The organism is Mesorhizobium qingshengii (assembly GCF_900103325.1).
Lineage (GTDB): Bacteria > Pseudomonadota > Alphaproteobacteria > Rhizobiales > Rhizobiaceae > Mesorhizobium > Mesorhizobium qingshengii.
The window spans coordinates 1-56,426 of record NZ_FMXM01000026.1; the positions used below are offsets into that span (position 1 = coordinate 1).

General features: G+C 63.8%; 53 protein-coding genes and 1 pseudogene (1 of these 54 running past the window's edge). 27 read left to right on the forward strand and 27 right to left on the reverse strand.

The annotated features are described in order from the left end of the window. The 5 genes from BLS48_RS29390 to BLS48_RS29405 form a co-directional block, all read right to left on the reverse strand. Positions 1–468, reverse strand: a 468-nt coding sequence (locus tag BLS48_RS29390; RefSeq protein ID WP_244529957.1) for a TolC family protein, incomplete at its 3' end; no start/stop codon positions are given. Then, positions 458–3,610, reverse strand: a complete 3,153-nt coding sequence (locus BLS48_RS29395; RefSeq protein WP_091585437.1) for an efflux RND transporter permease subunit — start codon at positions 3,608–3,610, stop codon at positions 458–460. The genes BLS48_RS29395 and BLS48_RS29390, both read right to left, overlap by 11 nt. Before the next feature lie 3 nt (positions 3,611–3,613). Further along, positions 3,614–4,882 carry an efflux RND transporter periplasmic adaptor subunit gene (locus BLS48_RS29400; RefSeq protein ID WP_091585576.1) on the reverse strand — a complete coding sequence of 423 codons (1,269 nt, stop codon included), beginning with the start codon at positions 4,880–4,882 and terminating at the stop codon, positions 3,614–3,616. Between the two features lie 383 nt (positions 4,883–5,265). Next, on the reverse strand, positions 5,266–5,412 hold the full coding sequence (locus BLS48_RS35815) for a hypothetical protein (RefSeq protein ID WP_167365287.1): 147 nt from the start codon (positions 5,410–5,412) through the stop codon (positions 5,266–5,268). A 120-nt stretch (positions 5,413–5,532) separates the two neighbouring features. Beyond that, positions 5,533–6,243 (reverse strand): hypothetical protein, encoded by a 711-nt coding sequence (locus BLS48_RS29405; RefSeq protein WP_091585439.1) that lies wholly within the window; start codon positions 6,241–6,243, stop codon positions 5,533–5,535. Positions 6,244–6,457: 214 nt separating this feature from the next. Between BLS48_RS29405 and BLS48_RS29410 the strand changes: the two genes are divergently transcribed. The 6 genes from BLS48_RS29410 to BLS48_RS29435 all read left to right on the forward strand — a co-directional run bounded on the left by BLS48_RS29410 (position 6,458) and on the right by BLS48_RS29435 (position 14,200). After that, positions 6,458–7,186, forward strand: coding sequence for a response regulator (locus tag BLS48_RS29410; RefSeq protein WP_091585441.1), 729 nt, complete (start codon positions 6,458–6,460; stop codon positions 7,184–7,186). Then, positions 7,183–8,424 (forward strand): ATP-binding protein, encoded by a 1,242-nt coding sequence (locus BLS48_RS29415; RefSeq protein ID WP_091585443.1) that lies wholly within the window; start codon positions 7,183–7,185, stop codon positions 8,422–8,424. Before BLS48_RS29410 ends, BLS48_RS29415 begins: the two co-directional genes overlap by 4 nt. A 679-nt stretch (positions 8,425–9,103) precedes the next feature. Continuing rightward, a complete protein-coding gene (locus BLS48_RS29420) occupies positions 9,104–10,267 on the forward strand; it encodes an acyltransferase family protein (RefSeq protein WP_091585445.1) in 1,164 nt (387 codons plus the stop codon). Next, positions 10,264–11,370: a glycosyltransferase family 2 protein gene (locus BLS48_RS29425; RefSeq protein ID WP_091585447.1), complete on the forward strand. Its 1,107-nt coding sequence runs from the start codon at positions 10,264–10,266 to the stop codon at positions 11,368–11,370. Before BLS48_RS29420 ends, BLS48_RS29425 begins: the two co-directional genes overlap by 4 nt. 7 nt (positions 11,371–11,377) lie before the next feature. Further along, positions 11,378–12,406, forward strand: coding sequence for a glycosyltransferase family 2 protein (locus BLS48_RS29430; protein WP_091585449.1), 1,029 nt, complete (start codon positions 11,378–11,380; stop codon positions 12,404–12,406). Positions 12,407–12,415: 9 nt separating this feature from the next. Further along, a complete protein-coding gene (locus BLS48_RS29435) occupies positions 12,416–14,200 on the forward strand; it encodes an ABC transporter ATP-binding protein (RefSeq protein ID WP_091585451.1) in 1,785 nt (594 codons plus the stop codon). Between the two features lie 345 nt (positions 14,201–14,545). Here the strand turns inward: BLS48_RS29435 and BLS48_RS29440 are convergent, their stop codons facing one another. From BLS48_RS29440 to BLS48_RS29465, 6 genes are all read right to left on the reverse strand, one after another. After that, positions 14,546–15,994 carry a coiled-coil domain-containing protein gene (locus BLS48_RS29440; RefSeq protein ID WP_091585452.1) on the reverse strand — a complete coding sequence of 483 codons (1,449 nt, stop codon included), beginning with the start codon at positions 15,992–15,994 and terminating at the stop codon, positions 14,546–14,548. Between the two features lie 317 nt (positions 15,995–16,311). Further along, positions 16,312–16,584 (reverse strand): cell division topological specificity factor MinE, encoded by a 273-nt coding sequence (gene minE / locus BLS48_RS29445; protein WP_091585453.1) that lies wholly within the window; start codon positions 16,582–16,584, stop codon positions 16,312–16,314. Further along, positions 16,581–17,396 carry a septum site-determining protein MinD gene (gene minD, locus BLS48_RS29450; protein WP_091585454.1) on the reverse strand — a complete coding sequence of 272 codons (816 nt, stop codon included), beginning with the start codon at positions 17,394–17,396 and terminating at the stop codon, positions 16,581–16,583. The genes minE and minD overlap by 4 nt, the downstream gene beginning before the upstream one ends. 79 nt (positions 17,397–17,475) lie before the next feature. Then, positions 17,476–18,288: a septum site-determining protein MinC gene (minC, locus tag BLS48_RS29455; RefSeq protein ID WP_091585455.1), complete on the reverse strand. Its 813-nt coding sequence runs from the start codon at positions 18,286–18,288 to the stop codon at positions 17,476–17,478. A gap of 322 nt (positions 18,289–18,610) precedes the next feature. Further along, complete coding sequence (locus tag BLS48_RS29460) at positions 18,611–19,174, reverse strand: hypothetical protein (RefSeq protein ID WP_143019538.1); 564 nt, start codon at positions 19,172–19,174, stop codon at positions 18,611–18,613. Then, positions 19,149–19,817, reverse strand: coding sequence for a hypothetical protein (locus BLS48_RS29465; RefSeq protein WP_091585457.1), 669 nt, complete (start codon positions 19,815–19,817; stop codon positions 19,149–19,151). Before BLS48_RS29465 ends, BLS48_RS29460 begins: the two co-directional genes overlap by 26 nt. 434 nt (positions 19,818–20,251) lie before the next feature. Between BLS48_RS29465 and BLS48_RS35265 the strand changes: the two genes are divergently transcribed. The 5 genes and pseudogenes from BLS48_RS35265 to BLS48_RS29495 all read left to right on the forward strand — a co-directional run bounded on the left by BLS48_RS35265 (position 20,252) and on the right by BLS48_RS29495 (position 28,122). Continuing rightward, positions 20,252–22,120: a hypothetical protein gene (locus BLS48_RS35265; protein ID WP_143019539.1), complete on the forward strand. Its 1,869-nt coding sequence runs from the start codon at positions 20,252–20,254 to the stop codon at positions 22,118–22,120. Between the two features lie 636 nt (positions 22,121–22,756). Further along, positions 22,757–23,230, forward strand: a pseudogene (locus tag BLS48_RS36850) (FRG domain-containing protein); the annotation flags it as partial. Between the two features lie 1,050 nt (positions 23,231–24,280). Then, positions 24,281–24,811 carry a FecR domain-containing protein gene (locus BLS48_RS29485; protein ID WP_091585465.1) on the forward strand — a complete coding sequence of 177 codons (531 nt, stop codon included), beginning with the start codon at positions 24,281–24,283 and terminating at the stop codon, positions 24,809–24,811. A gap of 7 nt (positions 24,812–24,818) precedes the next feature. Then, positions 24,819–26,681: a CHASE2 domain-containing protein gene (locus BLS48_RS29490; protein ID WP_091585466.1), complete on the forward strand. Its 1,863-nt coding sequence runs from the start codon at positions 24,819–24,821 to the stop codon at positions 26,679–26,681. A gap of 283 nt (positions 26,682–26,964) precedes the next feature. Further along, a complete protein-coding gene (locus BLS48_RS29495; RefSeq protein ID WP_091585467.1) occupies positions 26,965–28,122 on the forward strand; it encodes a sulfite oxidase in 1,158 nt (385 codons plus the stop codon). Between the two features lie 111 nt (positions 28,123–28,233). Here the strand turns inward: BLS48_RS29495 and BLS48_RS29500 are convergent, their stop codons facing one another. The 4 genes from BLS48_RS29500 to BLS48_RS29520 form a co-directional block, all read right to left on the reverse strand. Continuing rightward, complete coding sequence (locus BLS48_RS29500) at positions 28,234–28,659, reverse strand: globin family protein (protein ID WP_091585578.1); 426 nt, start codon at positions 28,657–28,659, stop codon at positions 28,234–28,236. Positions 28,660–28,845: 186 nt separating this feature from the next. Next, complete coding sequence (locus tag BLS48_RS29505; RefSeq protein WP_013894378.1) at positions 28,846–28,995, reverse strand: hypothetical protein; 150 nt, start codon at positions 28,993–28,995, stop codon at positions 28,846–28,848. A gap of 20 nt (positions 28,996–29,015) precedes the next feature. After that, positions 29,016–29,333 carry a DUF2934 domain-containing protein gene (locus BLS48_RS29510; RefSeq protein ID WP_056591690.1) on the reverse strand — a complete coding sequence of 106 codons (318 nt, stop codon included), beginning with the start codon at positions 29,331–29,333 and terminating at the stop codon, positions 29,016–29,018. Between the two features lie 192 nt (positions 29,334–29,525). Further along, entirely contained in the window at positions 29,526–29,771 is a 246-nt protein-coding gene (locus tag BLS48_RS29520; protein ID WP_091585469.1) for a DUF680 domain-containing protein, read from the reverse strand. Positions 29,772–30,235: 464 nt separating this feature from the next. Between BLS48_RS29520 and BLS48_RS29525 the strand changes: the two genes are divergently transcribed. Continuing rightward, on the forward strand, positions 30,236–30,733 hold the full coding sequence (locus tag BLS48_RS29525) for a porin (RefSeq protein WP_091585470.1): 498 nt from the start codon (positions 30,236–30,238) through the stop codon (positions 30,731–30,733). 168 nt (positions 30,734–30,901) lie between these two features. On the opposite strand, the gene BLS48_RS29530 is transcribed toward BLS48_RS29525, so the two are convergent. The 6 genes from BLS48_RS29530 to BLS48_RS29555 form a co-directional block, all read right to left on the reverse strand. Beyond that, entirely contained in the window at positions 30,902–31,516 is a 615-nt protein-coding gene (locus BLS48_RS29530) for a BA14K family protein (RefSeq protein WP_091585474.1), read from the reverse strand. A gap of 128 nt (positions 31,517–31,644) precedes the next feature. Then, a complete protein-coding gene (locus BLS48_RS29535; protein WP_091585475.1) occupies positions 31,645–32,169 on the reverse strand; it encodes a DoxX family protein in 525 nt (174 codons plus the stop codon). 264 nt (positions 32,170–32,433) lie between these two features. Beyond that, entirely contained in the window at positions 32,434–32,913 is a 480-nt protein-coding gene (locus tag BLS48_RS29540; protein ID WP_091585476.1) for a tetratricopeptide repeat protein, read from the reverse strand. Between the two features lie 31 nt (positions 32,914–32,944). Then, on the reverse strand, positions 32,945–33,916 hold the full coding sequence (locus BLS48_RS29545) for an MBL fold metallo-hydrolase (protein WP_091585477.1): 972 nt from the start codon (positions 33,914–33,916) through the stop codon (positions 32,945–32,947). A gap of 129 nt (positions 33,917–34,045) precedes the next feature. Beyond that, the gene (locus tag BLS48_RS29550; RefSeq protein WP_091585478.1) at positions 34,046–34,261 is read right to left on the reverse strand and encodes a DUF680 domain-containing protein; all 216 of its coding nucleotides are present in this window, start codon (positions 34,259–34,261) and stop codon (positions 34,046–34,048) included. Positions 34,262–34,303: 42 nt separating this feature from the next. Beyond that, complete coding sequence (locus tag BLS48_RS29555; protein WP_091585479.1) at positions 34,304–34,540, reverse strand: DUF680 domain-containing protein; 237 nt, start codon at positions 34,538–34,540, stop codon at positions 34,304–34,306. A 108-nt stretch (positions 34,541–34,648) separates the two neighbouring features. Between BLS48_RS29555 and BLS48_RS29560 the strand changes: the two genes are divergently transcribed. From BLS48_RS29560 to BLS48_RS29575, 4 genes are read left to right on the forward strand one after another with little or no spacing between them, the layout of a single operon-like run. Then, positions 34,649–34,828 carry a hypothetical protein gene (locus tag BLS48_RS29560; RefSeq protein WP_091585482.1) on the forward strand — a complete coding sequence of 60 codons (180 nt, stop codon included), beginning with the start codon at positions 34,649–34,651 and terminating at the stop codon, positions 34,826–34,828. A gap of 46 nt (positions 34,829–34,874) precedes the next feature. Further along, the gene (locus BLS48_RS29565) at positions 34,875–38,999 is read left to right on the forward strand and encodes a Pls/PosA family non-ribosomal peptide synthetase (RefSeq protein ID WP_167365289.1); all 4,125 of its coding nucleotides are present in this window, start codon (positions 34,875–34,877) and stop codon (positions 38,997–38,999) included. Continuing rightward, positions 38,996–39,457 (forward strand): GNAT family N-acetyltransferase, encoded by a 462-nt coding sequence (locus tag BLS48_RS29570; RefSeq protein WP_244529958.1) that lies wholly within the window; start codon positions 38,996–38,998, stop codon positions 39,455–39,457. Before BLS48_RS29565 ends, BLS48_RS29570 begins: the two co-directional genes overlap by 4 nt. After that, entirely contained in the window at positions 39,454–40,110 is a 657-nt protein-coding gene (locus BLS48_RS29575) for a 4'-phosphopantetheinyl transferase family protein (RefSeq protein ID WP_167365290.1), read from the forward strand. Before BLS48_RS29570 ends, BLS48_RS29575 begins: the two co-directional genes overlap by 4 nt. Before the next feature lie 34 nt (positions 40,111–40,144). Here BLS48_RS29575 and BLS48_RS29580 read toward each other — a convergent pair whose 3' ends face one another. After that, on the reverse strand, positions 40,145–41,272 hold the full coding sequence (locus BLS48_RS29580) for a KamA family radical SAM protein (RefSeq protein ID WP_091585488.1): 1,128 nt from the start codon (positions 41,270–41,272) through the stop codon (positions 40,145–40,147). A 217-nt stretch (positions 41,273–41,489) separates the two neighbouring features. On the opposite strand from BLS48_RS29580, the gene BLS48_RS29585 reads away from it, so the two are divergent. Beyond that, entirely contained in the window at positions 41,490–43,154 is a 1,665-nt protein-coding gene (locus BLS48_RS29585; protein WP_091585490.1) for an acyl-CoA synthetase, read from the forward strand. A gap of 128 nt (positions 43,155–43,282) precedes the next feature. Continuing rightward, a complete protein-coding gene (locus BLS48_RS29590) occupies positions 43,283–44,170 on the forward strand; it encodes a hypothetical protein (RefSeq protein WP_091585492.1) in 888 nt (295 codons plus the stop codon). A 40-nt stretch (positions 44,171–44,210) separates the two neighbouring features. Here BLS48_RS29590 and BLS48_RS35270 read toward each other — a convergent pair whose 3' ends face one another. Genes BLS48_RS35270 through BLS48_RS29605 form a run of 4 tightly spaced genes read right to left on the reverse strand, consistent with a single transcriptional unit; the run spans position 44,211 to position 46,264 of the window. Continuing rightward, positions 44,211–44,348: a hypothetical protein gene (locus BLS48_RS35270; protein WP_208604690.1), complete on the reverse strand. Its 138-nt coding sequence runs from the start codon at positions 44,346–44,348 to the stop codon at positions 44,211–44,213. A 29-nt stretch (positions 44,349–44,377) separates the two neighbouring features. Then, entirely contained in the window at positions 44,378–44,590 is a 213-nt protein-coding gene (locus BLS48_RS29595; protein ID WP_091585494.1) for a tautomerase family protein, read from the reverse strand. Positions 44,591–44,619: 29 nt separating this feature from the next. After that, positions 44,620–45,513, reverse strand: coding sequence for an SDR family oxidoreductase (locus tag BLS48_RS29600; protein WP_091585582.1), 894 nt, complete (start codon positions 45,511–45,513; stop codon positions 44,620–44,622). A gap of 10 nt (positions 45,514–45,523) precedes the next feature. Continuing rightward, positions 45,524–46,264, reverse strand: coding sequence for an SDR family oxidoreductase (locus tag BLS48_RS29605; RefSeq protein WP_091585495.1), 741 nt, complete (start codon positions 46,262–46,264; stop codon positions 45,524–45,526). A 103-nt stretch (positions 46,265–46,367) separates the two neighbouring features. Between BLS48_RS29605 and BLS48_RS29610 the strand changes: the two genes are divergently transcribed. From BLS48_RS29610 to BLS48_RS29645, 8 genes are all read left to right on the forward strand, one after another. Further along, positions 46,368–47,261 (forward strand): LysR family transcriptional regulator, encoded by an 894-nt coding sequence (locus BLS48_RS29610; RefSeq protein ID WP_091585496.1) that lies wholly within the window; start codon positions 46,368–46,370, stop codon positions 47,259–47,261. Positions 47,262–47,414: 153 nt separating this feature from the next. Next, entirely contained in the window at positions 47,415–50,048 is a 2,634-nt protein-coding gene (locus BLS48_RS29615; RefSeq protein ID WP_091585585.1) for a bifunctional diguanylate cyclase/phosphodiesterase, read from the forward strand. Positions 50,049–50,159: 111 nt separating this feature from the next. After that, entirely contained in the window at positions 50,160–51,059 is a 900-nt protein-coding gene (locus BLS48_RS29620) for a LysR family transcriptional regulator (protein WP_091585497.1), read from the forward strand. Between the two features lie 109 nt (positions 51,060–51,168). Beyond that, positions 51,169–51,792, forward strand: coding sequence for an NADPH-dependent F420 reductase (locus BLS48_RS29625; protein ID WP_091585498.1), 624 nt, complete (start codon positions 51,169–51,171; stop codon positions 51,790–51,792). A 149-nt stretch (positions 51,793–51,941) separates the two neighbouring features. Then, positions 51,942–52,919 (forward strand): glutathione S-transferase family protein, encoded by a 978-nt coding sequence (locus tag BLS48_RS29630; RefSeq protein ID WP_091585499.1) that lies wholly within the window; start codon positions 51,942–51,944, stop codon positions 52,917–52,919. Next, positions 52,919–53,515 (forward strand): alpha/beta hydrolase, encoded by a 597-nt coding sequence (locus tag BLS48_RS29635; RefSeq protein WP_091585500.1) that lies wholly within the window; start codon positions 52,919–52,921, stop codon positions 53,513–53,515. The genes BLS48_RS29630 and BLS48_RS29635 overlap by 1 nt, the downstream gene beginning before the upstream one ends. A 217-nt stretch (positions 53,516–53,732) precedes the next feature. Next, complete coding sequence (locus BLS48_RS29640) at positions 53,733–54,446, forward strand: hypothetical protein (RefSeq protein WP_091585502.1); 714 nt, start codon at positions 53,733–53,735, stop codon at positions 54,444–54,446. Positions 54,447–54,588: 142 nt separating this feature from the next. Then, positions 54,589–55,230 carry a glutathione S-transferase family protein gene (locus BLS48_RS29645; protein WP_091585507.1) on the forward strand — a complete coding sequence of 214 codons (642 nt, stop codon included), beginning with the start codon at positions 54,589–54,591 and terminating at the stop codon, positions 55,228–55,230. 58 nt (positions 55,231–55,288) lie between these two features. On the opposite strand, the gene BLS48_RS29650 is transcribed toward BLS48_RS29645, so the two are convergent. Next, positions 55,289–55,651 (reverse strand): hypothetical protein, encoded by a 363-nt coding sequence (locus tag BLS48_RS29650; protein WP_091585508.1) that lies wholly within the window; start codon positions 55,649–55,651, stop codon positions 55,289–55,291. 361 nt (positions 55,652–56,012) lie between these two features. Here BLS48_RS29650 and BLS48_RS29655 point away from each other — a divergent pair, with 361 nt between their 5' ends. Next, positions 56,013–56,426: the 5' portion of a hypothetical protein gene (locus BLS48_RS29655; RefSeq protein WP_091585510.1), read on the forward strand. Its footprint extends 27 nt past the window's final position; only the first 414 of its 441 coding nucleotides appear in the window; it begins with the start codon at positions 56,013–56,015; the stop codon falls past the right edge of the window.

Here is a 56,426-nt window from a genome sequence, read left to right on the forward strand (position 1 = left end):
CTGATATTCGCTGTAGATGGCGCTCGAGCCCGACGTGGTCGCGGCCGACTTGTTGCGGGTGACCGAGCCGGAGCCGTCGACCGACGGGAACAGGGCCCCGCTGCTCTGGCGATAGCTGGCGCGCGCCTCGCGGATCTTGGCCTTCGCCGTGGCGACGTCGAGATTCCCGGCAACCGCCTCGTCGACGAGCGTGTTCAGCTCGGGATCGCGCAGCCGCTGCCACCATTTCGACAATTGCGCCGGCTTGGCCGGCGTGGCCTTGTTGTGACCGCTCCAGCTTGCCGGCATCGCCAGGAATGGCTTCTGGTAGTCCGGGCCGACGACGCAGCCGGCGAGCGCTGTTGCCGTCAGCGTCACGACGATCAGCCGCGCCCCGACAGCGCGTCTTGCCGGTGCGCTCCCGATCTGCGCCGAGGCCCCCCTGGTGGCGATATCATCACCCGTCATACCCTTACCCTCAATTGTCATGGATCGTTGCCTCCGGCCCGGTGTCCGTCGAGGCATCCTGCCTGGCCGCCCCGCCCTTGAAGATGCGGCGCACCGTCACGAACAGCAGCGGCACCAGGAACACGCCGATCACCGTCGCCGCGATCATGCCGCCCATGACGCCGATGCCGACGGAGTTCTGCGCCCCCGAGCCGGCACCGCTGGCGATCGCCAGCGGTGTGACGCCGAGGATGAAGGCCAGCGACGTCATCAGGATCGGCCGCAGCCGCTGGCGCGCCGCCTCCAGCGTCGCCTCGACGAGCCCCATGCCGGCGGTCTGCCGCTCGAGGGCGAACTCGACGATGAGGATGGCGTTCTTGGAGGCGAGGCCGATCGTGGTCAGCAGCCCGACCTTGAAATAGACGTCGTTGGACTGGCCGAACAGGGTCGCCGCCAGGAGCGCGCCGAAGATGCCGATCGGCACCGAGAGCATGACCGCGAACGGGATCGACCAGCTCTCATAGAGCGCGGCAAGGCACAGGAACACGACCAGTGCCGAAATCGCGTAGAGCGACAGCGCCTGGTTGCCGGAAAGCCGCTCCTGGTGCGACAGCCCGGTCCATTCGTGGGAATAGCCGGCGGGCAATTGCGCCACAAGCTTGTCGATCTCGTCCATGGCGGCGCCCGAACTGACGCCGGTGGCCGCCGCGCCCTGGATCTCGACCGCCGCCGAGCCATTGTAGCGTTCGAGCCGGGGCGAGCCGAACGTCCAGTGGCTGGAGGCGAAGGCCGAGAACGGCACCATGGTGCCGCTGGAATTGCGGACCTGCCATTTATCCAGATCTTCCGGCTGCATGCGGAAGTTCGGGTCCGACTGCAGATAGACCTGCTTCACCCGCCCGCGATCGATGAAATCGTTGACGTAATCGCTGCCCCAGGCGGTGGAAAGCGTGTCGTTGATGTCCGACAGGCCAACGCCGAGCGCGCTGGCCTTTTCCTGGTCGATGTCGACCGAGAATTGCGGCTGGTCTTCCTGGCCGTTGGGCCTCGTATTGGCGAGCACCTTGCTCTTCCCGGCCAGGGCCAGAAGCTGGTTTCGCGTCTGGAGCAGCGCGTCATGGCCGGCGCCATTGACGTCCTGCAGGTAGAAATCGAAGCCGTTGGTGTTGCCGAACCCCTGGATGGCGGGCGGGGCGAGCGCGAACACCTGCGCGTCCCTGATCCTGGAGAAGGCGCCCATCGCGCGGCCGGCGATCGCCTGTGCGGCCATGGCCGTCGATTTGCGCAGGCTGAAATCCTTCAGCCGCACGAAAGCGATGCCGACATTCTGCCCGGCGCCGCCAAAGCCGAAGCCGGAGGCGCTGAACACCCCGTCGACCGCGTCCTTTTCCTCCTTCAGATAGTGGTCGGTGACCTGGGCGAGCGCGCGCTCGGTGCGGTCCTGCGTCGCGCCGACCGGCAGCTGCACGCTGGTGATCAGAATGCCCTGGTCCTCTTCCGGCAGGAACGAGCTCGGCAGCCGGGCAAACATCCAGCCCATGGCAATGACAATGGCCAGGAAAACGACGAGGAAGCGCTTGGCGCGGTTGATGATGCCATGCGAGCCGTCGCGATAGGCTGTTGCGCCGCGGTCGAAGACACGGTTGAACCAGCCGAACGGGCCGGTCTGCGTCGCATGGTCCTTGGGCGGCCGCAGGATCGTGGCGCAAAGTGCGGGCGTCAGCACCAGCGCGACCAGCACGGAGAGCACCATCGCCGAGACGATGGTGACCGAGAACTGCCGGTAGATGATGCCGGTCGAACCGCCGAAGAAGGCCATCGGCACGAACACCGCCGACAGCACGGTGGCGATGCCGATCAGCGCCCCGGTGATCTCGTTCATCGACTTGCGCGTCGCCTCCTTCGGCGACAGGCCCTCCTCCTGCATCACGCGTTCGACATTCTCGACGACGACGATGGCGTCGTCGACCAGCAGGCCGATGGCGAGCACCATGGCGAACATGGTCAGCGTGTTGATCGAATAGTCGAACAGCGACAGCACGCCGAACGTGCCGAGCAGCACCACCGGCACGGCGATCGTCGGGATGATGGTGGCGCGCAGGTTCTGCAGGAAGATGAACATCACCAGGAACACCAGCACGATCGCCTCGGCCAGCGTCTTGACCACCTCCTCGATCGACAGCCGCACGAAGGGCGAAGTGTCGTAGGGATAGACGACCTCGACCCCTTGCGGCAGGGTCGAGCTCAGGCGGTTGATCGTCGAGCGCACGGCCTCGGCGGTGTTGATGGCGTTGGCGCCGGTCGCCAGGCTGACGGCGACGCCCGCCGCCGGCTTGCCATTGTAGTGGGCTTGCGTCGTATAGCTTTCGGCGCCGAGCTCGACGGTGGCGACATCGTTGAGGCGGACCAGCGAGCCGTCGGTCTGGCTCTTCAGGATGATGTTGCGGAACTGTTCGGCGGTCTGCAGCCGGCTCCTGGCGGTCACCGTGGCATTGAGCTGCTGGCCCTTGCGCGCCGGCAGGCCGCCGAGCTGGCCGGCCGAAACCTGCGTGTTCTGCGCCTCGATCGCCGAGGCCACGTCGCTCGGCATCAAGGCATATTTGGCGAGCTTGTCCGGATCGAGCCAGATGCGCATGGCATAGCCCGAGCCGAAAAGCTGCGTCGTGCCGACACCCTCGACGCGCTTCAGTGTGTCGTTGACGGTGGCGTCGACATAGTCGGCGAGATCGGTCGAGTTCATCTTGCCGTCGCTGGAGACGAAGCCGATGACCATCAGGAATCCGGTCGAGGATTTGGAGACGGTGATGCCGTTGTTCTGCACCACCTGCGGCAGCTGCGACTGGACCAGCTGCAGCTTGTTCTGCGTCTGCACCTGGGCGGTGTCGGGATCGGCGGCCGTGGTGAAGGTCAGCGTGATCGAGGCCGAGCCGGTCGAGGTCGAGGTCGCCGTCATGTAGTCGAGATTGTCGATGCCGGTCATTCCTTGCTCGATGACCTTGGTCACCGAATTCTCGACGGTCTGGGCGTCGGCGCCAGGATAGGTGGCGCTGATGCTCACCGTGGTCGGCGCGATCTGCGGGTACTGCGAGATCGGCAGCGAGTTGAGCGCCAGCAGGCCGCCCAGCATGATCACGATGGCGATCACCCAGGCAAAGATCGGCCGGTTGATGAAAAATGCGGACATGGCTCAGTTCCCGGTCGACTGGCCGGTGCTGGCCGTCTTGGAAGGGGTGGTGACGGCCGAAGTCCCCTGCGCGCGGTCCTTGACCTCGCCGGTCGCCTCGTCGATCGTCACCTCGACCGGCGTCGCTTCGGCACCTGCGCGCACCAGCTGCGTGCCCTCCACGATGACCCGGTCGCCATCGCTGACACCCTGGCTCACCAGCCAGTTGTTGCCGACGCTGTTGCCAACGGTAAGGATGCGTTCCTCGACCTTGCCGTCGGCGTTGACGACCATTGCCGTGGCCTCGCCCTTGGCGTTGCGGCTGACGGCGCGCTGCGGAACCAGGAAGCTGTTCGGCGCGACGCCTTCTTCGACGACGGCGCGCACATACATGCCCGGCAGCAGCAGGCGGTCCGGGTTCGGGAACTCTGCGCGCAGTGCGAATGTGCCGGTCGTCTGGTCGACATTGGCGCCGGCGAACTCCATCTTGCCGGTCTGCGCATAGATGGTGCCATTATCGAGCTTCAGCTTGACGCTGACATTGGGGCCGCTGAACTTCAGCCGGCCTTCCGCGATGGCCTGGCGCAGGTTGAGCAAATTGGTGCTCGACTGCGTGACATCGACATTGATCGGATCGAGCGCACGGATGGTGGTCAGCACGGTGTCCTGGTTGGCGGTGACCAGGGCGCCGGGCGTCAGCGACGATTTGTCGATGCGGCCCCCGATCGGCGCGGTGATCTTGGTGTGATCGAGGTTGATGCGCGCGGTTTCGACGCTTGCCTTGGCGGACGCGACGTCGGCCTTGGCCTGCGCCAGCGATGCCGCCGCGTCGTCATAGTCCTGCTTGCTGACCGCATTCTGCTGGATCAGGCCGGCATAGCGGTCGAACTTCGCCTGCGCGCTCGGCACCGAGGCCTCGGCCTTCTGCTGCGACGCCACCGCGCTGTCGTAATCCGCCTGATAGCTCGCCGGATTGATGAGGTAGAGCGGCTGTCCGGCGACGACCTCGCTGCCTTCCTGGAAAAGCCGGGCCTGGATGATGCCGTTGACCTGCGGACGCACCTCCGCCGTAAGCGAAGCCGACGTGCGCCCCGACAATTCGGCGGTGATCGCCACCGACTGCGGATGCACCGTCACCACGCTGACCTCGGCACGCCCGGCCGCGCCCATGCCGGCGGGAGCCTTGCTTTCCTCCTGCGAGCAGGCCGCCAGAAGAAGGGCGACGGCCAGCATTGCGGCCCGGGGCGCGAGCCGGCGTGCCGGCAAAGGAGGTTGGCTAGACTGCATGGACATGTCCTGGATGATGTTTCGCTGGAGTTGCGGTTGCCGCCTGGCTGTCGGCATCGGATGGTTCCACCAGGAGCCAGCCGATGGAAGCGAGGCCGAGCACGGTTGCGTGCCGCCCATCATGGCGACCGCTTTCATGATGACGGGCCGCTCCAATCCGCGGGCGGCGTCGAGCAATGCCTCGAGGCGGCTCATGTCGCGCTCCTTCTTCGCGGCGGAGCGTACCTGACGAGAATCGAGTACCTGGCCGCGATGCTCATCGGCATCAGTACCCCGATCAGCGGCGACAAGCCAAGCCTTCCGCGATCTTGCGGCCATGGTCGCCGTGGAGCCGCTCCGGAAGCGGAGCGACAGGCACCAGCAGGCGAAGCTCGGGCGGATCGGGCCCTTCACCTGTTGACCGGCAGGGGCGTCGGCCTGGCGCGCGCGGCCAGCGGCAAGCCGCGTCCGGCATGGTTGACCGAGAATTTGGGGGTGACCGAGAATTCTAGGCAGACCAATGTGATCAGCCGCTGCGGCATCATGGCTTCCCACATTGTCGTGCTTCCATTTCGAGGATTTCGAGCGGTGGGATGGCGGGACACGCCCGCCATCCCGTCAAGAGGACCGGCCGGCCCGGGAACGGGTTGGGTACCGGGGCCGGCCGGCGCAGCCGGTCAGGGTTGCTCGCCGTTCCCGGGCTGGGGCGGCGGAAGCTGCCTGTTGGGCAGGCCCCGGGGGCCGGCTGCATCATTCGGCGGGCCGCCCCAGGGACCGGGGGGTGGGCCGTGCGGGCGTTCCGCCGAGGCGAGGATTTCGAGTTGGTCGGGGGTCAGCTTGGTGCGCAGCACGGTGATGGCGTCCTTGAGCTGGCCGGCCGAAACCGCGCGGGCCGTGACGTCGTCCGCCAGCCTTTCCTGGAAGGCGAAGGCATCGGGCTTGCCGCCCGCCGCATCGGGGCCTTTCGCCTCCGGCCCAGGTCCGCCCGGACCGCCGGGTCCGTGATCGGGCCGTGGCGGCGAAAGCACGGCCTGCAGCGCGCTGGTGTAGTCGCGCCAGGCATCGAGCTGCTCGGTCCGCACGCCAATGCGGGTCTCGAGCGCGGCAAGCCGCGCCGCCAGCATGAATTCCGGCGGCGGCCCCATGCGCGGACCAGGGCCTTCCGGCCCAAAGCCTTGCGGACCATGCCGCATCGGCCCGAGCGGGCCGGGCCCATTCTGGCCGAACCAGGCCATCGGACCGTGGTCAGGTCCACCCTGCATTGCCCCATCCTGCATTGCCATCATCGGTGGCGCGTCGCCGGGCGCCGCGGGATCGGGCTGCGCCGCCAGCACCGGATGGATGGCCGCGGCGGAAAACAGACCGAGCGCGAGAAGTGTGCTTCGCATGATGTTGTTCCTTTCTCTCATGCTTCGTATGACCAGGAGGATAGGAACCATCCTTTTCCGCTTTGTTTCGGCGTGTTTCCCAACGTTTCCGCAAAAAGGAGATTTGTTTCCCAATGTTTCCAGCGGGCCGCTGGCAACATTGCGTTGCAATTTTCCATGCCGTTTGCCGACGGCTCTCCCTATAATCCGAAACGAACAGGCAAACGGGCGAGCAATGCAGGTACAACCCCATATCCTTGTCGTCGACGACGACCGCGAGATCAGGACGCTGCTAGGGCGCTATCTCGACGGCCAGGGCTTTCGCGTCTCGGTGGCGGCGGACCGGCGCGAATGCGAACAGAAGCTTGGCGCGGGCCAGTTCGACCTGCTCGTGCTCGACGTCATGCTGCCCGACGGCTCCGGCCTCGATATCTGCAGCGGCTTGCGCGACCGCAAGCCGCACATGCCGGTCATCCTGCTGACGGCGCTGAAGGAAGATGTCGACCGCATCATCGGCCTGGAGCTCGGCGCCGACGACTATCTCGGCAAGCCCTTCAATCCGCGTGAGCTCACCGCCCGCATCCGCGCCGTGCTCAGGCGCTCATCGCCCGAGGACGCGCCGGTGGCGCCCCGCCCCCGCGTCTACCGTTTCGCCGGCTACAGGCTGGAGCCCGACACCCGCAAGGTGACGGATGCGCATGGAGTGGCCGTCGACCTCACCGGCGCCGAGTTCGACCTGCTGCAGGTGTTCCTCGACCGTCCCGGCCGGCTTTTGTCGCGCGACCAGCTGCTGGATCTCACGCAAGGCCGCGAGCGCGATCCGCTCGACCGCTCGGTCGACGTGCTGATGAGCCGGCTGCGCCGCAAATTCACCGAGACCGGCGACGGACCGCTGTTCAAGACGGTGCGCAATGGCGGCTACCAGCTCACCGCGCGCGTCGAGACGGTGGAGGACCACGCGTGAACTCGCTGCGGCGCCGCCTCATCCTGTTGCTGGTCATCTCGATCGTCGGCGTCGTCGGCCTGGCGACGGCCGCCGTCATCAGCGTCCGTGGCGGAGGACCGCCGCCTGAACTGACCGTGCCCTGGGTGGCCGAGCAGATGGAACTGGTGATGCGGCTGCTGCCTGGCCCTTTGCCGGACGTCCTGCGGGTTGAATTCACCGACCATCCGGCCGGCGGCAAGGTGGCCGGACCGCAAACGGCGATGCTCACCGATATACTGCGCCGCCGGGGCTTCGACGTTCCGGCCATCGTCAGCGACAAGGTGGATGAACCCGGCCAGATCGCATCGGTTCGCCTGCCCGACGGTCGCTGGGCGATCATGCAGGTTCCCCACATCGACCCGCCAAATCACGAATGGCTGATTCTCGCCGGCTGGATCTCGCTGATCGTGGCCGGCGCCACGGCCGTCTCGGTCTATTTCACCTCGGTGCTGATCCGGCCGCTCGAGATGCTGGAGGCGGCCGTCTCGAAGATCGGATCGGATGGCGTGCTGGCCGCGGTGCCGGAAGTGGGATCGGCCGAGGTGAAGGCGACGGCCCATGCGCTGAACCAGCTCTCGTCGCGGCTGCGAACCGCCATGGAAAGCCGCATGCGGCTGGTCGCCGCCGCCGGCCACGATTTGCGCACGCCGATGACGCGCATGCGCCTGCGCGCCGAGTTCCTCGACGACGAGCGCGACAAATGGCTTCACGACCTCGACGAACTCGACCGCATCGCCGACAGCGCCATCCGGCTGGTGCGCGAGGAGGTGAACCAGGATGCCGTCGAACCGGTCGACCTGGACAAGATAGTGCGAGACATCGCGACCGAGATGGTGTCGCTCGGCCATGTCGTGGCGATCGGCCATCTGGACGCGGCTTCGGTGCGGGCCGGCGCGCTCGGCCTGCGTCGCGCCTTGCGCAACCTGATCATCAACGCCGCCACCCATGGCAAGGCGTGCCGCATCGACCTTGCCGTGGCCGACGGCCGCGCCGTGCTCACCATTTCCGACCACGGGCCGGGGATTCCGCAGGAGCTCTTGAACAAGGCGTTCGAGCCCTTCTTCCGCGTCGATCCCGGCCGCCTGCAATCCATCCCGGGCGCCGGGCTGGGCCTCGCCATCGCCAAGGAAATCATCGAGCGCTACGGCGGCACCGTGACGCTGCAGAACCGCAAGGGCGGCGGACTGGCCCAGACGGTGGTGTTCGACGCGGTGTGACGGAAGGCGCGGGCCACAGCAGAGGCCTGCTCAGCCGAGCGACGCGGGTCGCTTGCGGCTTCCCGTTGGGCGGGATGTGCTTGGGAGGAGCGACCCGTGCGGGCAACCCACGAAAATCGACAACGATGCTGCACCGCGCAAACTCAATGGTACAAGTTAATTCACCGCAAAGTCACCGTCGAATCTACATAAGAAAAATATAGATTATCCAATTTCGTGATATATACTAAAACAATCTGAGCGTTTCTTATCATCTGGGCTAGGAGCCTTCCTAATCAACTAAAACGGGAATATCAATACAACTTAAACGACAGGATAGAAGTGCTGGGGAAACTCGCCATAGGGACGAAAACCGAGCGATTTTTTCTTTTTTTAGCGCTCGCTCACATAAGTATTTCAGCTGGGTAGATTTTTTGTGTTGCGCTGCACAATGCCGTAGCCGAACGATCTCCTGGGGGGACTCGTTTTGCGACTGGACATACGCCGTGAAGGATTCCGCCAGGTTAACCAACTTGAGCTGTCCGTTCGTTGATCCCGATTTCGAGCCCGGCCCAGACGGACTCGCGAAGCGCGGGTTTAACGGCGCCGGCGCCCTGGTGGGTCTCGTCCGCCTTGGCCTGCCGTTCGAAACTGCCAGCTGGCGGCTTCATCGCGGACGTCACGCCGCCGGAAGCCGCTGATGGCAAACGCCCGCTACATCCAACTGGATGCACTGAGGGCCGTCGCTGTGACGATGGTAATGTATTCCCATTTCTTCGCGGCGGGAGGATCTTCGTTCTGGGGCCATATCGGCGTGCGGCTTTTCTTCGTGCTGAGCGGCTTCCTGATCACGCGCCTGCTCCTGGAAGCGCGTTCGGCCGCCGAGTTTGAAACCGGCCCCGCCCTGCGATCCTTCTACATCAGGCGGGCGCTGCGGATATTCCCTCCCTATTTTGCCGTCTTGGGTTTCGTCTGGCTGGTTGACCTGGAGCAGTCCAGGGGATCGCTGGTCTGGCATGCGCTTTATCTGTCCAACTTCTGGTATGCGCTGCGCAATGACTGGACGCCCTGGGTGCTGTGCCATTTCTGGAGCCTGAGCATCGAGGAGCAGTTCTACCTTGCCTGGCCGCTGGTCGTCCTGCTGGCCCCACGCCGCCGCTTTGAGTCGATCTGCGTCGGCGTCATCCTGCTGTCGCTGGCCTATCGGTTCTACTGGCCGGTCACCGCCACCCCGGCGCTGGCGCGCGACCTGCTGCCGCCGGCATCCATGGATGCGCTGGCATCGGGCGCGCTGCTTGCCTGCTGGTGGTCCAGAGGCGCCGGCCTGCCGCAATGGATGCGGCTAGGCTGGCCTGCCCTCGCAGCCGCATTCCTGATGATTGAGTGGTTCGTCCCGGCGCCTGCCGATCCCATGCTGGAATGGGGCCGCTGGCTGCTGCTGCAGGTCCTGCCCCTGGTGCCGCTGATGGCCGTCGTCGCCGCCTGTTCGAGCGGCCTTGGCGGTACCCTCGGCAAGCTTGCGGAACTGCCGCCGCTGCTTGCTCTCGGCCGTATTAGCTACGGCGTTTATCTCTATCATCCGATATTGCTGTCGCTCGCCGTCAAGTCTCAGCCCTGGATTCCGCTCAATGTCTCGGAACAAGGGCCAGGGCGGTTCGTGGTCGCGAGCGCGGCCACGATTGTCACGGCCTCGATTTCCTGGATGGTTCTCGAAAGGCCACTCAACGGCCTCAAGCGCTACTTCCCCTACGTCGCGCGCGCCCATGCAGGGCAGGCCGGCAATGCCGGCTGGTTCGCGAGGGTGGCCGGCGGATCGCCCGATGGCCGCACGCTCGACCTCCAGCGAACGGATGCGAGACGATGACCGCCGCGCCGCTCGTTTCCGTCCTGCTGCCGGTCTACAATGCCGGCCCCTATCTCGCCGCCGCGCTGGGAAGCATCCTGCGGCAGGACTACAGCCGCCTGGAGGTCATCGCGATCGATGACGGGTCGACCGACAATTCGCTCGAGATCCTCGAGCGATACCGGCAGGCCGACAGCCGCATCTCGATCATCTCGCGCGAAAATCGCGGCCTCGTCACGACGCTCAACGAAGGACTGGCCGTCGCCCGGGGCGAGCTGGTCGCGCGGATGGACGCGGACGACATCGCCTATCCCTGGCGCCTTTCGCGCCAGGTGGCGCTGTTTGAGCGACGACCCGAGCTCGGCTTCTGCGGCGCCGGCGTCGACATGTTGATCCGCGGTCGCATCGCCACGGGGAAACCCGATCCGGTATTCCAGTTCGGCCGCTTGCCAATATTGGCGATGTTCTTCACGATCTTCATGCACCCGACGGTCGTCTACAGCAGGAAGGTCATCGACGACGACGATCTCCATTACGACCAGGCCTATCGGCACGCCGAGGATTTCGATCTTTTCAGGCGGCTGGCCGGCCGTTACCCGGCAGCCATGATGCCCGAAAACCTGGTCGTCTACCGCGTCCATCAGGCAAGCGTGACCACCCGGCACGTCAAGGAGATGCGCAGGACGCATTTGCGCATCGTGGCTGAGAACCTCGAGCGCGAGGGCCTCGCGGAGGCCTCGCGGGACCTGCGCGACCTCGGCGATGCGGTCAACCTCGACACGGTTACCCGTGCGGCCAACTTCATCGTCGCGCTGGAGGAGGAGATTTGCTCCCTGCCGGCCGAGACAAGGCCGAGCTTCGAGGCCGGCGCGCTGAACCTGTTCTATTTCCTTTACCAGCTCGTCGCCGACGAAAAGCAGCCTCCGCTGACGCACGAATTGCTGACGCGGACCGCGAAGTGGAACGTCATCCGGCGCCGCGAGCAATATGCGCTGTGGCCCGGCGCCCGGGCACCCTGGCTCAGCCTCGCCTCGCTGTCGGCCAGCAGGCAAGCCGACGCCGTGACATACTTCTTCAAATCCGCGCCCGCCGCCACGGTCCTGGCGCCTTATCAGGTGAGCTAGAGGAGGGATGACCGTCAAAGCCCACCAACCTCTGCAGCGCGATCGTTCGACGGCGCTTGCCCCCGCCCCGGCCGGTCGCCGGCCGGAACGATCGGCGCCGGAGGTCAGCTTCATTATCTGCACGCGCAATCGCGTCGCCGTGCTCGAGGCTTGCATCAAGTCGGTGCAGGCCGCGTGCCGGGCCCATGCCGGCTTCGCGGCCGAACTCTTGGTCGTCGACAACGGCTCGAGCGACCGCACGGCCGAACGACTGGCCAGCATCGCCGGTATGTCGGACATTCCATTCACGCCCATTTGCGAGCCACGCCCCGGATTGGCGGCTGCCCGTAACGCCGGGCTGAGGCGCGCGCGGGGCCGTGTGCTGGTCTTCGTCGATGATGATTGCGCGGTCCATTGCGACTATTTGCGCGATCTGGAGCGACATTATGCGTCCGGGGAACAATGGCTCATCCGGGGAGGCCGTGTCGAGCTTGGCGATCCCAGGGATTTGCCGTTCACGATCAAGCGGTCGCGGGTACGCGAGCGGCTTACACCAGATGTTCATCCCGGCGGTTTTGTGCTGGGTTGCAACATGACCATGCACCGCGATGTCGCGGCCCGCATCGGCTATTTCGACGAACGCTTCGGCGCGGGCGGGCCATTGCGCTCGGCGGAAGATACCGATTACCTCGTGCGGGCGGCGCTGCTCGGCATCCCGGTCGAGTATGTGCCGGACATGACGATATTCCATCATCACGGCCGGCGGGATCGCAAAGCCATCGAAAAGCTCCACCGCGACTACAGCCTGGGCAATGGCGGGCTCTGCCTGAAACATGTTCGCCATGCGCCCTGGCTGCTTCGTCATTTCTACTGGGCCACGAGAGGGGCTTTCCGGGAATTGGCTGGCGGGCCAGCCTTCGATCGTGAACTCAATCTGTCGCACTTGCCCATCGTCGGCATGAATTTGCTCGGCGCGGCCAGATTCGCGGTTCTCCTGCTGGCGAGACGGCCACAGGGTGAGCCGGTGCGGCAAGATCAACAAGCCCAGGCGAGGTGAACCGCTAGAATGCCATTGCTACCGCCAAGCCTGCCGATGCTGTTCCGGGCGTTCGGAAAGAGGCAACTGCGCCTGCTTCCGGCCGTGGTGGTTCTCGGGCTGGTCAGTGCCGTGCTCGAAGGGTTCGGCATCGGCCTGATCATCCCGTTGCTGGGCATAATCATGGGACACGGCGATGCGGCGGGAATGGCTGGTTTCTCCGCTGTCCTCCAGCACGTCGGATCGGGCTTGAGCGAGCGCGACCGGCTTATCGCCATTTCGGTCGCCATCCTCGGCTCGATCATCCTGAAGAATGTTTTCGCCTTCGCCAACACGCTGCTGACGACCTTCATCTCTGGCAAGGCAAGTCATTCGATCCGCGGCGCGTTGTCGGAGCAGTTCTTGCGGGTGGGCTACCCATTCTTCCTGCGGCAGAGTCCCGGACGGCTGCTCAACATCATTTCCAACGAATCCTGGCGAGCATCGGACGCGATCCAGATCATGCTGTCGGCCATCGTCAGCGCATCGGCCGCCATCATCCTGCTGGCCTTTCTGCTCCTGCTTTCGTGGCGCATGACGTTGCTGGTCACGCTCGGACTGGCGCTCGTCCAGGTCGCGCACGCCGTCCTCTCGGCCAATCTGAAAGAGCCCAGCCGCAGCGTCGCCTCGCGCAACGGCCACCTCGCATCACAGATGCTCCATCTGGTGCATGCCGGACGCCTGATCCGCATCTTCGGACAGGAGAGCCGGGAGAAGGCGATATTCGATACGGCGTCCGACGCGGTTCGCCGCGCCTCTTTCGTACTGCTTGTGCGCCAGGGAGCGTTGCCGCCGCTGACGGAGGTTCTCCACGCCATTCTGTTTCTGGCGGTGGTGATCGGCGCCTGGCTCGCGCAAGTGAGTTTCCCGCTGATCATCGCGTTTGTCATACTGCTCTACAGGTTGCAGCCGCATATGCGGGCCCTGCAAGGGTCGTGGAGCCAGTTGCAAGGCCTGAGCGGATCGCTCGAAGAGGTAACATGGATGCTGGATCCCACGGGCAAGCCCCAACCGCCGCAAGGCGACGGGCCGTTCCACGGCTTGCGCCAGGGCATCGAGTTCGATGACGTGACGTTCACCTATTCCGGCACGGACCAGCGTGAAGTGGTGCTGCATTCGGCGACATTCGAAATCCGCGGTGGCCGCTCGACGGCGCTGATCGGGCGCTCGGGCGCCGGCAAGACGACGATCGTCAATCTTCTGTGCCGCTTCGTGGAACCGGACACCGGCAGGATTCTCGTCGACGGATCACCACTCGACGGGATCGATGCCAGCCAGTGGCGACGGCACATCGCACTGGCCAGCCAGGAGTTGGAGCTGGTCGACGGCACCATCTTTGAAAACATAACCTACGGCCAGGACGCGGCCACGGCCGGCGACGCCGAGCGCGCCGCGAGACTGGCCGAAGCGCATGAATTCATCGAACAGCTTCCCCTGGGTTACGATACGCTCGTCGGCTACAGGGGCGTCAATCTCTCGGCGGGACAGAGGCAGCGGATCGCACTGGCCAGGGCCCTGGTGCGCGATCCCGATCTCCTCATCCTGGACGAAGCCACCAATGCGGTGGATGGACTGTCGGAAGCGGCCATCGTCGAGACCCTGAAGTCGAGAGCCGGCCGCCGCACGACCATCGTCATCAGTCACCATCACAGCACCATCTCGTTCTGCGACGACGTGGTGATCCTCAGCGGCGGCCGGGTGAAAAAGCAGGCGCCTTTCGGCGCCCTGGCATCGCTCACCATGGACGAGCTTTACCAGCACGAGCCGCTCGACTAATGCATGTCGCCCAAGAGTGCGTGGCCGGCCGGCGGGCCGCCGCATGGTTCGAATCAGAAGGCCAGGGAATTGCCGCTGGCACCTTGCGCGATCGCACCAATGCCATGCAGTGCCCGGGCGCGCTACCTTGCCTTCGCGGCGGACCTGTCGATCCGCCTTGGCCGGTGCCCATTGGTTTACTCTCCAGGTGCGGTGCCGGCCTCCTCTTGGGTTCCTCGCCGCACGGAGTTGGGGGGCCGAAGGACGTGCGCGACCCGTGGCTCGCCCCGGCAGGGTGCCTTGGCGAAGTCGGCGCGGCGTGCGGGGGCGAAGCGACGTCGCGGGACCCTGGAATAGCGAAGTCGGCTACGGCGCCGCGCGGAGGTTCCTGCGGATACGCCGCCTGCCCGCTGCACGTGCTTTCTCCGCCACCACGCCGGTAATCTCGACCACGGCGCCCTCGCGCGGTCTGCCGTTGGTGGCCTTGTGGAGCCGCTCGTAGGGCAGCAATTCCTTGATCCGGGCATTGAGTGACGCGATTTCGGCCCTGAGGTCCTCGCATTCCTGCCTCTGGACATCGAGCTGTATCTGTTCCGATGCCTGTTGCAGCGTAAGCTGTGAAAGGTTGGCGTTCACCTTCGAAAGGCTCATCTTGTCGTTTTCGTTCTCATGGGTGAGAGCAGACAATCTTTCGTCGGCGATTTTCTTTTCGGCCAGGGTATCGTTCAATTCAGTCTTGAGCCTGGCGATTTCGCTGGCGGCCTCGGTGTTCTCGTTCGAGGCCTGCTCCAGTCGCGATTGCAGGTCCTGGATCTCCGAACGCAACCCGCGCATTTCCGCCTGACCGCGAGCCAGCTCGGCTTCCCTGTCGCCTTCCGTCATGCGGGCCGCTTCGATTGTCTCCGACAGCTTCGCCTGTGCGGCCTCGAGCGACTTCTGGAGCCGCATCTCCTCTTTCTCGCTCTTGCCGAGCGCGGCCAGCAGTTCCGTAAGCCGCGCTGCATCGCTGGCATGGACCGTCGAGAGCTCGTCGAGCCTGTGGCGCGCCTGGGATTCCCGCTTCAGCGCCTTGTCGAGCTCGAGCGACAGGCTGACATGCTTTTCCCGCAGCATCTTGCTCTCGCGCAGGCGCCTGTTGGCCTCGACCGTTCTGGCGGTCAGCCGCTTGGCGATGTCGCCGAACTCCGCCTCGCGTTTTGCGCTCGCATTGGCTGTCTCCACGAGTTCCAGCCTTACCGCGGCAAGCGCCGCACGAAGCGCCTCCCTGTCCTGAACCAGGCTTGCCTCGCGCTGTTGCAGCACATCGTAGGCGCCTTCACGCTCACGCAGTTTCCTCATCGTGTCGTGCAGATTTTCCGACAGCGTTCTTTGTTCCGCGCCCAGGCCGGCATTTGCAAGCTCCAGCTCGTTCGCGCGAAGAATGTCGCTGTGGAGGATGTTGAGGAATTCGCGCGTCAGGTGGTGTGAGGTCGCGATCTCCGAGAGCTTGCCGTTGATCTCCTCCAGATACTCCCTGGCATCATGGAAGAGCCCTTCAAAGGCACTCAACGCAGCCAGCCGGGTCTGGGCATGGGATGTCAGTCGCGGCCCGGTTTCGGGGCTGCCCGTATTGTCCGCACCATCCGGATTTGCCGCATTCGCCTCAGGCGGCGAGTCGCCAGGTCCTGCCGCGGAATCCGGGACATCGTCGCTCTTTGGCGGCGCCCGGCCATCGGCGCCGAGATCCGATTTGAGCGCGTCCGCCAGATCGATCTGCAGTTGCTGGAATGTCTTGTCTACGTCTTCAGCACGCTTGATCAAAGCCTTGAAGTTCATGCCCGAACTCCCCCAACCATCACCAACCCGGTACTTAACGAATTGCTAAGATAACCCTACATCCACTGATTGAATAGGGGAAGCCCCCGTTGGCGGGACGGCAATTCCGGGACATTTGGGGGTTTGGATGCTGCGAACAACGATGCCGCGGCCATGGAAAAGCTTGGGTTCCTCGCCCCGCGGATGTGGGGGGAGAGGCGCCTGCGACAGTTGCGCGCCCACCGTCGGGTCGCAGCCCTGCCGCGGGTGATTGGCGACCTCGCAGGTTCTGATTTCCTCGCCCCCACGGAGTGGGGGGCGAGGAAATGGCGTCCGCGCTACCCCGCCATCGCCAGCGGCCTGGCGCTCTTGTTGGGGATCTGGATGTCGATTTCGAGCGTCGACATGGTCTCGCCGCGGTCCATCGAGACCTGGAGGTAGTCCTGGTCGATCTGCACGTGCTTGGCGATGACGGCCATGATCTCCTCGCGCAGGATGGAGACGAGGTCGGGCTGGCTGCGGTTGCGGCGCTCATAGGCGAGCAGCACTTGCAGCCGCTCGCGCGCCACCGGCGCGCTGGAGCGCCGCTTGAAGATGTCGAGCAAGCTCATGCCGCCCTCCTTCCCAGAAGACGATCGAGGAAACCCTTGCGTTCGAAGGGCACGACGACCGGCAGGTCCTCGCCTTCCAGCCGCCTTGCGGCGTCCAGATAGGCCTTTGCGGCCGCGTTGAGCGGCTCCGACAGTGTCACCGGCGAACCGAGGTTGGAGGCCCTGAGCACATCCTGGCTCTCGGGAATGATGCCGAGCAGCGGCGTCGACAGGATTTCCAGCACATCGTCGATGGACAGCATCTCGCCGCGCGAAGCACGCGCCGCGTCATAGCGGGTGACCAGCACATGCTTGGCGATCTGCTCGCCCTGCTCGGCCCTCAAGGTGCGGGCGTCGAGCAGGCCGATGATGCGATCGGAATCGCGCACCGAGCTCACTTCCGGATTGGTGACGATGACCGCCTCGTCGGCGAAGCGCATGGCGAGCTGCGCGCCGCGCTCGATGCCGGCCGGGCTGTCGCAGAACACGTAGTCGAACACCGAGCGCAGCTTGTCGATGACTTCGCCGACGCCCTCCTCGGTCAGCGCGTCCTTGTCGCGCGTCTGCGAGGCCGGCAGCAGGAACAGCGTCTCGACCCGCTTGTCGCGGATCAGCGCCTGCGACAGCTTGGCCGAGCCCTGGATGACGTTGACGAGGTCGAACACCACGCGCCGCTCGGCGCCCATGATCAGGTCGAGGTTGCGCAGGCCGACGTCGAAGTCGACAAGCGCCACCTTCTTGCCGGTCTTGGCCACGGCCGCCCCAAGGGCCGCCGTCGAGGTCGTCTTGCCGACGCCCCCCTTGCCCGAGGTGACCACCACTACCTTGCCCATAAAACAGCCTCCGTTGTTGTTTGTTTGTTGTCGGTCGGGCGGCTCCCTGCCGGCCGCCCGGTATCTGTCGAAACGAATGTCAGCTCAGCGGCGCAACGCGTAAGGCCTCGCCGTCGAGAAACGCCTGCACCGGCTTACCGCGCGAGGACCCTTCCATCTCCTCGGCGGTGACGTACCAGCCGTCGACCGCCAGCAGCTCGGCCTCGTTGCGGCGGCAGAAGATGCGCGCGCCCTTGTTGCCGAGCGCACCCGCCGAAGCGCGCCCGCGTAGCGTGCCGTAAACATGGATCGAGCCGGCCGCGATGATCTCCGACCCGGAAGCGACCGAGCCGAGCACGATGACATCGCCATGCGGATGCACGATCGCCTGGCCGGAGCGGATCGGCGACTTGATCATCAGCGTGCCCGAAGCTTCCTGCTGCGGCTCGCTTTCGCCCGCTTTGCTTGCGCCAGGCTTGCCCGCGCTGGCCGCATCGTCGCGCCCCGCTGCCACGGTGTGTTCCGGCGCCTTGCCCTCGGCCTTGTCCGTCGTCATTTCCGCCCTCGCCTTGCGGCCGGGCAGCAGGCCGTCCGTCGTCGCCTCCTTGGCGCCGACCAGCAGCGGCGGCAGTTCGGCGCCGAGCGAAGCCCCTTCGAGCTCGATGGCATAGATGCGGATGCCGCGCGTGGCCAGTTCCGCCACCAGTGCGGCGATCTCGCCTGGCTGCGGCTTCAGCGTGTTGAGATCGAGCAGCACCGGGCGGCCGGAAAAATAGCCGGGCGAGTTGCCGATCCAGTGGTCCAGCCCCTCCAGCCAGGCCGCCAGGGGCGCCTCCGGCGTCAGCGTGAAAGCGACGAAGGAACGGGCGCGAAAGCGAATGGATTTGGCCTCGAGGGGAGCGGCAAAGGTCACGGCTGGCGAATCCTTACTGAGAGGTAAACGCTAGCGAGGGAATGGTTAACGAATGGTTAATGCGAGGGGTTTTCACGACCACCGGAAAGGCAGTTCCTACCAAGGCGGAGGGGAGTTCGAAAGTCCGCCAAGCGCGCCAAAAGCGGACGCCAAACTTAGTAACGACCAAGGGACTTAGTGCTAGAAGTATTTCAACGCGAGGACCAGACGTCGTTGGAAGCCGAGTGACCGCCTGGCACGCACCCGCAACGCAACGGAGGTGGGTGTTCTTAGTCTTCTACTTAGTGTCGCAGGAGATGCCCAAAATGGACAAGCGTTTCAATCATTTCTCGCCATCTAGTTGGATGGCCTGCATCGCCGGAATGAGACTTACTTTCGCTTCCCCCTCCTTGTCGAAACCTACGACGAATTGACCGCAGTCCTTAAACTGATCAACGCTATCGATTGCAGACGCCATTTGGTTCGGGTTCAAAGTGACAGATGCAATCGCCGTCTCGCCTTCCTTCTGAAAGAAGGCCGTTCCGATCGGCACGTTGCTACCCACAGCTTGGGCAATTTGTACTTTATCCCATCCTTGTAGGGCATCGCCACATTTGACGATGAGTGGGTGCTCATCGGTCGAAGGACTGTTTTCGCATTTGTTCTTCGTTGCCAACAGCTGCTTGCGATCAAGCGGAAACGATGCCCCTGTGCAGGGTTTGAACGTGACCAAGTCTCCGGCCCTCGCAACGACGAATCCGATAACCCCACTTTCACCCTTAACTTCAAAAGGGCCATCGCCCACGATTAAATTGTTCTTCAGGCTAATCACTTGATCTTGCGCATGCGTCGGAACAGCCATGAGTTGGGCGAGCATGCCGCTAGTTAGTACAAATCTTTTGAACATCGATATCCTCCCTCACTTTGTCCGCCACATAAATGATGTGCCCGTCCTTGTTCACCGCAAAGAGCGAACCGCGGTTACATGGGTCGACCGCACTACGACAGATCAAGAACATCTGGTCTGGCAGGCCGATAATTTGCCGCAAGCGTCTACCCTCCCGACAAACATTGTAGGATTTGACTGCCGCCTCATCGTTTTTAGGATCACTCAGTAGCATCACGCTTTGGGATTTATCACCCTTCCACACATTGTCAGCCATCTCCTTCGCGGCCGTATTTGCTAGGTGGCTAATCACGAAAAGCAGAGGTATCACCATCATAAGAGCGGCAAGTCCCAACACTACCGTAAGGGTTTTGCCGGTCTTGGAGGTTTCTGAAAAATGTATTTCTGCGAGGAAAGCCAGAAATCCGAGAGCGCCTATTCCGCCGAGCATCCATAGAACGCAGTGCGACTGCAAGGGCACAAACGCGTACACTAATACTGTTGTAAAGCTGACGTCGAACTGGGTCGCATCGATGCCGAACTGCCCTAAATAAGATGTCAGGTAAGCCCAGCCGCTGAAATAAACCAACGCGACCGGAAGGGCTGCAAATACAGCATCAACGAGCGCCGCTCGAATAGCTCCCACTTTCTGCCCCCAATTCACTTAGGTATCAGTATCAAAGCCGCCACCCACAAGCAAACTTCCCGGCAGCTTATGCGCAAACATTTGTTGCGCTCACTGCGCAGCGACGGCAGGCTAATGCATTTGAGATGGTCACGTTTACTGAAGCCCAAACAGTCTACGTCAGGCCCAGTAAAACGTGGTTATCGTGCGAGCTATCACCTGCTGCCGGAGGAAGGATCGAGAGCAGATTGGCGACCCAGATCGGGTAGAGACGCATGAAAGATCAACAGCCAGTCTCTGACCGCTTCAGCCGGCTGCCCGCGACCGCACCGGCACTTCGATTTCGCGTCTTTTTTTACTTTCAGACATAGAACTTGGATCAACAAATGTGTATAAGGCGTCTCTAACGTATTCATTATTTCGTAGAAAGCAGTCAAACTATCGTCTTTTTCTCAAGAATTGGGGGGCGCGGTATGTTTCGAATTCAACAGTACAACTTCCTTCTGGCTGTATGCCTAGCGGTGTCGATGGGGTTTGCAACCTGTCATGCTCAGAGCGAAGAATTGGAGCAAATCCAAGCCGAATGGGCTAAGCAGATGGCTGGCTCAATCGGCAACCCACCTGAGCGCGGCTCAGTAAATTTCGACGCACTCAATCCCAAAGAGAGACTGGAAACCACTGGCGCTGAGCTTAATCGCTACTTGTCTTTGCTGGTTACGGACGTGGATACAGTCAGCGCCATCACGTTTTCTCAGGTGATGGATCAACTTGCGAAGCAAAGCGGCGACCCGCTTTTTGGCAAAGAAATGCTTTTTCATCAATGGTGGGACACCCAGAACCAACAACCAGGGCTACTCAAAGGCCCACATTGCGATGCTGTTCCTCCCCAAGATAAACTTGGACATTTTGCGTACGATTGCCCGCGGCTGGAGGAGGGCGCGCAAGCGACCGATCAGGAAGTATTTTCTGATGAGAACGTGGCGCCCCCGAACAATCTTTCTGCATATAGCGCCATTGCTTTCAGTAATCGGTTCGACCTTCTGAGCCCCGGTCGCAAGGTAGGAAACGGAAAGGCTAGATTCAGGGACTGTGGTGAGTATCGTATCATTTTCGCTCGAAACTCCGGAAAAACGGTTCCGCCCTCGTTATCTCCGGACGGGAATCTACATGAGGGGGACATTTTTAACCGGAACCTCATCTCTTTTGAATTTCGGATCAGGAACCCCAATCCCAAGCGCGAGAATTCCAATGTAGTCATGCCCGAGGGTTGTCTTCCTATACTTAAGTTCTGGGGCAGCCTTTCAGAGACCTCTTCGGCAAAAATACGTGGGGAGAGGCTGAGAGATTTCTTCCTAAACGGCAATATGAAGGCGCCCAGCGGTCGCTCGTTCGGCAGACTTCCCTCGAAGGTGGTCAATATTCGTAATATTTCTTTCGACTCCGGACAAATTCGTACTAACCAATTCATTAACAAAGTTCAGGTCAAGCCGGAGATTCCACCCCACGACTATACACCAGGAACGCCTGGGTCGATTAACATCGATCCGAACAACTGGGTCCTAAGGGAATTTCGTACCCTTATCGTTGGTAGAAGGGTGCTGATCGTTCCAGACACAACCAAGTCAAACCCCGATGTTTCTCTACTCAAGCCAGGCGTGGCCGGAACAGCGCCCGACCCTCGACTGCCACCACTGATCGACGCCATTGGAGCTCAGACAACAGGGCTGCTTGGGGGCGGCAAATTCGATCACATAAGCGACATAAATTCGATCACGTTCTCGCTACCTAAGACCAGCTCAAATGCATATCAGAGTGTCTCGGGAAGTCCGGTGCCCTGCGTAGGCCCATCTAAATGCAATAAGGAACCCGACAATCTGCTCGCTGCATTCGCTGGAAACGTCAATGTTGCAACTGATCTTCAGGACTACTTGACGTCTGTTGAAGCTCCCGCAGCAATCACGGCGAACAACGTCGTGGATCGTCTTCGTACTCAAACGTGCGCGGGTTGCCATCAACTCAGCGATACAAAAGAGGGACCAGTTGGTTTCGACGACGAGGACGGTTTGGGCGGCGGCGCACGTTGGCCCACTAAAGCATGCGGCGACTATGGGCCGTCTTGTACGCTGCCGTCTTTCCTCATCAGTGACAAAACCAAACTTCACCCCCCAATGCAATTCACGCAAGTTTCCGAATTGGTGCTGACACCCTCTGTCGCCGATGACGGCAAGGGCTGGAGATACGCAATTTCGAGTACCGTAGAATGTATGCTGGATTTCAGAGAGAACTTTATGAGGCGTGCGATCGGATTGCCCCCAACTGCCGCAGATAATTGTCCAAAGTGACGGAATGCTGGGTAACGAAATTGCGGTGGGGTGGGGATATGGCCCCACCCTTCGTCGCCACGGTGCCGCTGGGTGTCGAAGGCAATCGTGAGGAGAAACTCACCTTAGAGAGTAACCCCTACCCCTGCCCCCCGGCGCTTCCTGTCTCTTTCGCCCGATATACTCCGTATCATCCCCGCCTAGGCGGGGACACCCTCAGGCTCAGCACCCGGTTGGGGGAAGGCTGCCAAATCTGGCTACCGCCATCTCATTTTTGGGCGGGCAGCGCATGATTGCCCCTTGGTGTCTGGAGATGTCGCACCGATATTACACAGATTTATCAGAGACATCGCTGTTCTATAGTGAACGACAAGCCATACCTTGACTTCAAACGAATTCGGCAGTGGGGGGACTATGTTGGCCGGTCAATGGTTAGGGAGGTACCAAGGCCTCAACGGTGGCCTCATTTTGGTTGATATTGACGACGCTGGCGATCGGTTCCGCGGACACGCATTTATCTATGGTCAGCAGGGTGAACCTGGGACTCTCGCACGCATTGAGACAGTCAATCGCAACGCTATACAAACAATAACCGGAAGACTTGAAGTGCTGCATCCTACCGGTCCTTTCGTAATAGCTCGTACGGACCTGCCATCGATGTTTCCGGGCTTAGCTTTCGCAGAAACCGCAGACATACGCTTTCGAGTTACCAAAAGATTGCTAAACGTCTCCTGGACCACATCCCTAGGAGCGCAAGGGACATCGAAGCTATTGAGAAGTGAAGCTTCAAAGCCATCGACAATCAGGCCGGAAAAGTCAGTGAGGAAGTGGGATCAATTCAGGCAGTTTGCAGTGAAATTGGAGCCGGGCCAATTCATCTTTAGAGGGCAGGCAAGCCCATATCGACTTAGAACAGCCTTCCATAGAACGCGGCGAAAAGACTTAATTCGATTCATTATAGATGATATTACGGCGTTGCATCGAACCCTAACCGCTCGGCTGAAACATCTGTTCAACCTGCGAGATGCAAGCGAGAATGCAGCATTCTGGAATTTGATTCAGCATCACGGCTACCCAACTCCACTACTCGATTGGACAAACTCGCCATTCGTCGCCGCTTATTTTGCTTTTCGGCATCAACCCGCAACGGCGACCGATGGCGAGAAGGTTCGTATCTTTATGTTCGATAAGCGGGCGTGGATGAGCGATTTCAACCAACTCCAGTCCGCAACATTTGCCCGCCCGCATTTCTCAGTTCTCGAAGCGCTCGCCATAGAGAATGAGCGTGCTTTGCCACAGCAATCACTTTCAACTGTCACGAATGTAGATGATGTTGAAACATACCTTCAAACGAAAGAGATTGAGAACGGGAAACGCTACCTGAGAGTTTTCGATTTACCGCGATCCAACCGAGACGACGTTTTGAAAGAGTTGCGGCTGATGGGCATCACTGCGGGTTCGATGTTCCCAGGCTTGGACGGCGCCTGCGAGGACCAACGGCTTCGTTTTTTTGATTGAGCAGAGGACCGCTCCGTCTGTGTGACAGAACAACACTGGCGATCGCCTCCTCAATGCTCCCGCTCATGCTTCTCCACCGCCTCGCGAGTTTCAAACGTGCCGAGGTTCCACCGTTTGCCGGTCTTTTCGTCCTTCTTGCGCGAATTGAGGCGGTATTTTCCGTACTTCGCTCTCCCGGATCAGGATTTCCGCTCGCGCTTGAGGTGCGAGCCGCGTGCGCGGCTGCCCAGCCCGTCGCCCTGCGCCTGGTCGCCCGATATACCAGTGTGCACCACCCGCGCCTCCAGTCCCTCGACCTAGAACGGCAGCACCTTGTCGCCGCACTGAAGAAGGTCCAGCGCGGAACCGCAGATGCGCGAGAGGCGCGCTCGCAGCGCTCCGGCGTGACCTTCGGCCATGCGCCATGCCGCACGTGGGTTCGACGCCGAGGCGGTCCATCAGCTTCCGCCGCGCATCTTGACCGTGAGCGGCGCGCCGACATTCGCCCCCGGGCCTTGCTGTCGAAGCAGCTTGTCGTGCTAGGATTGCGTCGGCACCGGCTGCTTCAGCGCAACGCGGCTGCCAGGTGCCGGTCCGTACGCAGCCGGTTCGTACGCATGAATAGACCGCCAGGCCGCCGGCAAGGTTTCTTGCCGCGAATCTCGCCAAGGCAAGGAGACGTCGATGAGCGCAAGGGGCCGATTTTTCCGCAGCCTGGTGGCTGGCCTGTTTGCCGGTGTCTGCCTGGCGGGGACCGCCCTGGCGCAGGACGCGGGGTGCAGGTTGGTGCCGGTGGCCGGTACGACCCGACAGATCCTGAAATGTCGGGAAGGCCTTACCGTCATCATGGAAGACGGCGCCCGGTTCACGCTGAAGGACAGCGATCGCAACGGCAATGCCGATGCGGTCAAATTGCGGCGCAAGGCGCTGCTGCTCGACGCTCCGTCCGGCTCGGTCCCGGGTGGCTTCGCGGTTGTCACCCCGCAGGCGATCGCCGCGGTGCGCGGGACGAAATGGGTCGTCGACGTCGGCCAGGGCAAGACGTCGGTTTTCGTCCTCAGGGGCCGCGTCGCCGTGCAAAGGCCGGCCTCCACCGCCGGCGTGGTCCTCGCACCGGGCGAAGGCGTCGACGTCGAAGCCGGAACAGCACCATTGACCGTCAAGCGCTGGCCCACCAAGCGCGTCACCGCTTTGATGGCCCGTTTCGGGCAGTGAACCCGCAATGAGCCGACGAGCGCTTCCGACGCTGATCGCGCTCGTCCTGGCGGGTCTGTGGGGCGCCGGCCTGGGCTTCGCGCACTGGCGCGGCGACATGGCGTTTCTCGATCGCTTCGAAGCGACGATGACCGATCTTCGAACGCTTTTTCGAGGACCGGCAACGCCACCGGAGCTGATCACCATCGTCGCGATAGACGACGAGGCGGTGCGGCACGAGGGCAGCTATCCGCTCAGCCGCGCCACGCTGGCCCGGATCGTCGACACGATCGGGCGCCTTGGCCCGAAAGCCATCGCGCTCGACCTGCTGCTGGTCGACCCCGGGGCGAAAGACAATGACGAGGCGCTGGCGCGTTCGCTGGGCGGCAGCAGAAGCGTCATCGCGGCCGCGGCGGTCTACCCCGGCGGCAGACAATGGACACTGGGCGAAGGCCCCCTCGCCCGCGTACCGGATGCCGAGCGGTTCCTGTGGCCGCTCAAGGCGTTCTCGGATGCCGCCGCTGTCGGCGTCGTCAACGTGATCACCGACCGGACGGGAACGCCCCGCTTCGTGCCGTTGCTGTTTCGGGCCGCAGACCGGCTGGAAGCGTCCTTCTCCTTGCGCGTTGCCACAGTGGCGGCGGGAGAGGATCCAGAAATCGCCCCCGATCACCTGTCGCTGGGCGGACGCTCGATCCGGACCGACATCGGTCACATCCTGCCCCTGGCATTCTATGGCCCGCGCGGCACGATCCGCACCATCAGCGCCGCGACCGTGCTGGACGGCCAACTCGATCCCGGCATCATCCGGGATCGGATTGTCCTGATCGGAGCGACCGCGACCGGCACCGGCGATGTTTTCCCGACACCGTTCGATCCCGTGCTGCCGGGCGTCGAAGTCATGTCGACGGCGATTGCCCATCTGATGACCGGCGACGGAATCGTGCGAGACCGGTCCGTTCGCCTTGCCGATGCCGGCTTCGCGGTGGTGCTGCCCATGCTCCTTGTCGGGCTGTTGGCGTGGCGGCGAAACGCCAGCGGCCTGGCGGCGGTCGCCGGCGTGGTCCTGCTCTGGGTCGTGGTCAACATGACGGCTTTCTCACACCATATCTGGATGAGCGCCGCGCTGCCGATCACCGCCGCCGTTCCGCCGGCCATCCTGTTCGGGGCGGCGCAGCTTTGGCTGGGCAGGAGCCGGGCGCAATTTTTCGCCACGCAGAGCCAATTGCTGCAACGCGTCGAAGCCCCGGGCATGGGGGAGTGGCTCGCCAGGCATGGCGACTTCCTCTCGGACCCGGTCCGGGGAGACGCCGCCATCCTGTTCATCGACCTGTCCGGCTTCACCGGACTGAGTGAAATAGTGGGACCGATCGCCACACGCGAACTCCTGAACAGTTTTCATGCGTTGGTCGACGAGGAAGTGACGAGTTGCGGTGGCGTCGTCACCAGTTTCATGGGTGACGGCGCCATGATCCTGTTCGGCCTGCCGCAACCCTCAGCAAATGACGCCTTCAATGCCGCCCGCTGTTGCGTAGGGCTGTCGAGCCGCACCAACATTTGGCTCGCCTCGTTGCCTGCATCGACCGCGTCGCGGCTCGGCTTCAAGATTGGCGCCCACCACGGAACGATCGTCGCCTCTCGGCTCGGCGGCGAAGGCCGTCAGCACATCGCGGCCATCGGTGACACCGTCAACGTCGCCAGCCGCCTGATGGAGATCGCGGCCGACCACAATGCCGAAGTCGCGGTGAGTGACGAGATGCTCGAGGCCGCCGGCCGCGACTGCGCGCTGTTCAAGTCCGGCTCCCTGAGAGGACCCGTGGAAACACAGATCCGTGGCCGATCCGGATTGCTCGCGATCTGGTTTTGGCAAAGCGCGCGGACGCCGCAATAGATCGGGGGCAGCGTGATCGGCGGGCGTCCCGCTCGGCAATGCTACAAAGTCATCATGTCCCGTCCAGGTTGTGGACACTTCCTTTTCAAAGGCGCACTCTTGGATTGCGAAACGCATGCCAGAGTTTCGCCCAACACTTCGCATGCTTGCGGTGCGTCGGTGACTATCCGACCTGTCCGGATACTTCCGGCTGGGTATGATTCTCATTGTGTCGCCTATCCGTGATCAGGCTATGGCCTAACGCACGTTGCAGCCTGTTCCGGATCAACTGGGAGGTAACAACATGCATAATTTTCAACGCAGGGAACTTCTTGTTCAAGGAAGCGCGGCTCTTGTCGCGATCGCCGCTCTTCATGCCTCGCGTCGCGCTTACGCTTTTCCAACACAGGCGGGCGGGGAAGTTGTTCCGTGGCTGGACCAGCCGACCGAAAATCCCAATCCGGCGGGTATCAAGACGCAGCTTGTCTGGGAGGATCTGGATAGCTGGATAACGCCAAACGACAAGTTCTTCAGCATCTCGCATTTCGATCGACCAACGATCGATGAGAAGACCTGGTCCATGAGGATCGAGGGCCTGGTCAAGAAGCCCCTGAAGTTGACGCTCGCCGACATCAGGGCGCGGCCGCGCCAGGAGGTCGTTTTCACGGTGGAATGCTCGGGCAACCACGGTTTTCCCTTTTTCACCGGCGGCATCGGCAATGCCCGTTGGGCAGGGACGCCGCTCGCGCCGATCCTCGAGGAAGCCGGTGTTCTGCAAAATGGCATCGAGGTCGTCTTTTTCGGTACTGACGAAAGCGAGATCCCGATACGCGACGTCAAGATGAAGCAGAATTTCGCGCGCAGCATGTCGCTCGCCGACGCCATGAATCCCGACAATCTGCTCTGCTATGAAATGAACGGCGCCGCCTTGCCGGCGGCCAATGGTTTCCCGCTGCGGCTCATTGCTCCGGGCTGGTACGGGATCGCCAACGTCAAGTGGCTGAAGCGCATCGAGGTTCGCGACACCCGGTTCATGAGCCTGCTGATGGCCCGCGACTATGTCACCATCCGGGAGGAGGACCACAATGGCGAGACCGTATGGGCCGAGACCTCGGTGGGCCGGGCGCTGATCAAGTCGGCACCCGCGAAGGTCACCCGGAAAGGCTCGGACTACGCCATCGTCGGGGCGGCCTGGGGGGCACCGATCGACCGGGTCGAAGTGCAAATCGATCAAGCGCCTTGGGCGCCGGCGACCATCGACCACAGCGAGGAGGCCGAACACGCCTGGAAAATCTGGTCCCTGGCATGGGCAAACCCCTCGCCCGGGGAACACACGGTGACCTCGCGCGCGGTCAGCACCACGGGACAAATTCAACCCGCGATGGACGATCCCTTGATTGCCAAGAAGCACACATACTGGGAGAGCAATGGCCAGGTGACGCGGCACGTCAAGATCGGTTGAGAAGCCAAAGCGCCGGCAAGCCCGCGGGAGGCCGGCGAAGCGGCGAAAATTGTCATGCCGTCGCCGCGCGGCATGACAATTCGGGCGTCGTCACATCGTGCGCGCCAGCCCTCACGCCGCGAGCTGGACCTCGCGGGCGGCCGTGATCATGACACTCGCGAGCAAGCCGTAGGCTGCCGCCCAGGCCTCGCGCACCGCCGGCGTAAAAGCGGGGCCGAGGCCGGCCGCCAGTGTCTCGATCAGCGCTTGCCCGACGATCGGGTAATGATGCTCTTCGACACCGTAGCCGACGTGACGCTTGGCGAGTTCGCGCACGATGGGCAGGATGGTGTCGGCACGATCCAGTCCATGCACGACGAAGCCCAGGCTCGCCATCAGCTTGGCGCCTTGCTTGGTCATGTCCCTCACCGGAAACAGGGCCCGAAGGTTCCCGTCGATGGCGAACAGGCGTTCATAGAACAGGGCCGCGGCGGCCGCGCGTATCGGGACGACTTCACGAAAACTATCCTGGACAAGTCTGATCTGGTCGGGCGTCATCGGCGCGCTCCTCTGGTGGCCTCGGTGAGCCGCGACCATCCTCCCGGAGTGTTTCGCATGCATGTCGCCAGTCGCGCCCAGGCGTTTCAGTTCGGTCTCGATCTGGTTTCAGGTTGCATTATCGTTCACCGCCAGGGCTGGGCCTCACGTCACCGAACCCTTCCGGCTCGCCATCCGCCAGCCGCCTCAATGCCGCTTGAAATACTGCACCTCTCGCTCGTGCTTCTCGGCCGCCTCGCGGGTCTCGAACGTGCCGAGGTTGCGCCGCTTGCCGGTCTTTTCGTCCTTCTTGCGCGAATAGAGGCGGTATTTCCCGTCCTTGAGTTTCCTGATCATCTCGCTCTCCCAGCTCCTGGCTAAGACCGCCGCTTGCCCTTGAGGTTGCGGGCGGCCTGCTCAGTCGCGGCGCGGTCGCTGCCCAGCCTGTCGAGCAGTTCCTGCGCCTCGTCGCCGGATATGCCGGTGCGCACCGCCAGTTCCTCGACGGTGAGCACGTCGGAGCTGGCGATCTCGCGGGTTTGCGGCAGCGCATCGTCGGCCGTCAGCGGCAGCGCCGCCTCCCTGTCGATCTCGGCCGCGGCCTGGTACCAGTGCCGTTCCGGATCGCCACCGCCGTCGCGTTCCCACAGTTCGTATGCGCGCTTCTGGATCTTCTCGTGCCGGTCGTCGCCCATGGTCATTCCTCCTTTGCGTCAGGGAAGAACGCCGCACCAATCCGAACGATCCAAAACATTTGCGTGATCGTTGGGTTGGTCGGGCCTACGTCTTGCGGTCCGCTCAAACCGGCGGCCTCCGATGGCCGCGAGATGATCCAGGCGGCGGGCTCGCCGCCGCCTGGATGCCGGCCGTGGCGGCCGGCTTTGTCGTCAGCGTCCCCAGATGCCCTGGCCATAACCCGGCGCAGGCATGTCGGAGTGTGAATTTTCACCCGCCGCGCTGTTGGTGATGCTCTTTGTGACGCCCAGGTCGACCGCGCCGCCGGACACCATCGAATGGGTGGTCGGATAGCCGCCGGCGGCAGGGATATAGTCCGAGCCAAAGCGGTCGCTGCCGGCAAAAGCCATGCCGGAGGCAACCAAAAGCGTGGCAAGGCTAAGAACGATCTTCTTCATTTCAAGTCTCCATCATCTTTGAAAGTTGACATTTGGCCTCGACGCGCCGCCCGCACCGCGTTCATGAGGCCGTCTCTTCATGCTCTTGGGGCGAAACCGACCAACCGCCATCCCCACAGGATTTGCGGCGGCAGGCCGTTCAGCGCACGGTCGTCTTGGTCCGGTCGTGCGCTGTCGGCCGCTTCATAGGGACGTGGTGTTTGCGCGGACGTGGTAGCCGGCGTGGTAAGAAGCACCGCAAGTGTGGGATTTTGCGTGGAATGCGGCCGGGACGCGCGGTGCGCCCGAGCCGCGAGAGAAGGCGAATGCCTCGTCACAGCCATCTCGTCCTGTTGCGCGCGAGCAACAGGCTCCGGATTTCGGAGAACCGCACAGGATCCGGATTTACCTCCCGTTGACAGGCAAAGCGTCCCCATGCGGCATTGCGTTAAGGGTTTGCTAGCAATTGCCAGTGGGAGGGGTAAGTGGTCGGGATCAATCGTTACATGTTGCTTGCGGTTCTGTCGGGAACGGTTGGCGCCGTTACGCCTGGCTTTGCTCAGCCGGTCGAGTACGTGAGAGTCTGTTCGATCTACGGCGCGCAATACTACTACAGCCCGGGTACGGACACTTGCATAAACGCCAACACTGGTGTGACCAAGAGGCAAACCGAGAACGGCACGGTAACGTCCAAGACCGCGCTGGCACAGAGCGTCGAAGACATCGACAACCGTGTCGCTCGCGCCTTCGAAAACTCCTCGATCGCCGCGGCGTTGACCAGCCCTGACCTGGTCGCCGGCGAGCATTTTGGCGTGCGCGTCAACTGGGGTAACGCCGGCATGTCCAATGCGATGGGCTTGACGGGGGCGGCGGTTCTTGGCGAGGGCCTTTTTGCGGGCGGCGGCCGGCTGACAGGAACGGCTGGCGTCGCATTCGCCGGTCACAGCGTTGGCGGAAATGCAGGCTTGCAGCTTACCTGGTAGTTGATTTTTCTGGTTCCCGCTCAAGGGCTCCAGTCATCACTCACACCGCCGCGCGGTCTCCGCCCAGCCAGTCGAGCAGTTCCTGTGCCTCGTCGCCCGCCTGCGGCCAACCTGCCAGCGAAATGCTGCCCGCCGCCCGCACCGGCGATGGCAAGCAGCAGGCGGCGCCTACTCGCACTGGCGCCTGGGCCCGCCGGTGTAGGGCTGGTAGCTGTTGTCTTCAGGTCGGTAAGAGCGGTAGCGGCTGAAGCAGGATTCGACGTGGTCGGCGGAAACCTCCGCCGTGGCGATCAGAGGGGCGGCGCCCCCCTCGACATAGCCGGCTTCGGTGGACGGCCGAGCGGCCTGGCCGACGGCGCCGGCGTCGAGATAGGGCGAGATGCAGGGGCGCGGCTCCCCGCTATAGGACATGTAGCTGTTGTCGTCCGGATTGTAGGAGCGGTAGCGGCTCGCGCACCAGCTGACATGGGAAGCCGGCAGCCCGGCCTGCTCCTCGCCCGCCGCGGGCGTCACCGCGCCTATCACGGTTGGGTCGGGCGGCACCGCCTGCGCCCTGGCAGCGGCATCAGGCGCCGCGGGGGGCGCGGCGGCCACTCGCTCCAGGCCCTGCGCTGCCTTGTCCACTGGCTGCGCACCCTTGGTCCACAGCTCGGCGACGCTGTCGGCGGGCCTTGCCTGATGCGAGGGCTTGGCGACCAGCAGCCAGGCAGCGAAGGCCAGCCCGCTGGCGAACACCGCGAGGGTCAGCGCGAAGCCGCTGACCAGTGCCAAAATCGCTTTCATCCCACACTCCTTGAGCCTCAGCCAATAGAATGCGGGGCATCGCAACTGGTTCCGGCAAGCGAGCGTGTGGCGAGGATGGCGCCTGCTCGCTCGGCACGGCGATGCGCCAGGCCGCGAGGCTCAGCCCCTCAAACCGGCAGCCTCACGTCCCCCAGGGACATCCGGTTCTCCGCCGCCAGCAGCGCCGCCACCATCTCCTTGTCGCGCCGCCGCTGCCGCAGGATGCCAGCGACCAGCCTGTCGAGCGAGAACTTGCCGGCGCCGGCGATCGCCAGCACGAACATGCCACCGGCGATGGCCAGGTCCTTTTCGAAATGCAGCAGTTCGTTCTGGCTGGCGAAGTTGGTGTGGAACAGCGTGGCCGTTGCCAGACAAAACAAGCCAAGCCCAATGGCGCCGAGCCGCGTCAGCAGGCCTGTGGCGACGCAGAGCCCTGCCCCCAGTTGCAGCGCGATTGTGGCGACAAACAGCGGCAGGCCGACGCCTAAAGCGGCCATCGCCTTGGCGGCGCCGTCGAAATGAGTGGCCAGCGTCACGCCCTCATGCAGGAAGATAAGGGAAAGCAGCAGCCGGCCGCCCAGCAGGGTCACGTCGCTAACGTGGTGCCTGCTGGCGAGGAGGTGCAGCTTCGCGGCGAATTCGGTCAGTGTCATGGTCAGGCTCCAATTCTGCTAACAGGCAGGCGCCGCGCCCGGCCGGACGCACGCAATGGCGCTGCAACGTCCGATCCTCGAAAGGGTGGAGCCGGCGGAGGGAGAGACGCCGGCTCCGGTTTTTGGGCGCCAGCCACGGGCGCCCAAAAATACGGTGCGTTGGGTCCGGGCTTGGCGCCAAGGCCCCAACTCCGTCTCGGGGCGAGCCACGGGTCTCGCCCGTCCTTCGGACCCCCCACGTCCGTGGGGGGAGAGGAGACGGCCTTACTTCGTCACTTTGGTGTCGATGGCCTTTTGCAGGTCCGAAAGCTCCTCGCAGCCTGCCGGGCAGAGTTTTTCGAGCGACGCGAGCTGCTCCTTGGCCTTGGGCATGTCGCCGGTTTCGACATAGAGCTCGCCCAGATATTCGCGGGCGGCCTTGTGGTCGGGCTTCAGCTCCAGCGCCTTGGTGTAGTAGGTGAGCGCCGTCTTGTAATCGCCGGTCTTGCGCAGCGTGAAGCCGAGCAGATTGTAGACGTCGGGCTGCTGCGTGTCCTGCGCCAGGTCGCGCAGCTCGGCCAGCGCGCCCTGGTAGTCCTTGGCCTCGATCTTGGCCTTGACGGCGGTGAGATCGGGCGCGTCGCCGCCCTCGATGTTGTCGACCGCATAGGCCGGCATGACGGCAGCGACGGGAACCACGGTCAGCACGGCAACGGCGCCGAGCAGGCCGAACAAGGCATTTCTGCCAAAAAGGGAAGGTTTCATTGTCTTTCTCGCTTGGGTTGGGAGCTCACGCTCATATTTGAACCGGAGTGAAGCCGTATGCCTTGCCGTCCTTGACGAAGGTGCCGGTGCCCGGGAACGGGAAGTGCGAACCGGAAATCCGGATGTTGTCGGCAATCACCCGGTCGATGATCTTGTGGCGCGTGGTGATCGCCGTCGGCCCATCCTGGTCGTAGGCGCCCTGCCACTCCGGATGCGGCGCCAGAAGTGCGGGCACATACATGGTGTCGGCCGAGATCATGATCTGCTCCTTGCCGGAGTTGGCGAGATACACCGAGTGGCCGGGCGTGTGGCCGGGGGCGGCGATGATCTGGATGCCGGGCGCCACCTCGGCGCCGTCCTCGACCAGCTTCCAGTTCTTCCATTTCGGGAAGTTCTCGGCGATGCGCTTGCCCGCCGGCTTGCGCCCCTCGGGCAGCTTGGCCAGCCGGCCGGGATCGGTCCACCAATTGTATTCGGTGGCGTTGACGATCAGCTCGGCATTCGGGAACACCGGCGCGTTGGTGCCCTTCTCCATCAGGCCCCAGACATGGTCGGGATGGAAGTGCGAGATCATGATGGTGTCGATCGCCTTGTAGTCGATGCCGGCGGCGGCCATGTTGGCCGGCAGATGCGTGGCGTTGGTCTGCCACTGGCCGACGCCCGAGCCGGCATCCATCATGATCAGCTTGCCGTTCATCTTGAGCACGACGACGGTGAGCGGGATGGGCATGAAGTCGGTGGTCAGCCCCGCCTTGGCAAGCGCCGCCTTGGTGTCGTCGACCGAGGCATTCTTGATGAAGGCCGGGTCGTGGGGCTTCTTCCAGATGCCGTCATAGATGGCGGTGATCTCGATATCGCCGACCTTGTATTTGTAGAATCCGACGGTGGGCTCCAGCGGGGTTTCGGCGAAGGCCGGACGGGTGAATTCCAGCTTCCCGGCAAGGCCGAAGGCGGCAGCGGCGGCGGCGGATTGAAGCACTGTGCGGCGTGTCATGCTGAACATGGGTTTTCTCCTCTGTTGAGTGGTGGCTAAAGTCGCGAAGGAAATGACGGAGGGCCAAGCCCCTGGCCCTCCGTCGCTGATTGCGGATTGGGGCGAGCACGGTCGGGATCCGGCGCCGACCCCATGAACTCAGTTGCCCCAGATGCCCTGGCCGGGTTCCTGCGCATCAGATTTCGTCGTCGCCTGCATGCCGTGGCGGACCATGTCCGACTTGCGGATCGACGCGGTCGTGGTGGTGTCGACGGCCGTCTGGCTGGCGGCCTGCGAACCAAAATGGTCGCTGCCGGCAAAGGCGCTGGTGGTGGCGATCAGGATGGCGGCGGCGATGAGAGCGATGTTTTTCATGTCGATGGTTCCTGTTTCTTGAGAAATCGCTTGAAGGCGCGCTCAGCGGCCCCAGAGGCTGTCGTTGTTGTGCCGGGTGATGATGTCCTGGACCGACCCCTGGCTCGGGCCGGTCGTCACCTTGGTGTCGACGTTCTGGCGCGTGGGGATCGAGGCCGTGGCATTGGTGTCGACGGAAGCGACCGGCTGGTTGGCATTGTTGGCGCCGTGGTCGCTGGCGGTGAAGGCAGAGCTTGCGGCAAGCAACATCGCAGCCGCGCTGAGTGCGAGCTTGTTCATTCCATAGGTCCTTGTTTCGTTTCTTCGGGTCGCGGGCCGGGAGATTGGCCCCGCTGACAACAAGACCCGGCAGGGCCGCGCTTTATTCCCGGGAGGTGTGAGATTTTTTTGGAAGGGCAGAAACTGGCGGCAACGGCCATCCAGATGAACGCCGAGACACAATCCAGAAACAATATTCAACAGTTCGGAAAAACTGGCGAAAAGATCGGATGGCATACCCATCCCTCAACGGCTGGAAAAATGGAAGCGGCGGCGCAGCCGACAATGCCTGCCGTCGTGGCGGCATGATTGGGATGTTCCTGGCGCTGCTCGGCCAGGACGAGAAAGTTTGGAAATGGATCACGGTGTCGATATCGCCGAACTGGACAGGGACACGGCAAGACCGGGCGGCCAGCCCGCAGCCGGCCTCGGAAGCATCGAAGCGCTCGTAAGGATTGCCTCCGATCCCAGGTTGATCGCGCGTAGCCAGGTCCTGGCGGGCGCCGACTTCGCCAGGGCAGGTCAGCCCGACGAGCGGCTCGACAAGGTCTTCGAGCAGATCGCCGAGACATTCGCCGCCTTGCCGGCGGTGATCTCCGACGGACGTGTCTGGACGTATCGGGAGCTGGACAGCCGTGCCAACCAGTTCGCCCGTGTGCTGATCAAGCGCGGCGTGCGGCCGGGCCACCGCGTCGGGCTCATTCTCGACCGGTCCGCGGAGACCTATGTTGCGTTGCTCGCGGTGATGAAGGCAGGCGCGGCCTTCGTGCCGCTGGCCACCGCGTTTCCGCAAGAGCGCATGGCGCTCATCATCGAAGACGCCAGCGTGAGCCTGATCGTCACCATCGCCGCCTATGCGTCGCGCGCCGATCAACTGCCCGTTCCCCACCTGTTGATCGACAGCGCCGTCGCCGAGATCTCCAAACAGCCCAGCGCGCCGCTGAAGCCGCACAAGGCGCCGGCTCAAGCCGACGACACCTGCTACATCCTCTACACTTCCGGCACCACCGGCAGGCCGAAGGGCGTGGTCATCAAGCACCAGAGCTTCGTCAACTTCATCCGGGTCGCCGCCGCGTCCTACGGCTACCGGCCGGGCGATCGCGTCTACCAGGGCATGACCATCGCCTTCGACTTTTCCTCCGAGGAGATCTGGGTGCCGTTTGTCGCCGGCGCGACGGTGGTGCCGGCGCCGGGCCAGATGCCTCTCGTCGGCGAGGAGCTCGCCGATTTCCTGCGCCATCATGAAATCACCTGCATGGCCTGCAGCCCGACCCTTTTGTCGTCGATGACATCAGACGTGCCCAGCCTGCGCACGCTCCTGGTGGGCGGCGAAGCCTGCCCGCACAATCTGGTGGTGCGCTGGTCGACGCCGGGGCGGCGGATCCTCAACACCTATGGCCCCACCGAGGCGACCGTCACGGCAACGATGGGCGCGCTGACGCCGGACAAGCCCGTCACCATCGGCGCACCGCTGCCCACCTACTCCATCGTCATTCTCGACCCCGAAGTGCCCGCGCTTGCCCAGCCCGGCGAATTGGGAGAGATCGGTATCGCCGGCATCGGGCTCGCGGTCGGCTATCTCAACAGGGCCGACCTCACCGAACAGAAATTCATCGCCGATTTCCTCGGCCTGCCGAACAATCCGTCGAAGCGCATCTACCGCACGGGCGACCTTGGCCGCATCAACGACGATGGCGAGATCGAGTATGCCGGGCGCATCGACACACAGGTGAAGATCCGCGGCTATCGCATCGAACTCGGCGAGATCGAGGCGGTGCTGCTGGACCAACCCGACATCGCGCAGGCCGCCGTCACCACCTGGGAGATCGAGCCCGGCCGCGTCGAACTCGTTGCCTACTACGCACCCAGGACCGGGGCGCCGTCGATCTCCCGCGCCGATCTCGCCGAGACGATGAAGCGACGTCTGCCGGATTACATGGTGCCCTCCTATCTGGAGGAACTGCCGGCGATTCCGATGACGGTCTCCAACAAGGTCGACCTTCGCCAGCTTCCCAAGCCGACCAGCGTCCGGCTTTCCGCCGACCGGGAGATGGTTGCGCCCGGCAACGACGACGAGCGCTTCCTGGCCGAAGCGCTGGCCGCGGTGCTGAAATTCGACGAGGTGTCGGTCGAGGACAATTTCTTCGACGATCTCGGCGCCAACTCCCTGCTGATGGCGCATTTCTGCGCGCGCGTACGCACCCGGAAGGAATGGGCGACGACGTCCATGCGCGACATCTATCTCTATCCGACCGTGGCTAGCCTGGCCAAGCACCTGCGCGTGCCGGAGGAGATGACGACGGCCACCAACGAGCCTGTTCTCACGCGCCAGGCCTCGAATTTCGCTTACTGGACCTGCGGCGCGGCGCAACTCCTGTTCTACGGGCTCTACAGCTACGTGGCGCTGTGGGCGATCAATGACGGCCTCAACTGGATGTATGACGCGCTCGACGAACCGCTGCAGCTCTATATCAGGTGCGTGGCGCTCTCGGCCGCCGTTTTCTTCGGCATGTCGGGCTTCGCCGTCATCGCGAAATGGGCACTCGTCGGCCGCTGGAAGGCGGAAGCGTTTCCCATCTGGGGTGTGCGCTACTACCGCTTCTGGGTCGTCAAGACATTGATCCGCACCGCACCCGTCGTCCTCTTCCGCGGCAGCCCGCTCTACAGCTTCTATCTGCAGCTGCTGGGAACCAGGATCGGGAAAAACGCCGTCATCGAATCCAAATCCGTACCCGTCTGCACGGATCTGATTTCAATTGGCGCCAACACGATCCTGCGCAAGGAATCCATGATCCTCGGCTATCGGGCCCAGTCCGGCTATATCCATACCGGGCCGCTGGCCATCGGTCGCGATGCCTTTGTCGGCGTCGGCTGCACGCTCGATATCGACACGCGGATCGGCGACGGCGGCCAGCTCGGCCATGCGTCCTCGCTGCAGCGCGGGCAAAGCATCCCGGACGGCGAACACTGGCATGGATCGCCGGCGGTGCCGACCACGGCTGACTATTGCAAGGTGCGCAATGAGAACCCGTCCAACATCCGGCGCTTCCTCTTCGAAGCGGTCCAGCTGATTGGATTGTTTGCCGTTGTCACCCCGCTGCCGCTCCTGTTCCACAGCTATTGGGAGAACGTCGGCGACGACTATCAGGAGACCATCGGCGTTGTCGCGATCGGCACCACGGTCACGCTTTTCGGCTATATCGCCGTGGCCTTTCTGGCGGCGACGCTGCTGCCCCGCCTGATAAGCCTGGTGCTGAAACCAGGCCGCACCTATACGCTTTACGGTTTCCGCTACTGGCTGCAGACCGTCGCCGAATTCAGCAGCAATTCCCGGGTCCTGGGGCTGTTGTTCGGTGACAGCTCGGCGATCGTGCACTACATGCGCGCCATCGGCTGGAACCTCAACAAGGTGGTGCAGACCGGCTCCAACTTCGGCAGCAACCAGCAGCACGAAAACCCGCTTCTGTGCGAGATCGGCACCGAGACCATGGTGTCGGACGGGCTGTTCATGATCAATGTGCACAAGTCCGCCTCGGCGTTCCGGCTGGAGCCAACCCGCATTGGCGAGCGCAACTATCTCGGCAACAACATCTACTATCCGCCGGATGGCCGCACGGGCGACAACGTCCTGCTCGGCACCAAGGTGATGATCCCCATCGATGGCCCGTTGCGCGAGAATGTCGGGCTCCTCGGTTCGCCTGCCTTTGAAATCCCGCGCATGGTCAACCGCGACAAGGAACTCATCGCCGGCGTCGACGAAGAAGATCGGCGCCAGCGCATCCCGCACAAGAACCGTCACAACGCGGTGACGATCCTTCTGTTCATCGCGACGCAATGGGTCATGCTGTTCGCCACGCTGGCGATCTGGGACCGGGCCCTGAACTACTACACCGAATGGGCGGAGGTCGCGCTGTTCGTCGCCGTGCTCCTGACCTCGGCGATCACCATTCCGTTCTACATCCTGGTCGAGCGGGCAAGCCTTGGTTTTGGCAGGCTGAAACCTCAGATGACGACGATCTACGACGTCGCGTTCTGGCGCCACGAACGCCATTGGAAGCTCGCGGATTCGCCGATCGTGCGCCTGTTCGGCGGCACGCCATTCCGGCCGATGATCCTGCGCCTGCTGGGCGTCAAGGTCGGCAAGCGGGTCTATGACGGCGGAGCCAACCTCACCGAACGCTCGCTGGTGGAGATCGGCGACGACGTCACCCTCAACGAAGGCTGCGTCATCCAGGCTCACTCGCTGGAGGAAGGCGCGTTCAAGTCCGACTTCATCCGCATCGGCAAGGGCTGCACGCTCGGACCTTCCGCCTTTGTCCATTACGGCGTCTTGATGGGCGAAGGATCGGTGGCCGATACCGATTCCTTCGTGATGAAGGGCGAAGGGCTCGAGCCCTACTCCATATGGCGCGGCAACCCGGCCAAGCTGCACCGGTTCGTGACCCCGGTCACGGACGGTGGCGCCAAGGCATCGGCTTGAAGACCGGAGAAATCCGGCTCGTTTCCCTGACCGAGGCCAACCGGGCCTCGGTTGCGTCCCTTGAACTGGCCCCGGAGCAGATCGATTTCGTCGCCCGCAATGCGGAGTCCCTGGACGAAGCCGGGGCCGACGACGACGCGCGGCCGCGCGTCGTCATGGCCGGGGATCGTGTCGTCGGTTTCCTGATGTACGAGGCGCCGGAGGATGACGACGAGGCGCGCATCTACCGCTTCATGATCGACCGCGCCAGCCAGGGCAAAGGCTACGGCAAGGCCGCGTTGCGTGAAGTGCTGGACGAAATCCGCAGCCTCGGCCACGTCAGGCACGTTTCCATTTGCTACGAACCGGACAATGACGCGGCACGGCAGCTCTATTGTGCCGCCGGTTTCGTGGAGGAAGGGCTCGACGAGGACGGAGAAATGATCGCCGATCTGGTCCTGCCGGCGAATGACCGTTGACGCCGCCGCCTGAAAGCGCGCTTGCGCAAACATCCCTGCTGCGGGCGATGGCCGCCATCGCGCCAGGCAGTGTTCGCATCGGATGCCGGGTCATACGCGACGCGGACGAAGCCCATCTGCTGCCCGAGGAAGCGCGTTCCATTCCCGCGCGCCAGCAAGCCATGCGGCGCGCGAGCGGAGCGGCCCGCTGGATCGCGCACGGGCTGCTGGCGGAACTTGGCATCAATGACGTCGCCATCCTTCGCGCGCCATCCGGCGCGCCGGTCTGGCCCGACGGGATGACGGGTTCGCTCGCCCATGACGACGAGATGGCCGTGGCGGCGGTTGCGCCTGTTGACCGCATCGCGTCCCTCGGCATCGACGTCGAGCCGGCCCAACCCCTGCCCGACGACATCCTCGCGCTCGTCGCAATCCCTGCGGACCGCACGGACGCGGTGGATCGGCAGCTTGCCGGCCGTATTCTCTTCTCAGCCAAGGAAGCGGTCTACAAGGCGGTCTATCCGCTTGACCGCGAGGTGCTGGGCTATGAGGATATCACCGTGGACCTCGACGCCGGCCACGCGACGACCAAGACCGGTCGCAGGGTCAGCCTCGCCTACTGCACTGGCCCGCGCGTGGTCGTCTTGGCCTTTGTTGAACGGGGTGCGGGTTAGGATCGGGACCGGGCGCTACGTGTGGCCCGGTTTTCTACGTCCCGACGATCTCCGTATAGGTCCGGACCTCGCCATCCAGCCCACGCAACCGCCAGGTCTCCCCGTCGCGTCCCTCGACATAACATGGCCCGAGCGGCACCTTGCCGCCGCCTTCCGGCAGGTCGAGCACATAGACGGGGTTGCAGATGCCCGACAGGCGAGCGCGCAGCGCGCCGGCCAGCGCCTGGCCCTCGGCAATCGTGGTGCGCCTATGCGCCATGCCGCGCGCGAGGTCGCCATGGTGCAGGTAATAGGGTTTGACGCCGAGGCGGTACATCAGCTCGCGGCAGAGTTCCTCCAGCACCTCGACCGTGTCGTTGACGCCTTTGAGGAGGACGCTCTGGTTGAGCAGCACGAAGCCCGCCTGCCGCATCGTGCGGCAGGCCGCCTCGGTGGCATCGGTGATCTCCCGGGCATGGTTGAAATGGGTGACGACGGTGACCATCAGCCGGCCCTGCAAGGCCTCGACCAGCCCTGACGTGATGCGCGACGGCAGTGCCACGGGCACGCGCGTGTGGATGCGCAAGAGCCGCACATGCGCGATCGCCTCGATGCGCGCGAAGATTTCGGCCAGCGCCTTGTCGGGCAGCGACAGCGGATCGCCACCGGTCAGGATCACCTCGCGGATCTCGGGGTGAGCGGCGATATAGGCCAGCGCCAGCTCCAGCGCCTCGCGCGCGTAGCCGCGGCCGATCGCGGTCAGCGATTCCTTGCGGAAGCAGAACCGGCAATAGACCGCGCATTGATAGGTCGGGAACAACAGCACCCGGTCGGCATGGCGATGCGTCAACCGCGGCACCGGGCTGAAATCATGGTCGGCGATCGGGTCACCGAGTTCGCCCTCCGCCTCCTCCAGTTCCTCGGGCGACGGGATGACCTGCGCCCGGATCGGGTCGGCGGGGTCGTTCCAGTCGATCAGGTCGAGATAGGCTTTGGGGATGCGAACCTTGTGGTTCGCCGCCGCGCCATGAGCCGCCGCGCGCTCGCCCGGCGACAGCGGCAGCGAAGCAAGATCGCGCGCATGGCGCACGCCCTGGCGAACATCGTCCTGCCAGGCTGCGTCGGCGTTGAAGGCGCGCTCTTCGGCAGTGGCTATATCGTGGAGGTTGGCGTCTGAGGTCATCGAGGTCTCGGAGTCGCAATTCGCGCGGAGCTATCGGCCGGATGGCTGGCGCGGTCAATGGCAATGGTTGCCGCAGATCGTCGGCAGCGCGATCCTTCGCGGAGCACGGACCTACCCCGCCACCAACTTTCGCCGCATCGACCAACGGCGCAATTTCATGCATCTAATGAACCGACAGCGCCCATGGGGAGATGGCGCGCCGCCAGGGAGGATTGCCATGACCAAGACAGCTCCGGCGCGGTTGCCGCGCTATGACGATGCCGTTGCGCGATTCCGCATCGAGGATGAGATCGCGCGGCTTCACGGCGATCCCGCGACCGGGATCAACGCCTATGTCGAATGCTGCGGCCGCCATACCGGGCTGAACCGGCTGGCGTTGCGCGCGATCTCCGCCAGTGGTGAGCTGCGGGAATTCACCTTCGACGATCTCGACGACATGTCGGGCCGCGTCGCCAATCTGCTGAAAGCGGCAGGCGTCGGCCCCGGCGATGTCGTTGCCGGCATGCTGCCGCGCATCCCCGAACTGGTGGCGACCATTCTCGGCACGTGGCGCATCGGCGCCGTCTATCAGCCGCTGTTCACCGCCTTCGGCCCGAAGGCCATCGACCACCGGCTGCAGACCAGCGGCGCCAAACTCGTCGTCACCAACACGGCCAATCGCGGCAAGCTCGACGAGGTGGAGCACTGCCCCCGGGTTGCAACCATCCTGGCTCCCGGCGAAGCCTTGCCGGCGGGCGACATCGATTTCCGCGCGGCCCTTGCCGCTGCCTCGTCCGACTGCGAGCCCATCCTGCGCAAGGGCGACGACCTGTTCATGATGATGTCGACCTCGGGCACGACCGGCCTGCCCAAGGGCGTGCCGGTGCCGCTGAGCGCCCTGATGGCCTTCGGCGCCTATATGCGCGATGCCATCGGGCTCACCCCCGACGACGTCTTCTGGAACATCGCCGATCCCGGCTGGGCCTACGGCCTCTATTACGCCATCACCGGCCCCTTGCTGCTCGGCGTCGCGACGACCTTCAACGAAGGCGCCTTCACCGCCAAAAGCACCTACGACATCATCGAGCGCCTCGGCGTCACCAGCCTCGCCGGTTCGCCCACCGCCTTCCGCCTGCTGCTGGCCGAGGGGCCCGAGGCGGCCGCCCGCATCCAGGGCCGGCTGCGCGTGGTGAGCAGCGCCGGCGAGCCGCTCAACCCGGAAGTGATCCGCTGGTTCGACGCCCATCTCGCGGCACCCATCCATGACCATTACGGCCAGACCGAGAACGGCATGATGGTCAACAACCATCACGGCCTGTCGCATCCCGTGCGCCCGGGTTCGGCCGGCTTTGCCATGCCGGGCTACCGCATCGTCGTGCTGGACGAGGCCGGCCAGGAGCTTGGACCCAACCAGCCCGGCGTCCTCGCCGTCGACATCGCCAACTCGCCGCTGCGCTGGTTCGGCGGCTATCACCAGGCGCAAACCCCGGCCATATCGGGCGGCTATTACCGCACCGGCGACACGGTCGAGTTCGAGCCGGACGGCTCGATCAGCTTCATCGGCCGGTCGGATGACGTCATCACGTCCTCCGGCTATCGCATCGGGCCGTTCGACGTCGAAAGCGCGCTCATCGAGCATCCGGCGGTCAACGAGGCGGCGGTGGTCGGCGTGCCCGATCCGCAGCGCACCGAGATCGTCAAGGCCTTCGTCATCCTGGCGCCGTCCTGGCAAGGCAGCCCGGAACTCGCCGAGGAACTCGCACAGCATGTCCGCAAACGCCTGTCGGCCCACGCCTATCCGCGTGAAATAGATTTCGTGGCAGAACTGCCGAAGACACCGAGCGGCAAGATCCAGCGATTTTTGCTGCGCAAGGCCGAGGTCGAGAAGCGGAAGGAAGGGTGACGGGATGGCGAGGCTTTCGATCGCCCAGGCGTCGCAAGGCGCTTCTCGTTGACGTGGTGCCGCACAATAGCCACAAGACGCCCGATAGGCTCCCAAAGCCAGGACAAAAAAAACGGGAGGCTTACGTCATGCGGTTGGTCTGGACGATCGTGTTCGCGCTGGCGAGCGGCTTGGCTTTGGCGGCCTCGCCGGAGGACGACTATATCGCCGCGCGCGACAAGGCGATTGCCGCCATAGCGGCACTCAACAGCGCGAATGCTCCGGTGGAAACGCTCGATGCCGCCGATGCCAAGGCGCGGGCCGATCTCGAAGGGCGCCTGTCCACCCTTCTCGGCCCCCTAGCGGTTGTGGATTTTCCGGCGACCGGCACCAGCAATCTCGAAAGCCTGAGCGACGCCGATGTCGGATACGGCATGCTCGACGGGCTGAGATACGCCAGGACTGACGAGGGCCCGAGCCTCGTGGCAACGACGCGAGGGCTCCTCGATCGCTGGCTTCGATCCAGGGCCACCGAGACGGACGCGAATCTCAAACTGCCCACCGGCATCGACGAGGCGCTGAAACTCGATGCCTTCTACACCCAGGCGATCAGCAGCGACGCCGCGTTCATGGGGACGCTCGACTTTCCGCTGAAGAAGCCCGAAGGCGCCGACATCGCCATTGCGCGGCTTGGCGGCTGGACGCAGGACGTGGGGCCGATCGGAGAACAGCAGGTCATCGTCACGCTCGTCAAGGGTAACAGCGTCATGATCGCCTCGGCGCCCGCCGCGCAGCCCGTTCCGAAGATCGCGGCCTGCGAGGCCATATGGACCTCGGCCGACGCCGCTGCCCAGAAATTGGCCGCCCAGGCTTCCGAGCAAAAGGACGAAAAGGCATATGATGCCGCCAATACCGCCTGGGAAAAAGGTGACGGCGACTATCGCAAGTGCATGGGCGAGCACCTGCCGAGCGACCCGGTCTTCCCGGCGCTTCTCAGTCAGGCGCAGGAGCTTGCCGATCACATGGCCGGCAAGTAGGCGTCCCCTACGCGTGAACGCCGCGCTCGCCCCGGCGCTTCTAGTTCTTTGCGCCGGCCAGGGTCGTGAAGGCACTTTCGACGGTCTCGAAAGTCAGCTCGGGGCAGAGCGTGCCGGTCTCCGGGTTGGCCGTTTCAATCGCGGTCTCGCCGCGGATCCAGAACGCCGACGCGATCATCGGCTCAAGGTCGTCGGCCCCCTTATTCCCTATTCCTTGGCGCGATAGGCTTCCGGCACGACGAACACTTCGTCGGCACGGCCATAGCCGCCATCGGCGACTTCCTCCACCAGCACCATCGTGTAGGGTCGGACGCCTTCGCCGAAAAATTCGACGAACATCGCCGTCGTGCGATGGATGAGGTCTTCCTTCTGCGCCTTGGAGAGAGCCGCTTGCGGCATCTTGATGTTGGCGAATGGCATGATCGTTTCCTTCTCCTTGAGGGTGGGTTTCAGGCCTTGGGATGGAGCAGGTCGGCAAGGCCGATCCGCTCCATGAGTTGCGCACGCACGCGGTCGGCGATGCCGTTGACGATCGCGGCGCCATCGTCGGAGGGATCGATGTGCACGCGCAGCGGGCGCCTTCCGTGCGGCATGGCGACGAGGTCGACGATTGCCGTGGCGACGTCAGCCGGATCGGCATCCGCCGGCTCGAGCGAAGCCAGCCCCTTCAGCACCTGCTGATCGACATCGGCGTAGGGCCCGGACCAGTAGAGCGCGGCTCGCGCCGCATCCGCGGGCGCGGCGGCATGATGAAAATGCTCCGTACCCTTGGTGAAGGCGCCCGGCACGACGATCGTCGTTTCGATGCCGAAGCGGGCAAGTTCCAGCGCATAGCTCTGCGCCAGCGCATCCATGCCGGCCTTTGCCGCGAAATAGGCCGCGAGGAACGGCGGCGTGCCGCCACGTGTGCTGCTCGAGCCTACCCAGATCATCTGCCCTCTGCCGAGGGAGCGCATATGCGGCAAGGCCGCACGGTTGACGCGCTGCGTGCCGACGACGTTGACGTCGTAGAGCTGCGCCAGCTGCTCGGGTTCGAAAGCCTCGGTTGGTCCAAACCCCATATGCCCGGCATTGTGGATGAGCACGTCGAGCCGGCCGGCCTCGCCGAGGATCAGCCGGACCGCCGCTTCGGCGGAAGCATCGGAAGTGACATCGAGCGCGAGGGGCTTGAGCGCCAGGCCCTCGTCGCGGCCGAATTTCTCCATCTCGGCCGCCGCCACGCCGCCGCGCGCCGCCGGGTCGCGCATCGAGGCGTAGACCGTGTGGCCGGCTCTCGCGAGTTCCCGGGCGGTCATCGCGCCGAAGCCGCTGGAAGCGCCTGTGATCAGGATTGTCTGTTGCATGGTCATCTCCTCAGATCACGCCGCCATTGGCGCGGATGATCTGTCCATTGACCCAGAAGCTGTCCGGCCCGGCCAGGAACGAAACCACCCCGGCGATATCGTCGGGCTGGCCGAGCCGGCCGAGCGGGATCATTTTGCCGATGGCCGCGACCTGCGCCTCGCTCTTGCCGTCCAGGAACAGCGCCGTCTCGATCGGCCCCGGCGCCACCGCGTTGACGGTGACACGGCGCGCGCCAAGCTCCTTGGCCAGGATATGGGTCATCGCCTCGACGCCCGCCTTGGTGGCGGCGTAGACGCCGTAGCCCGGCTGGTAGAGGCCGACGACGCTGCTCGAGAAATTGATGATACGGCCGCCGTCGCGAAGGCGCTTTGCGCCTTCCCGCATGCCACGGAACACGCCGCCAAGATTGATCGCGATCTGCGTGTCGAACGAAGCGTCGTCGGTCTGCGCGATCGGCGAAAGCTTCATGATGCCGGCATTGTTGACGAGGATGTCGATGCCGCCGAAGGCCTTTTCGCCGGCGTCGAAAAGAGCGGCGATGCCGGCCGGATCGGCGATATCGGCCTGAACGGCGATCGCCTTGCCGCCGCCGGTTTCGATCGCACGCACAAGCTCTTCGGCCTCGGCGCGTCCCCGCGCATAGTTGACGACGAGGGCGACGCCGTCGCGGGCGAGCCGCTGCGCGATGGCCGCGCCGATGCCCTTGGAGGCGCCGGTCACGATCGCGGTTCTGGTTTGGTCAGATGTCATGGAAGTCTCTCCGTGTTGTTGGTGACACGGATATAGACCAAGCCGTTTCCCGGATAATCAGCCGCCTATTGACATCACTATCCGTAAACTGCGAACAAATGGCATGGATCGACTGGATGCGATGCGGCTCTTTGTTCGCGTTCTGGAGAGGCGCAGCTTCACCGCTGCCGCCGCCGATCTCGGCCTGCCGCGTTCGACCGCGACGGAAGCGATCAGGCGGCTCGAAGAGCATCTCGGCGCGCGGCTGCTGGAACGGACGACGCGGCAGGTGAATCCCACGCAGGACGGCGAGGCCTACTATCGCAGCTGCCTGTCGATCCTGGCCGAGATCGAGGATGCCGAGGCCGCCTTCCGCAATGCCGAGCCGTTCGGCCTGCTGCGCATCGATGCCAGCACGCTGCTCACCCGCACTTTCCTGTTGCCGCGCCTGCCCGAATTCCTCGCCCGCTATGTCAGGATCGACCTGCAGATCGGCCAGAGCGACAGGCTGGTCGATCTCGTGCGCGAGGGGGTGGATTGCGTGATACGCGTCGGCGAGCCGCCCGACAGCGGCATGATCATGCGGCGGCTGGCGATGATCCGCGAGATCACCTGCGCCAGCCCCGCCTATCTCGAACGGCACGGCACACCCACCTCCCCCAACGCGCTCGACGGGCACCAGGCGGTGGGTTTCGTCTCGTCGCGCACCGGCGAGACCCTTCCGTTCGAATTCACCGTCGGTGGCAAGACCCTTGAAGTCCGGCTGCCGGGCCGCGTCGCTGCGAACAATTCCGACACCGCCGCCGATCTGGCGCGGCTTGGGCTGGGCTTGATCCAGGCACCGCGCTATCGTTTCGAGAAGGAGCTTGCCGACGGGACGCTGGTCGAGGTGCTGGCCGACTACCCGCCCTCGCCGACGCCGCTGTCGGCGCTTTACCCGCAGAACAGGCAGCTCTCGCCGCGCCTTCGCGTCTTCCTCGACTGGGCGTCGCGCATCTTCGCGGAGGCGAACCTGTAGTCGGTCCATCAAGCCCCGGTTCAGCCTGCGATCCGAAATCCGGCAGCCATGAGCCGATGCCGCAACTTACATCCAGCTTGGAAGTTTTAATTTAAGCGTTTTCTACTAAGCTGCGACCGGGGGCTGTTGTTCAGGAAAGGTATTCAGGTCGAATTGGCCATAACGGGATTCAATCTCGGCCGTGTCAAACAGGCCGTTTTCTCTTCCGCCAACTTGCCGGCGGCCATTGCTTTTGTTGTGCTTTTGGCTTGCGCCATCATTGCCGACCAGCAGAACAGCAGGGTCTCCGATCAACTGGCGCGCGCCGATGTGCTGGCCAAGGTCAACATCATCCGCGCCAAGCTCGAAGGCAACATAGGCGGCAATCTCCAGCTTGTTCAGGGCCTCGTCTCGACCATCGTTACAGAGCCCTACATGGGCCAGCAGAGATTTGCCTCGCTCGCGGCCAATCTGTTCCAGCAGAAATCGCAACTGCGCAACATCGCCGGCGCGCCCGACCTCGTCATCTCGCTGATGTACCCGATCAAGGGCAACGAGAAGGCGATCGGGCTCGACTATCGCAAGAACGAGGCGCAACGCATGGCGGCACTTCGGGCGCGCGACCAGCGCGTGCTGGTGTTTGCCGGCCCGGTCGACCTTGCGCAGGGCGGGCGCGGCTTCATCGGCCGCATTCCAGTCTTCGTGCCGACGGCGGGCGGCGGCGACCGCTTCTGGGGCATCGTCTCGGCGGTGGTCGATGTCGACCGGCTCTACGCGGCGAGCGGACTGACCGACCCGGATCTCGACATCGATGTCGCGCTCACGGGCAAGGATGCGCTGGGTGGCGGCGGCGAACGCTTCTTCGGCGGCGGCAATGTCGTCGCCGGAAATCCCGTTTCCGCCGATGTGCAGCTGTCTTCGGGCTCCTGGCAGATTTCGGCCATCCCCAAAGGCGGCTGGCCAACCGCCCCGAAGAACGAGTTGGCCTTGCGGGCGCTCATGCTGCTCGCTGGCGCGCTGGTGGTGCTGCCGATCATGGTGGCCGGGCGGCTGTTCGGAGAAAGGCAGAAAAACTACGCCGAGCTGAGACGCCTGTCCGGGCGTCTGGAGCTGGCGCTGGAAGCCTCGGGCATCGGCGTTTGGGAACACGACCTCGCCACCCACAAAATGGTGTGGGATGACCGCGTCAACGAAATCTACGGCAAGCCAGCCGACGGCAAGCCGCGCGGCTATGATGACTGGGCGCAGGCGATCCATCCTGAAGACATCGGGCGGGCGCTGCGGGATTTCGATCTGGCCACCACGAAGAAAGGCCCCTACTCCTCACAATACCGGCTCCTGCGCCCCGACGGCACCGTCCGCCATGTGCGCACGCGCGCCAGCTTCTTCCAGGATATCGACGGCACGCCAAAGCTGATCGGCGCCGAATGGGACGTGACCAGCGACGTGCTGCTCAACGAGACCCTCATGCGCGAGCGCCAATTGACGGAATCGAAGAACGCCGAGCTCAATCTCGCCAAGGCGCATATCGAGTACGCGGCGCTGCACGATTCGCTGACCGGCCTGCCCAACCGCCGCTATCTCGACGAGCTGCTGGCCGAAACCAGCGAACCGGACCGCCGCACGGCGCTGCTGCATCTGGATCTGGACCGCTTCAAGCAGATCAACGACACGCTCGGTCACGCCGCGGGCGATGCCATGCTGGTGCATGCCTCCAAGGTCATCAAGGCCAATGCGGGCCGTAACGATTTCGTTGCGCGCATCGGCGGCGACGAGTTCGTCGTGGTGAGCCACGGGCTTGACGACGAACAGCTCGCGGCGCTCGCCGACCGCATCATCGAGGAGATGCGCCAGCCTGTCGACTATCGGGGCCATCCGTGCCGGTTCGGAGTGAGTATCGGCATTGCCGCCAACAGCGGCGTCGACGCCAGGCAGCTGCTCGTCAACACCGATCTGGCGCTTTACCGGGCGAAAGGCCGCGGCCGCAACCGCTACGAGTTCTTCAACGAAGAGCTGCAGAGCGAGATCATGCGGACCAAGCAGACCGCCGATGAGATCCTGGGCGGGCTGGAGCGCAACGAATTCATCGCTTACTACCAGCCGCAATTCGATGCCAGGACGCTCGAGATCGTCGGCGTCGAGGCGTTGTCGCGTTGGAAGCATCCGCGCCGCGGCATCCTGCCCCCCGACACCTATCTCAAGGTGGCCGAAGAGCTCAACGTGGTGGCGCTGATCGACCGCACGGTGCTCGAACAGGCGCTGGAGAATTTCGGGCGCTGGTCGCGCAGCCACCTCAACATCCCGCGCGTGTCGGTCAACGTCTCGGCCAGGCGCCTGGAGGACAAGGACTTGATCAGTGGCCTGCGCAAGCTCGGGATCAAGGCAGGAACCGTGTCGTTCGAGCTGGTGGAGTCCATCTTCCTCGACGAGAACGACGATCTGGTCACCTGGAACATCGAGCACATCAAGGAGCTCGGCATCGACATCGAGATCGATGATTTCGGCACCGGCCACGCCTCGATCGTCTCCCTGCTCAAGCTGCAGCCGCGCCGCCTCAAGATCGACCGGCAACTGGTCACGCCCATCACCGGCTCGAGCGCGCAGCGGCACCTGGTGTCGTCGATCATCGAGATCGGCAAGTCACTCGGCATCGAAGTGGTTGCCGAGGGCGTCGAGACGATGGAGCACGCGCGCATCCTGAAAGAGCTTGGCTGCGATATCCTGCAGGGTTACTTCTTGGGCCGCCCGATGGAGGCCAAGGCCTTCAAGGCCTTCGCCCAGTCGCGCAAATGGCTGGTCGCGGGGTAAGAGGTACCTGCAACCCCGGGACCCCCGCCGTATCGTCACGAAAGCCCGCGCCTTCGCGCCATTTGCGGTTATGGTGGATGCTCGACAGTCGCCGCGATTGAGGTTCCCAACATGGACAGACTGGCATGCGACCGGATGCTGGTTGCGGTCATCGAGCGCCGGAGCCTGTCCGCCGCGGCGCAAAAACTCGGTGTGAGTTCGGGCCAAGCGTCCAAGCTGGTTTCCCGGCTCGAGGAAGAACTGGGCGTGCAGCTGCTTCATCGCACGACCCGCTCCGTCTCTCCCACGGAGGCCGGGCGCGCCTATTTCGAGCGGATCAAGAGCCTGCTCGAGGAGATGGACGAGCTGGATTCCACCATCCGCAGCGCGTCGGGGGCACCGCGTGGGCGACTGGTCATGTCCGTGCCGATTACCTTCGGCACCCAGGTCCTTGCACCGCTTTTGGCCGAGTTCGCGCGCGCGCATCCGCTGATCGAGCTCGACGTGTCGTTCTCCGACCGCGTGGTCAATCTGGTGGAAGAAGGTTTCGACCTCGCCCTGCGTATCGGCACCTTGCGCGACAGCACCCTTATTGCGCGAAAGCTCTGTCCGATCCGGCTGGTGACGACGGCGGCGCCATCCTATCTGCACGCATTCGGCGCTCCGGATCGTCCCCGGGACGTGACCGGCCACGCCTGCATCCTCGACACCAACTTCGCCGACGGGGCCAGCTGGCGTTTTGCCCGCGGCTTGACGGTGCCGATCCGTGGCCGGCTGCGCTTCTCCAACGCCGAGGCCTGCGCGGCCGCGGCGGCGATCGGCCTGGTTCTGGTGCAGGGTCCCAGCTTCGTCGCCGGCGAGCGTATCCGGACCGGCCAGCTCGTTCCGGTGCTGGCCGACCACGAGGCCGACCCGATGGCTCTTTGGGCCGTCTACACCACCGGCCGGCACCTGGCGGCCAAGGTGCGGGTGATGGTGGATTTCCTCGTCTCGCATTTCCAGGACAGCCCGCCTTGGGACCAGGGCTGGTAGACTTTCCGATTTGGAAGAAATCTTCTGCGATTTCACCAGATAGTGGTCGATTCGGAACAGGTCCATATTCCCGTCATCGCCGCAGGGCAAGCTGACAGGAGCACAGGACATGACACTCGCAATCATCGGTACCGGCAATATGGCCAAAGGCCTCGCCACAGTATTTTCGGGCAACGCCATCGTCTTCGGTTCGCGCCACCCGTCGGAGGCAGCCTCGGTCGCCAGCGGCTTCGGCGTCAGCGTCTCCGCGGCCTCGATCCCCGACGCCGTCGCCAAGGCCGACATTGTCTTTCTCGCCGTGCCCTATGATGCCGCGGCCGCGGTGGTGAAAGCCGCTGGAGGCCTGGCGGGCAAGATCGTCGTCGACCTGACCAATCCCATGAAGGCCGACTTTTCCGGCCTGGCCATCGGCTTTTCGACCAGCGCCGCTGAAGAAATCGCGCGGCTTGCCCCGCAGGCCAAGGTAGTGAAGGGCTTCAACACCTTGTTTGCGTCGGTGCTGCAGAATGGCGGCAAGGTCGCCGGCACCCCTGCAGCGGTGCTGCTCGCCGGCGACGACGCGGGCGCCGTCGCCCAGGTCGAGGCGCTGGTGAAAGCAGCCGGCCTCAAGGCCATCGTCGCCGGCCCCTTGGCCGCGTCGCGCAACATCGAGGCCGTGGCCGCCCTCAACATCGGCCTCGGCTATGGCCAGGGAAAGGGCACCGATATCGCTCCGACCTGGGTCGGCATCTGACTTGAGCATTCATCGCTCTCCGGCCTCGGTGGCCGGAGCGCGCCATCGAAGAACAAAATAGCAAGCCGCGACGCGCCACTTGATATCGGTCAAGTGGTGCGTCGCGGCACCTGTGGACAATCCCCGGCGATTGGTGAAGGACGAAGACGATGCTCATTGAAGGAAAATGGACGGCCAACTGGCAGCCGGTGCAGGCAAGCGATGCCAAGGGCGGCTTCGTCAGGCAGGTTTCCGGCTTTCGCAACTGGGTAACGCCTGACGGCAGCGCCGGACCGACGGGTGACGCGGGTTTCGCCGCCGAAGCGGGCCGCTATCACCTCTATGTCGCGCTCATCTGCCCCTGGGCATCCCGCACGCTGATCGCGCGCAAGCTCAAGGGGCTCGAGGGCGTCATTTCCATCAGCATCGTCAACCCGCGCCTGGACAATGAAGGCTGGGCGTTCGGTGGCTATCCCGGCACTGGCCCCGACGACATCAACGGGGCCCGCCATCTGCATGAAATCTACACCAGGGCCGACCCGCTCTATACCGGGCGTGCCACCGTGCCCGTCCTTTGGGACAAGCAGCTTGGCACCATCGTCAACAACGAGAGCGCCGATATCGTGCGCATGCTCAACTCGGGCTTCGGCGACCTCGCAAGCGGACCGGATCTGTATCCCGCGCCGTTGCGGGCCGAGATCGACGCGCTCAACGCGGAAATCTATCCACGGCTTAACAACGGCGTCTATCGCGCCGGCTTCGCCATCACGCAAATCGCCTATGAGGAAGCCTTCGATGACGTGTTCTCGATGCTCGGGAGTCTCGAGGCCCGGCTCGACAAGGGTGGGCCTTTCCTTCTGGGCGATGCCCTGACCGAGGCCGACATCAGGCTGTTCGTCACCCTGGTGCGTTTTGACGCCGCCTATCACGGCCTGTTCAAATGCAATCTGCGGCGCCTCGCCGACTATCCGGCGCTGAGTGCCTATATGGCCGCGATGCTGGCCGTGCCGGGGGTCGCTGAAACCGTCAGCATCGAGCACATCAAGGCCGGCTACTATTCGGTCAAGGCCCTCAACCCCAACGGCATCGTGCCGAAGGGACCCGACCTGCCGGGCCTCGCGCCGGTCTCCGTGAAAAGCCAGCACTGATGGATCGCGGCCTGGTCATTCTCTTGCACGGCGTCGGCAGCAACGGCGCCAACATGGCAGCGCTCGGTCGGGCGCTGGCACCCGCACTGCCCGGCCTCGCCTTCGAAAGCCCTGATGCGCCCCATGGCAGCGGCGCGCATCGCGAGTGGTTCAGCGTCATCGGCGTTACCGAGGCCAACCGCCCCGGCCGCGTCGTTGCGGCGCGGCCCGGTTTTGACGCGGTTATCGCCACCCTGATCGAGCAACACGGTTACTCGAATGCGCTTGATCGCGTGGCGCTGCTCGGCTTTTCCCAAGGCTCGATCATGGCGCTCGACGCGCTGGCCAGCGGGCGCTGGCCCGTAGGGGCGGTGGTCGCTTTCTCGGGACGCCTGGCATCCCCGCCACCCCTGGCGCCCGCGACCGGCACGCCATTGCTCCTGGTTCACGGCGACGCCGACCCGGTCATGCCTTCGGGCGAGAGCATCCGGGCGGCGGAGCAACTGAAGGCGGCCGGTGTCCGGGCCAGGATCTCGATCGAGCCCGGTCTCGGCCACCAGGTTTCAAACGGTGGCCTCGCCGAGGCAGCCAGCTTCATCGACGACGTGCTGCCCTGACCGTCTCAGCCGTGTGCGGACGGCGCAGCAACAAGGCAAAACGCAACGCTATGGCGCAGCGCGCCCGACTTCGAGGAGGCCGCCCAGGCCGCGTCGCGATGGTTTGGCGAACCCGAATCGGTGCTGCGCGTGCTAAAGGAACCGTTTGAGCCTGATTTCGGTTGTCTGCTGTGCAACCTATCATTCCACGATGGCACCCGATGAGCGAACATGAAATATGGCAATCAGGAAGCGCGGTTCCTTTCGAAAGATCGTGAGTGGTATCGTCGCGGCAATTGCCACCGCGCCTGATCGCACGTCCGAGCCCGGCGTGAACAGCAGCGCGTCTGTGGTCACCGAATGGCCGCTGCCGGCATCGGCAACGCTTGGCTCCTCCTCGCGCCTGAAGGGGATCGAACGCGAAATTCGAGCCCGCCTGCCCTGGGCGGTGAGGAAGTTCGCCAAGGCCGAGACGGGCCGTATCGTGTTGCGCATGTTGCAAACCGATGCGGATGCGTTCCAGGCCGCCTCTGAAACCATCTCCAGGACGCTGGAGGGCATCGAAGCACTGGCCGTGCTTCCGCGCGAGGCAGAGGACATTCTCACCATCTCCGCCCGCGAGCGCCACAAATGGCTCAAGGACGGTCGCCTGAAGAGCATCGGCACGCGCACCGTGAAGATGCGCGGGCGATCCAAGGCGGTGACCTTCCATGTCTTCGATCCACGCCACATCGAGGACATTCTCGATCGTGACCTGGCGAGCGCCTGGCGGGAGGAGGATGCGCAGGAAGCGTCCGAAAACAGACGGCGCGGTGCCGGCAAGGCCGCTCTGACGCGTGCGGGGAAGCGAGAGCGCAAGGCGCGCAGTGTCAGGAATTCGGGAAAGGATGATGCTCCACGGCCAAAGCTGGAAGGCTGGGACACATTCGAGGCGGAAGGACTGCTGCGCTAGGACCGAGGACGCGCGCCTTCGGTTCGGGTCGCGAAATCCAAATGGTCGAAAAACGAGGTAGGGTGTCGGGAAGCACCTCGGCCGTGCGTCCTTTGGGTGCAACCAAGAACCGGACACCTGACCAACCACCCGGAGCCTACCAGTGATCCCCACCATCACCGCCTTTGAACGATCGCCCGATGGCGGCAAGGGACTGGCGCGCGATACGCGCGTTCGCTGGGCGCTCGAAGAAGTCGGGCAGCCTTATGAGGTTCGTCTCGTTTCCTTCGCCGGGATGAAGGCGCCTGAGCATCTGGCCATCCATCCCTTCGGTCAGATCCCCACCTATGAGGAAGGGTCTCTGTGCCTGTTCGAGACCGGCTCGATCGTCTTCCATCTTGCCGAGCAGCATGCGGGCCTGCTGCCCAGGGACCGCGATGCGCGGGCGCGTGCCATCACCTGGATGTTTGCCGCGCTGAACACCGTCGAGCCGCCGATCCTCGAATTGACGACGGCAAGGATATTCGAAGCCGAAAGGTCCTGGAGCGAGGAGCGCCTGCCCTTGGTCAAGGACCGCGTTCGCGCGCGGCTGGACAAGCTCTCGGTCTACCTGGGCGCTGCCGACTGGCTTGATGTCGCGTTCAGCGCGGGCGATCTGTTGATGGTATCGGTGCTGCTGCGACTACGTATGTCAGGCCTTCTGGATGAATATCAGAACCTGACTGCCTACGTGGCGCGTGGGGAAGCCCGGCCCGCTTATGCCAGGGCTTTCGCCGCGCAATTTGCGGTCAATGCGCCATCATAAAGCTGGCCGATAGCAGGTTTGAAGTCAGCATGCCGCCGAGTCTCTGGGCTCAGGGCGGCTACGGATACTTCGCCTTTGCGACCGCCGGGCTTAAATCGCCCTGCAACGCCTTCGGCAGGGGCAGGCTCGAGCATTGCTGGTGTACGTTGCGGGCGTAAAGCTTCCGCTGCTTCTGCTCGGCCTCCTTGGTGGCGGCTATGATCCCCAGCCCATAGGGGCCAAGGGCTGCGAATTCCCAACCCGGATGATGTTTTTCGCGAGCCTCGTAGTCCGAAGCCTGCGCCCGGGCCTGCTGGCATTCCGGCGACGCCCATTGCTGGTCCTGTTGCGAAAGCGACGCACCATAGTCGACCGGAGACGTCGCGCATCCTGCCACCATCGCGGTCAACGCGGACACTGCAATTCCCATCGCAATTCTCATCCGAAGCCCCTTCCCGTGAATCGCATCATCATAAATTCCGCATGACCGTAGCGAAATGGGCGGCGCCATCTATCTGGCAGCCCCCTCGCGGGTAAAGACGCTCCGTTTTGCGTGAGGCTTCCTATGCTTGGCGACGATGAGACTGCCGCTTTCGGCATGCCTTGCCGGCGCCTCCACGCCAATCACGTGTACGCGATGTCCAGCCCCTGCGCTTGCCATCGGCCCTGCTTCGGGGCGATCGTCTCGCGGCCAGATTCAAGTCGCATGCCGGGAACCAAATGACAGGCGAGACTGTTCAATTGTAACTTTGATACGCTGACGAGCCCGGCCGGGTAAGCGGCGACCTCCAGGAGCTCCCATCATGAAAATTTCGTCCGGATTTCGTTCAATCGCGGTTGCCGCCATCGCCACCGCCGGCATCGGCTTTGCCAGTGCCGCGCATGCCGACAGCGGCACGATCCGCTTCGCCGTCTACAAGGCGGCCTTCTTCGTCGGCGGCTCCGGCGGAAAAGGCACCTTCACATTCCATGGCAAGAGCTACCCGATCTCGATCGGCGCCGTGTCCGGAGGCCTGGCTTTCGGTGTTTCCAAGACATACTTCCGCGGCACCGTGCGCCACATCCGCCGCGCCCGCGACGTGACCGGGGTCTACGGAGCGGCCGGCGGCGGCGGCACGATCGGCAAGGGAGCCCAGGTGATCATCATGACCAACGACAAGGGCGCCCAACTCGAACTCACGGGCAAGCAGGTCGGTCTGCAGGTCAACGCAGACCTC

What these genes read in the sequence shown, in the direction of transcription:
- BLS48_RS29600 (WP_091585582.1), bottom strand. Translation starts at nt 45,513, where the DNA reads ATGCAACAGACAATCCTGATCACAGGCGCTTCCAGCGGCTTCGGCGCG.
- BLS48_RS29590 (WP_091585492.1), top strand. Translation starts at nt 43,283, where the DNA reads ATGCGGTTGGTCTGGACGATCGTGTTCGCGCTGGCGAGCGGCTTGGCT.
- BLS48_RS35815 (WP_167365287.1), bottom strand. Translation starts at nt 5,412, where the DNA reads ATGTGGGAAGCCATGATGCCGCAGCGGCTGATCACATTGGTCTGCCTA.
- BLS48_RS29410 (WP_091585441.1), top strand. Translation starts at nt 6,458, where the DNA reads ATGCAGGTACAACCCCATATCCTTGTCGTCGACGACGACCGCGAGATC.
- BLS48_RS29520 (WP_091585469.1), bottom strand. Translation starts at nt 29,771, where the DNA reads ATGAAGAAGATCGTTCTTAGCCTTGCCACGCTTTTGGTTGCCTCCGGC.
- BLS48_RS29620 (WP_091585497.1), top strand. Translation starts at nt 50,160, where the DNA reads ATGGACAGACTGGCATGCGACCGGATGCTGGTTGCGGTCATCGAGCGC.
- BLS48_RS29490 (WP_091585466.1), top strand. Translation starts at nt 24,819, where the DNA reads ATGAGCCGACGAGCGCTTCCGACGCTGATCGCGCTCGTCCTGGCGGGT.
- BLS48_RS29565 (WP_167365289.1), top strand. Translation starts at nt 34,875, where the DNA reads ATGGATCACGGTGTCGATATCGCCGAACTGGACAGGGACACGGCAAGA.
- BLS48_RS29405 (WP_091585439.1), bottom strand. Translation starts at nt 6,243, where the DNA reads ATGCGAAGCACACTTCTCGCGCTCGGTCTGTTTTCCGCCGCGGCCATC.
- BLS48_RS29585 (WP_091585490.1), top strand. Translation starts at nt 41,490, where the DNA reads ATGACCAAGACAGCTCCGGCGCGGTTGCCGCGCTATGACGATGCCGTT.
- BLS48_RS35270 (WP_208604690.1), bottom strand. Translation starts at nt 44,348, where the DNA reads ATGATCGCGTCGGCGTTCTGGATCCGCGGCGAGACCGCGATTGAAACG.
- BLS48_RS29500 (WP_091585578.1), bottom strand. Translation starts at nt 28,659, where the DNA reads ATGACGCCCGACCAGATCAGACTTGTCCAGGATAGTTTTCGTGAAGTC.
- BLS48_RS29430 (WP_091585449.1), top strand. Translation starts at nt 11,378, where the DNA reads ATGACCGTCAAAGCCCACCAACCTCTGCAGCGCGATCGTTCGACGGCG.
- BLS48_RS29420 (WP_091585445.1), top strand. Translation starts at nt 9,104, where the DNA reads ATGGCAAACGCCCGCTACATCCAACTGGATGCACTGAGGGCCGTCGCT.
- BLS48_RS29535 (WP_091585475.1), bottom strand. Translation starts at nt 32,169, where the DNA reads ATGACACTGACCGAATTCGCCGCGAAGCTGCACCTCCTCGCCAGCAGG.
- BLS48_RS29510 (WP_056591690.1), bottom strand. Translation starts at nt 29,333, where the DNA reads ATGGGCGACGACCGGCACGAGAAGATCCAGAAGCGCGCATACGAACTG.
- BLS48_RS29395 (WP_091585437.1), bottom strand. Translation starts at nt 3,610, where the DNA reads ATGTCCGCATTTTTCATCAACCGGCCGATCTTTGCCTGGGTGATCGCC.
- minD (WP_091585454.1), bottom strand. Translation starts at nt 17,396, where the DNA reads ATGGGCAAGGTAGTGGTGGTCACCTCGGGCAAGGGGGGCGTCGGCAAG.
- BLS48_RS35265 (WP_143019539.1), top strand. Translation starts at nt 20,252, where the DNA reads ATGTTTCGAATTCAACAGTACAACTTCCTTCTGGCTGTATGCCTAGCG.
- BLS48_RS29485 (WP_091585465.1), top strand. Translation starts at nt 24,281, where the DNA reads ATGAGCGCAAGGGGCCGATTTTTCCGCAGCCTGGTGGCTGGCCTGTTT.
- BLS48_RS29425 (WP_091585447.1), top strand. Translation starts at nt 10,264, where the DNA reads ATGACCGCCGCGCCGCTCGTTTCCGTCCTGCTGCCGGTCTACAATGCC.
- BLS48_RS29595 (WP_091585494.1), bottom strand. Translation starts at nt 44,590, where the DNA reads ATGCCATTCGCCAACATCAAGATGCCGCAAGCGGCTCTCTCCAAGGCG.
- BLS48_RS29555 (WP_091585479.1), bottom strand. Translation starts at nt 34,540, where the DNA reads ATGAACAAGCTCGCACTCAGCGCGGCTGCGATGTTGCTTGCCGCAAGC.
- BLS48_RS29540 (WP_091585476.1), bottom strand. Translation starts at nt 32,913, where the DNA reads ATGAAACCTTCCCTTTTTGGCAGAAATGCCTTGTTCGGCCTGCTCGGC.
- BLS48_RS29460 (WP_143019538.1), bottom strand. Translation starts at nt 19,174, where the DNA reads ATGTTCAAAAGATTTGTACTAACTAGCGGCATGCTCGCCCAACTCATG.
- BLS48_RS29495 (WP_091585467.1), top strand. Translation starts at nt 26,965, where the DNA reads ATGCATAATTTTCAACGCAGGGAACTTCTTGTTCAAGGAAGCGCGGCT.
- BLS48_RS29505 (WP_013894378.1), bottom strand. Translation starts at nt 28,995, where the DNA reads ATGATCAGGAAACTCAAGGACGGGAAATACCGCCTCTATTCGCGCAAG.
- BLS48_RS29435 (WP_091585451.1), top strand. Translation starts at nt 12,416, where the DNA reads ATGCCATTGCTACCGCCAAGCCTGCCGATGCTGTTCCGGGCGTTCGGA.
- BLS48_RS29400 (WP_091585576.1), bottom strand. Translation starts at nt 4,882, where the DNA reads ATGTCCATGCAGTCTAGCCAACCTCCTTTGCCGGCACGCCGGCTCGCG.
- BLS48_RS29550 (WP_091585478.1), bottom strand. Translation starts at nt 34,261, where the DNA reads ATGAAAAACATCGCTCTCATCGCCGCCGCCATCCTGATCGCCACCACC.
- BLS48_RS29635 (WP_091585500.1), top strand. Translation starts at nt 52,919, where the DNA reads ATGGATCGCGGCCTGGTCATTCTCTTGCACGGCGTCGGCAGCAACGGC.
- BLS48_RS29580 (WP_091585488.1), bottom strand. Translation starts at nt 41,272, where the DNA reads ATGACCTCAGACGCCAACCTCCACGATATAGCCACTGCCGAAGAGCGC.
- BLS48_RS29630 (WP_091585499.1), top strand. Translation starts at nt 51,942, where the DNA reads ATGCTCATTGAAGGAAAATGGACGGCCAACTGGCAGCCGGTGCAGGCA.
- BLS48_RS29545 (WP_091585477.1), bottom strand. Translation starts at nt 33,916, where the DNA reads ATGTTCAGCATGACACGCCGCACAGTGCTTCAATCCGCCGCCGCCGCT.
- minE (WP_091585453.1), bottom strand. Translation starts at nt 16,584, where the DNA reads ATGAGCTTGCTCGACATCTTCAAGCGGCGCTCCAGCGCGCCGGTGGCG.
- BLS48_RS29605 (WP_091585495.1), bottom strand. Translation starts at nt 46,264, where the DNA reads ATGACATCTGACCAAACCAGAACCGCGATCGTGACCGGCGCCTCCAAG.
- BLS48_RS29530 (WP_091585474.1), bottom strand. Translation starts at nt 31,516, where the DNA reads ATGAAAGCGATTTTGGCACTGGTCAGCGGCTTCGCGCTGACCCTCGCG.
- BLS48_RS29625 (WP_091585498.1), top strand. Translation starts at nt 51,169, where the DNA reads ATGACACTCGCAATCATCGGTACCGGCAATATGGCCAAAGGCCTCGCC.
- BLS48_RS29610 (WP_091585496.1), top strand. Translation starts at nt 46,368, where the DNA reads ATGGATCGACTGGATGCGATGCGGCTCTTTGTTCGCGTTCTGGAGAGG.
- BLS48_RS29640 (WP_091585502.1), top strand. Translation starts at nt 53,733, where the DNA reads ATGGCAATCAGGAAGCGCGGTTCCTTTCGAAAGATCGTGAGTGGTATC.
- BLS48_RS29650 (WP_091585508.1), bottom strand. Translation starts at nt 55,651, where the DNA reads ATGAGAATTGCGATGGGAATTGCAGTGTCCGCGTTGACCGCGATGGTG.
- BLS48_RS29440 (WP_091585452.1), bottom strand. Translation starts at nt 15,994, where the DNA reads ATGAACTTCAAGGCTTTGATCAAGCGTGCTGAAGACGTAGACAAGACA.